The sequence below is a fragment of the Streptomyces sp. NPDC002742 genome (assembly GCF_042888885.1).
Taxonomy (GTDB): Bacteria; Actinomycetota; Actinomycetes; order Streptomycetales; family Streptomycetaceae; genus Streptomyces.
Genome location: NZ_JBIAQF010000004.1, coordinates 403,178 through 459,811 on the forward strand (window position 1 = coordinate 403,178; position 56,634 = coordinate 459,811).

Here is a 56,634-nt window from a genome sequence, read left to right on the forward strand (position 1 = left end):
GACATCGCGAGACCGATGGTGCCGGTCGGGGCGATGACGGAGGCCTGCGCGTTGCGGAAGCCGTTCTTCTCGCCGAGGCGGACCACGTCCTGCCAGGCCTCCGTGGCGGCGGCCCAGATCGGGGTGTCCAGGTCGTCCACGCGGACGGCCGTGGTGTTGGCGTCGGCGTGCTGCCGCATGACGCGCTGGTGGGGCTGCGCATTGCGGGCGTAGCCGTCGTACGGGCCGACGACCGCGGCGAGCTCGGCGGAACGCTTGTACGACGTACCCGTCATCAGGGAGGTGATGGCGCCGGCGAGGGCGCGGCCGCCGTCGGAGTCGTACGCGTGGCCGGTCGCCATCAGGAGGGCGCCGAGGTTGGCGTAGCCGATGCCCAGCTGACGGAAGGCGCGGGTGTTCTCGCCGATCTTCTGGGTCGGGAAGTCCGCGAAGCAGATGGAGATGTCCATCGCGGTGATGACCAGCTCGACGACCTTGGCGAAGCGCTCGATCTCGAAGGACTGGCGGCCCAGACCGTCGTCCTTGAGGAACTTCATCAGGTTCAGCGAGGCGAGGTTGCAGGACGTGTTGTCCAGGTGCATGTACTCGCTGCACGGGTTCGAGCCGTTGATACGGCCGGACTCCGGGCACGTGTGCCACTGGTTGATCGTGTCGTCGTACTGGATGCCCGGGTCGGCGCAGGCCCAGGCGGCCTCGGCCATCTTGCGGAAGAGCGACTTGGCGTCGACCTCCTCGATGACCTCGCCGGTCATGCGCGAGGTGAGGCCGAACTTGCCGCCCGACTCGACGGCCTTCATGAACGTGTCGTTCACACGGACCGAGTTGTTGGCGTTCTGGTACTGGACGGACGTGATGTCGTCGCCGCCCAGGTCCATGTCGAAGCCCGCGTCACGGAGGGCGCGGATCTTCTCCTCTTCCTTGACCTTGGTCTGGATGAAGTCCTCGATGTCGGGGTGGTCGACGTCGAGGATGACCATCTTGGCCGCGCGGCGGGTGGCGCCGCCCGACTTGATCGTTCCTGCGGAGGCGTCGGCACCGCGCATGAAGGAGACGGGACCCGAGGCGTTGCCGCCCGAGGAGAGGAGCTCCTTGGAGGAGCGGATGCGGGAGAGGTTCAGGCCGGCGCCGGAGCCGCCCTTGAAGATCATGCCCTCTTCCTTGTACCAGTCGAGGATCGACTCCATGGAGTCGTCGACGGCCAGGATGAAGCACGCGGAGACCTGCTGGGGCTGCGGGGTTCCGACGTTGAACCAGACAGGGCTGTTGAAGCTGAAGATCTGGTGCAGGAGGGCGTACGCCAGCTCGTGCTCGAAGATCTCGGCGTCGGCGGGCGAGGAGAAGTACTTGAAGTCCTCGCCGGCCTTCCGGTACGTCTTCACGATGCGGTCGATGAGCTGCTTGAGGCTCACCTCGCGCTGCGGGGTGCCCACAGCACCGCGGAAGTACTTGCTGGTGACGATGTTGACCGCGTTCACCGACCAGAAGCCGGGGAACTCGACGCCACGCTGCTCGAAGTTGACCGAGCCGTCGCGCCAGTTGGTCATGACGACGTCACGGCGCTCCCACTCCACCTCGTCGTACGGATGCACGCCGGGGGTGGTGTGAATGCGCTCGATACGCAGTCCCTTGCTGGCCTTGGCTCCGCTCTTTACGCGGGAACCTCGTGCCGGACCGCTCGCCGTCTCTGTCATTGCCGCCTCCCAGTAACAGCTAAAACGCGCTGAAGTGCCACGAACTTCCCGTGGCACCGTCTGTGTCTGATGCTGCGGGTGCCGTTGATACGGCCTGACGCAGCAGGTCTGTGGTCGCCGCCCGTGGCGGGGCCGGACGCCCCGAAGGGTCCGGCCCGCGGTCAGTCGGCGGCGGTGACGGGCACGGGAACCTCCACGGTTCCGCCGCGCCCGCGGTCTGTCTCCTGGCGCACCACGTCCGGGGCGTCGTCGTCCTCGGCGGGGCGCTGATTCACCTGCCTGAGTTCCGCGATGGCGGCTTCGAAGTCGTCCAGCGAGTCGAAGGCCCGGTACACGGACGCGAACCTCATGTAGGCCACGAGGTCGAGTTCCTGCAAGGGTCCGAGGATGGCCAGTCCCACGTCGTGGGTGGTCAGCTCGGCGCTTCCGGTGGCTCGCACGGCCTCTTCGACGCGCTGGCCGAGCTGGGCGAGCGCGTCCTCGGTGACGGGCCGCCCCTGACAGGCCTTGCGCACGCCGTTGATGACCTTGATCCGGCTGAAGGGCTCGGTCACACCGGAGCGCTTCACCACCATCAGCGAGCACGTCTCCACGGTCGTGAAACGACGGGAGCAGTCGGGGCACTGGCGGCGCCTGCGGATCGACGTGCCGTCGTCGGTCGTACGACTGTCGACGACGCGGCTGTCAGGGTGCCTGCAGAAGGGGCAGTGCATGGCTCCGACCCTCCTTCACAGCACGACTCAGGGACCTCATGGGACCTCACCGGCCCCTCGAAGCAGCCCCAAGCATAGGCGATGCCCGAGGGTTCGAAGACCCGGGGGACCACAACTTCTGGGATGCCGCCGCAATCGAACCACTAGATGTGGGGATCGGTCCATGAATTCGCCCACGACGCGCGTGTCGTACACGTAAGGGCACGCGCCGCACAGGCATACCCATCCCGGACACGCGGGGATAGCGTGGTCGACGCACGGAAGGGGGCCGGTTCCCGGCCGGTCGGCCATCGGATGGCAGACTGGGCGGCGGCCCAGGTCGGCCCGCACGGCTGCCGCCTCCGGCGGTGAAGGGTACAGCAATGAGCCCTTTTGTCCGCCAGGCGCGTCGCCAGCCATACACCCAGACACACACCCACGTCAGGCAATTCGCGGTTTTTCACTCGAACGTGTGTTTGGCGCAACCTTTCGAAAGCAACTACCGTTGTCCAGCAGGGAGACCATCGAGAGGGGCCGACGTGACCACCACCGCAGACAGCGCCACCATCACCGCCCAGGACCGCTCCCAGGGCCGACTCGAGCCGGTGCATGTGATGAACGAACCCGCGAATCATGAGGGGCCCAAGCGCTCCCTGCCTGGCCGACCTCCAGGCATCCGGGCCGACAGCTCGGGACTGACGGACCGGCAACGCCGGGTGATCGAGGTGATCCGGGACTCCGTGCAGCGGCGCGGCTACCCGCCGTCGATGCGGGAGATCGGGCAGGCCGTCGGCCTTTCCAGCACCTCCTCGGTCGCACATCAGCTGATGGCGCTGGAACGCAAGGGCTTCCTGCGTCGGGACCCGCACCGCCCGCGCGCGTACGAGGTGAGGGGCTCCGACCAGTCCTCGGTGCAGCCGACGGACACGGCGGGCAAGCCGGCCGCGTCCTACGTACCGCTCGTGGGCCGTATCGCCGCGGGTGGCCCGATCCTCGCCGAGGAGTCGGTCGAGGACGTCTTCCCTCTCCCGCGCCAGCTGGTCGGCGACGGGGAACTCTTCGTCCTGAAGGTCGTCGGTGACTCGATGATCGAGGCCGCCATCTGCGACGGGGACTGGGTGACGGTCCGCCGCCAGCCGGTCGCCGAGAACGGCGACATCGTCGCCGCGATGCTGGACGGCGAAGCCACGGTCAAGCGCTTCAAGCGCGAGGACGGACACGTGTGGCTGCTGCCGCACAACTCCGCCTACCAGCCGATCCCCGGCGACGAGGCGACCATCCTCGGGAAGGTCGTCGCCGTACTGCGCCGGGTGTGACGCCGCGACGGGCGGTCCGCCGCCCCCGCCCCTGACCGGGCCCCGGAACCAACTGCGCCGGTTCCGGGGTCCTGTGCGTTTTCTGGCCGGGGGCCTTGACCGAGCTCCCCTGGTCCTTCGGCCGGGGTGCCGGGGTTCGATACACCCCACAGGCCCCGAGCCAGGGCACCACGTGGCTGGTGGGCATGGGGCCAGGGGCTTCGTGCGGCTCGTGGGCATAGGGGTCGCGTCGTTCGCACGGCTCCCAGGCACGAGGCTCCATTCGGCTCGCGGGCACGGGACTCGGGCTTCGTGCGGCTCCCGGGCACCGGGCCCAGGGATCCACGCGGCTCGTGGGCACGCGGCTGGGGCTTCGTGCGGCTCGTGTACGAGGTTCTGGGGGCCGTGGGCCGGGTCGCCCTTGGTGCTACGCGTCGTCCGGCTCACTCGCGGGCTCGTCGGTCTGCCCTGCCGTGTCCTCGATCGCCCTCGCCTTCTCGTCGATCGCGGCCAGGGACCTGCGGACCTGGTTCGGGTCCGTGGTGTACCAGAAGTCGGGGAGCGAGGCCTTCAGATAGCTGCCGTACCGAGCGGTGGCCAGACGCTGGTCCAGTACCGCCACCACACCCCGGTCGCCGGAAGCGCGTACGAGGCGGCCGGCGCCCTGGGCCATGAGGAGCGCGGCGTGAGTGGCGGCGACGGCCATGAAGCCGTTGCCCCCGTTGTCCTCGACGGCCTTCTGGCGGGCGCTCATGAGCGGGTCGTCGGGGCGCGGGAAGGGAATCTTGTCCATGACCACCAGCTGACAGCTGGTGCCCGGCACGTCCACGCCCTGCCAGAGGGAGAGCGTGCCGAAGAGGCAGGTCTTCGGGTCGGCCGCGAAGTTCTTGATCAGCTCGCCGAGGGTCTCCTCGCCCTGGAGCAGGATCGGGTACTCGGGGATGCGGGTCCGCAGCTCCTCCGCCGCGAGCTGGGCCGCGCGCATCGAGGAGAAGAGGCCGAGCGTACGACCGCCGGCGGCCTGGATCAGTTCGGTGAGCTCGTCGAGCATGTCGCCGCGGTCGGCGTCCCGCGCGGGACGCGACAGATGCTTGGCGACGTAGAGAATGCCCTGCCTGGGATAGTCGAAGGGCGAGCCGACATCGACACCCTTCCACTGGGGAAGATCCTCGCCCTCCGTGCCTTCCGGGGCGAGCCCCATCGACGCTCCCACGCCGTTGAAGTCGCCGCCGAGCTTGAGGGTCGCCGACGTCAGGACGACGGACCGGTCGGCGAAGAGCTTCTCCCTGAGGAGCCCGGACACGTTCATCGGAGCGACCCGGAGCGAGGCTCCGAAGCGGTCGTGACGCTCGTACCAGACGACGTCCCATTCGGAGCCGTTGGCGATGCGCTCCGCCACGGCGTGCACGGCCTCGACGGACGCCAGGGCCTGCTTGCGTACGGCGTCCTCGTCCTGGACTGACTTGTCGCGGGTGGACCCGATGGCCGTGATCACCGTGCGGGCGGCGTCTCGCAGTGCCATCAGCGCGTACCCAAGGTCCTCCGGGATCTCCTCCAGGCGTCCCGGCAGAGCCAGCTCCATCAGTCGCTCGAAGCCCTCGGCTGCGGTCTGGAGCTGGTCGGCGGCCTTCTCGTTGGCGAGCTTCGCGGCACGGCGCACGGCGCGGTTGACCTGTCCGGGCGTGAGCTCTCCGGTGGCGACGCCGGTGACCCTGGAGACCAGCTCGTGCGCCTCGTCGACGATCAGCACCTCGTGCTGCGGGAGGACCGGCGCGCCCTCGATGGCGTCGATCGCGAGCAGCGCGTGATTCGTGACGACGACCTCGGCCAGTTTGGCCCGCTCGCGGGCCATCTCGGCGAAGCACTCCGCTCCGTAGGCGCATTTCGTGGCGCCGAGGCACTCGCGGGACGACACCGACACCTGGCCCCAGGCCCGGTCGGAGACACCGGGTGTGAGGTCGTCCCGGTCACCCGTCTCGGTCTCGTCCGACCAGTCGCGCAGCCGCAGCAGATCCTGGCCCAGCTTGCTGGTCGGCGCGGCCGCCTCGAACTGGTCGAAGAGGCCCTCCTCCTCGTCCTGCGGCACGCCCTCGTGCAGGCGGTGCAGGCACAGGTAGTTCGACCGGCCCTTGAGCATCGCGAATTCGGGGCGGCGGCGCAGCAGCGGGTGCAGCGCGTCGACCGTGCGCGGCAGGTCCCGCTCCACGAGCTGGCGCTGGAGCGCCAGGGTCGCGGTCGCCACGACGACCCGCTCCCCGTGCGCGAGCGCGGGCACCAGGTAGCCGAGCGACTTTCCGGTACCGGTGCCCGCCTGGACCAGCAGGTGGGAACTGTCGTCGATGGCACCGGCGACGGCTTCGGCCATCGTCACCTGGCCAGGGCGCTCCGTACCGCCGACGGCGGTGACGGCAGCATGCAGGAGTTCGGGGAGTGAGGGCTTTGTCATAGCGCTGCCAGCCTACGGGGCGCCACTGACAACCGAGCGATCAAGGCCGGAACCCAAGACGTGATCAAGCCGAGCGCGAGCCGGGCGGTCACGGCTGGTGAAGGGGGTTCGGGACGATCCCGTGGACGGCGGCGCGCGGGCGCGCCGGACGGTCGCGGCAGCCGTCCGGACACGACCGGCCGCAGCTCGGACTCCGGCTCCGGCTCCGGCTCCGGCTCCGGCTCCGGCTCCGGCTCCGGCTCGATGATCCCCTCGTACCCGAACCCACCGATCGCCTTCGCGAGCAGCCGGCGGCTCACCCGCTCCCCGCGGTCCGCGCGCGGCTCGGGTGGGTCGGACCGGGCGGGCGTCTCTCGGGCGGCCGGGTTGGCGGATGGATTCGACACGGAGACTCCTCGGCGGGGAACCGGATCGGGGCGAGCAGTGAGCCAGGAGTGACCGCTCTACAACAGATCGCGCAGGCTCCGGTCACGGATCATGAGGGCCGCCCGCTTGTCCGGCAGATCGACCTCGGCGGCCAACCGGAAGCCCGCGCTCAGAAAGGCGGACACGGAAGGGGTGTTGCGGAGATCGGGTTCCGCGACGACACGCGCGCACGAGGGGCGCTTCGCCAGGACGTGGTCGGCGACTGCTCTGAGCAGGTTGGAGCCGAGTCCCCGTCCACGGTCGGCGACACCACCGATGAGGAGGTGGATTCCGGTGTCGTGGGGTCGGGCGGGGTAGTGGCGCGCCAGGGGGTCGAGATCGGCGCGGTAGATCTCCCAGTAGCTCATGGGAATACCGTCCAGCGCTCCGAGGCACGGAACACTGCGTCCGTCACCGTCGATCTGCCGGAGCAGATGGTCCTCGACCACGGACTCCGGTCCCGCGAGTTCCCAGAACGCCGCGACGGCGGGGTCGTTCATCCAGCGGTGGATGAGCGGGAGATCGCGCTCGGCACGCACGGGGACGAGGTGGAGGACGCCCGTGGGTGTTCTGACCGGCCCCCAGCCGCCGACGCGGTCCAGCAGATCGTCCCCGCCCGGAACCACGCCCTGCGTCCCACCCGGCGTCCATGTCCGCGTCCCGGCCGTGCTTTCGGCCGTGCTTTCGGCCGAATTCCCGTCACGGAATCCGGTGTCCCCGGCGAACAAGGCGATCAGTTCGTCTGGAAGACGCAGGTCGAGCGTGTCCTCGCCGTCCGGGCCGGCACCGGGGTCCGAGCCGGTGCCCGTGCGGGATCCGGGGCCGGATCCGGGGCCGAGTCGGGTGGCGCGGGCGGTGCCGGCGTCGGTGCTCGCGTCGGTGGGAAGCACGACGACGCTCCTCTCAGAAGACGGGTGGGTCATGTTCCTCAGGAATGAAGGGGGTTGGAGATGGTGACGTAGACGGACTGGGAGTCGACGGGACCGACGAGTTCGTCGAGGCCGTGCAGCCGGGTGAGCAGGTTGGCCTTGCAGCGCAGGACGGGTGAGTCGAGCAGAAGGGCGGGCAGCGGCGTCCGCAGTCGGCCGGGGCCGGTGGCCGCGCCGGTGAGGAAGCGCCGGAACCCCGCGAGCAACAGCCCCTCGTCGGCGAGCCGTTGAGAGCCGAACGCTCCGACGAGGCCGAGCACGTTGTTGATGGCGAGGTAGTAGGCGAAGCGTTCGTCGGTGACCTCGTCAGGGACGAAGGTGTCGCTGTGCGCCCCGATGCCGGGCAGCCGGGCGTCGAGTTCCGCGCGCCGTGACTCGCGGAAGTAGTAGCCCTGGTTGTCGCGGTAGCGGCCGCCGGCGGGCCAGCCTTCCGCGTCGAGCAGGAGCAGCGTGTTCTGCTGGTGCGCCTCCAGAGCGATCCCCGCCTCGCTGTCCAGCCAGAGCACGGGGCGTACGACCTGTTCGAGATAGCGCAGGAACCACTCGGTGGCGACGGCGCCGCGCGGGCGGCCGGTGCGGGCGGCGAGACCAGTGACGATCTCGGTGAGCCGGGACCGCATGAAGGGGCCGCGCTCCGCCGGGTTGTGCGTGCCGAGCCGCGCGTACGGCCGGGGCGAGACCAGCCCCGCGACGCAGCCGACGTCGTCCGTCGGCCCGAACGGGTTGTGGCGGATCATCACGTCGAGCCCGGGGACCGGGTTGCCGTCCCTGCCGTCCACGGCCAGCCAGGAGGGGTCACGGACGATGTCGAAGCCGGGGTGGGCGGCCCGCCACTGCTCGAACAGGCCGCCGCGCAAGAGGCGGTGGACCTCCACACCACGATGGAGCTCTTTACGGAGGTTCTCACGACGGGAGTTGGTGATGCGCAGGCCCAGCGAGAGCTTCAGCATCGCGGGGGCGCCGGAGCGGTACACCGTGCGGACGGAGGAGGTGGGGTGCCACGGCGTGCCGTGCGGACCGAGGTCCTGGAGCAGCCCGGCGTCCAGCAGGGCCGCGGTCTCCTGGCGGTGCTTGATCTCCCGCATCTGCCAGGGGTGCAACGGCAGAGCGGCGGCGTACCCCTCGGGGAGCGTCAGACCGGGCCCGGCCAGCCGCATGGTCAGCTGCTCCGCCGGCACGGTGCGTCCGCGCTCCGTCCACGCCGAGTCGGACGCCAGCGCCGAGGGGGCGACCGCCATCCAGTGCAGGGGGAAGGAGCCGCGCAACTCCGGCGAGTAGAGACCGCCTTCCGCGTCGGACAGGCCGTCGCGTCCCTTCGGTGTCGGGTGCGTCGGGTGACCGAGGAGGAGTGCCTGCTCAGCGGCGAGAAAGAGGTCGGGGACGTCCGCGGGGTGCTCCCTGCGGTCCCTGATGAACACCGCGGTGCGCCGAACCGAGTCGGCGACACGGCCGACCAGGTCGGTTCCTTCACCGGCCGGGCTGTCCGAGCGCCGGGGACCGGGGTCGCCCGGTGCGGCTACCGCCCGCTCGCCGGGGGGAGCCGGGCAGGTCGTGTCCGCGGCCGGTGTCCCGGCTGCCGTCTGCCGTGCGAAGAGGGCAGCCACTGTCACCGCGTCGACGGCCGGTGCCTGCTCGGGAGCCTCCGCGAGCAGGGGAAGGCCGAAGCGGTGCCAGCCGGAGGGGGACCAGTGGTGGACGGGAACGAGCAGGGTCGCCCCGCTGGCCGCCAGGGCGATGCGCAGGGTGCCGTCGTCGGGGGCGGGCAGGTTGTTCTCCCGGACCCAGCAGCGCAGCAGGTTCTCGACCGCCGCCGCCTGCGCCGCCGTCCGGGTGTCGGGGTGATCCAGCAGGTCGAGCAGGTCGACAGCGGCCCCGCGTGACCGTTCGGGCGCCCGGGACGCCTCCTTCTGCCGGGGAACGGCCTCCGGTCCGGACAGGTGCGGGGCCGGTGTGCCGACTGCCGTCCGCTCATACGGGGAGGGGGAGCTGCCGGGTGCGTGGATGGCGTTCACGAGAATTCCTTGCGGGTCGTTCGGGCTCGTGCGGCGGCGACGGACCGGGGCGGAAGCGGGGTGCGTCGGGTCGGACCGTCACCGCGGGCCGTCGGCACCCCGTGCCCCGTCCCGCCCCGGCCGGTGGTCGCCCCGTGCCACCGCGCTCACCGCGTCCGCGAGCCGGTCGAGCACGGCGGACGTCTGTTCGTCGCTGATCGTGAGCGGTGGAAGGAGACGTACGACGCTCGACCGGCGGCCTCCGAGTTCCACGATCAGGCCCCGGCGCAGGCACTCCCGCTGGACGGCGGCGGCGAGTTCGGGTGCGGCGGGGCGGGGTCCGTCGGGGGACGGACCGTCGGGCGTGGGACGCGGCGGCCCTTCGGGGTCCACGAGTTCGAGGCCGATCATCAGGCCGCGGCCGCGTACGTCGCCGACACAGGTTAACTCCGCCGCGAGACCGCGCAGTTGGGCCAGCATGCGGGCCCCGACGACGGCCGCGCGTTCGGCGAGGCCGTGCTCGCGGACGTACGCGAGGGTGGCCGTACCCGCGGCCATGGCCAGTTGGTTGCCCCGGAACGTGCCGGCGTGGGCACCCGGCTGCCAGACGTCGAGGTCGTCGCGGTAGACGACCACGGCCAGCGGCAGGCTGCCGCCGATGGCCTTGGACAGGACCATCACGTCCGGGGTGATGCCGCTGTGTTCCACGGCCCAGAACGTGCCGGTCCGGCCCACACCCGTCTGGACCTCGTCCACGATCAGCGGGATGGAACGGGCCGCCGTGATCTCGCGCATCCGCCGTGTCCAGGAGTCCGGCGCTGGAATGACCCCGCCCTCGCCCTGGACGGGTTCGAAGATCATCCCGGCGGGGTTCGGTACGCCCGACCTGGTGTCGTCGAGGAGGGACTCCGTCCAGCGCGCGCCGAGTTCGGCGCCGCGGTCGCCGCCGATACCGAACGGGCAGCGGTAGTCCTGCGGATAGGGCAGGCGCGCGACGCGTACGTCCGTCGCGCCGCCGGAGGCTTCGAGCGCGCCCGCGGTCATCCCGTGGTAGGCGCCGGTGAACGCGAGCACGCCGGTGCGGCCGGTGGCCGCGCGCACCAGTTTGACCGCGGCCTCCACGGCGTCCGTCCCGGCCGGTCCGCAGAACTGGACCCGCGCGCGCTCGGCGAACGACGGGGGAAGCGTGCGGAACAGCTCGGTGGTGAAGGCGTCCTTGACCGGTGTCGCGAGGTCCAGGACCTGCAGGGGCGCCCCCGAGTCGAGGACCTTCCTGATCGCCTCCAGGACGACGGGATGGTTGTGCCCGAGGGCCAGGGTCCCGGCTCCGGAGAGGCAGTCGAGATAGCGACGGCCGTCGGCGCCCTCGATCGTCAGCCCGCGGGCCCGCACGGGAACGATCGGAAGGGCACGAGCGTAGGTTCGTGCCGCCGATTCGCGCGCCGCCTGGCGGCGCAGAATCCCCTCGTGCGCCGCGCGCGCCCGCTCACCCTCTCCGGCGCCACCATCATCCCGTGCCCCCTCGAACTCTCCTGGCGCCCCCACCGGCACCACCGCTGACTCGGTCACGGCCACGACTTCAGGTCCTCCCGCTGCCCAGAGGCGAGTTGGCAAGAGGGTCCGAACGCAGGCGTCAGGCCCCCCGTACCTACCAACGACGCCGCTCGCGTTGGGAAGCGGGTGAATTCGAGGTTCCTCGCCCCTTCCCCGCGGGTTCTCCTCGCCGGGCCGGATCCGTTGCCGCTCCCGCACCGCCCCGGTCCGGCGGGCCCCGCGTCGGCCCGGCAGCAGACCCGCGTCGGGCCCTGGCCAGGGCCGCGGCTCCCGGCGGGCCATTGATGACGTTCCGTCAGGACAGCGGGTCGGGCGGACGCCCCCCCGTAGCTGAACCGTTGCCGTTCCGTCGGACGCCCCGCACAGCGACCGCATAGTCTTTGATGCCGTTCGGTGGTACCGAACCAACCGCTCAGGCACCCGCGGACGCACCGCACAGTTCCCATACGCTCAGGGGGAGTCACACCATGCGATCCATACGCCCGCCCTTCGCCGCCCGTCGAGGCAGGAGCGCGCGCCGCAGAACGTCCCCCGCTCTGGCCGCCGTCGGCGTCGCCGCCGCCCTGGCCCTCACGGCCACCGCCTGCGACTCGGGCGGCGACACGGCGAGCGGCCCGCCGACCGCCTCCGCGTCCCAGGGCGGTGACGGAAAGATCCAGATCCCGGACGACATCAAGAACAAGCTCAAAGAGCACGGCATCGATGTCGACAAGTGGAAGGGCGGCGCCTGGAAGAACTGGGACAAGGACGAGTGGCTGCGCCAGGCCGACGACTTCATCAACCCGATCATCAAGGGCCTCTGGGACCCGGCCCGGATGCGTGGCGCCGACGACCCCGACAAGAACAAGGGCGTCGACGACGCCGACCTCACGGGTGACCAGGGCGTCACCGACCCGGAACCGGCCCCGGTGACGGCGCGGGCCGTGCAGACGTCCTATCACGCGAACGTGCCCGAGGCGGGGAAGGTCTTCTTCGACTCCCCCGAGGGCACGATGGTCTGCTCGGCGACGGTGGTCGAGGACCCGGCCCACCCGGGCAAGTCCAACCTGGTGTGGACCGCGGGCCACTGCGTGCACGCCGGCAAGAAGGGCGGCTGGTACCGCAACATCGCCTTCGTGCCCTCGTACAACGACTCCGGCAGGACGGCGGCGCAGCTGGAGAGCGCCCCGCGCGAGGAGGTCGCTCCGTACGGCGTCTGGTGGAGCGACTGGGCGCAGACCTCGGACCAGTGGATCGAGCACGGCGGACCGACGGGCGGCCAGGGAGCGTCGTACGACTACGCCGTGCTGCATGTGACGCCGGAGAAGGGCAGCGGCGGCAAGTCCCTCGAGGAGACCGTGGGTTCGGCGCTGCCGGTGAACTTCAACGCTCCGGCCGTTCCCAAGGTGTCGAGCATCACGGCGACCGGCTACCCGGCCGCGGCGCCGTTCGACGGCCAGAAGCTGTACCAGTGCACTGACAGGCCTGGCCGGCTGTCCGTCGCACAGGCCGACCCGACGATGTACCGCATCGGCTGCACCATGACCGGCGGCTCCTCGGGCGGCGGCTGGGTGGCGACGGGTTCGGACGGCAAGCCTGCGCTGGTGTCCAACACCTCGATCGGCCCGGTCAAGTTCGGCTGGCTGGCGGGTCCGCGACTGGGCGATGTGGCCAAGGGCGTGTACGACTCGGTGAGCGCGAAGTACGCCGGACGGTGACGCGTACGGCGTAGCGGGTTCCGGACGGACGGCGGTGGGGCGGGACACGGGAACTGTCACCGGACCGCCGCCGTCCGTCCTCGACCGCCCGGCCGACGGTACCGCGGCCGGGCGAGGGCGCCCGGGCGCTCCACGAGCGGAAGAGCGAGGAGTACGGCGGCCGGAGGCAGTCCGGGCCCGTGCGGACGTACGGCCGAGCGCCCGTACGAGACAGCCGCCGAAACGCACGCGCGTCCAACGGCGAAGGCCCGCCCCCTCGGCAGGGGGCGGGCCTTCGTGCATCCGGAGCGATTGCTTGCCGAAGTGCCTGTCGGGGTGTTTACCGGAGCGCGGGCGCCGGGACGTAGGGCGCGAGGTCCGCCGCCAGCTCCTCATGGACCCGCAGCTTGAGCAGCGTGCCCTCCCCGGTGTGCTCCTCGGAGAGCACCTCGCCCTCGGTGTGGGCGCGGGCGACCAGCTTGCCGTGCGTGTAGGGCACGAGCGCCTCGATCTCGACCGAGGGACGCGGCAGCTCGTTGTCGATCAGCGCGAGCAGCTCGTCCATGCCCTGGCCCGTGCGCGCCGAGACCGCGATGGAGCGCGTCTCGATCCGCATCAGGCGCTGGAGGACCAGCGGGTCCGCCGCGTCCGCCTTGTTGATCACGACGATCTCGGGCACCTTGGTCGCGCCGACGTCACGGATGACCTCGCGCACCGCGGCGAGCTGCTCCTCCGGAGCCGGGTGCGAACCGTCCACCACGTGCAGGATCAGGTCGGAGTCGCCGACCTCCTCCATGGTGGAGCGGAACGCCTCGACCAGGTGATGCGGCAGATGGCGTACGAAGCCGACCGTGTCGACCAGCGTGTACAGCCGTCCGCTCGGGGTCTCGGCCCGGCGTACGGTCGGATCGAGGGTCGCGAACAGCGCGTTCTCGACCAGGACGCCCGCGCCTGTGAGGCGGTTGAGCAGGGACGACTTGCCGGCGTTGGTGTAACCGGCGATGGCGACCGAGGGCACCTTGTTGCGGCGGCGCTCCTGGCGCTTGATCTCGCGGCCGGTCTTCATCTCCGCGATCTCCCGGCGCATCTTCGCCATCTTCTCGCGGATCCGGCGCCGGTCCGTCTCGATCTTGGTCTCACCGGGACCACGGGTGGCGAGGCCGCCGCCCTTGCCGCCGCCCATCTGACGGGACAGCGACTGACCCCAGCCGCGCAGTCGCGGCAGCATGTACTGCATCTGCGCGAGCGCGACCTGCGCCTTGCCCTCCCGGGACTTGGCGTGCTGGGCGAAGATGTCGAGGATCAGCGCCGTACGGTCGATGACCTTGACCTTGACGACGTCCTCGAGGTGGATCAGCTGGCCGGGGCTCAGCTCACCGTCGCAGATCACGGTGTCGGCGCCGGTCTCGATCACGATGTCCCGGAGCTCATTGGCCTTGCCGGAGCCGATGTACGTGGCCGCGTCGGGCTTGTCGCGGCGCTGGACGACGCCGTCGAGCACGAGCGCTCCCGCGGTCTCCGCGAGCGCGGCCAGCTCGGCCAGCGAGTTGTCCGCGTCCCGGATGGTCCCCGTGGTCCAGACGCCGACGAGGACGACGCGCTCCAGGCGGAGCTGTCGGTACTCGACCTCGGTGACGTCCTCGAGCTCCGTGGAGAGGCCCGCGACACGGCGCAGGGCCGCGCGCTCGGAGCGCTCGAACTGCTCGCCGTCCCGGTCTCCGTCGATCTCGTGGCTCCAGGCGACGTCCTCTTCCATCAGGGCATCGGCCCGAAGACCTTCGGGGTAGTTCTGCGCGGAGTTCTGCGCGTCCTGGGAAGGGGAAGAAGAGGAGGTCATTGGATCCTTACGTAGCTGGGGAGAGCTGCGGGCCGACGAGAGTCGTCCGTCAAAGAGAACAACGCCCGAGGCCACCGGGAGATTCCCGGTTCCGGCCGGGCCAACCCTCCGCAGGGGGTCGCGCCGCCGGCTCGAAGATGGTCGCACGGTACGGCCCGGCTCGTCACGCGACTTATCGGGCCCCGCCGGGCACCCGTGGGACACCCCGCGGCCATCACTGCCGCGGGGCGCCGCCGTGCGCCCGGTGCCGTCGGTCCAGGGGCCCGCGGGCGCCGATTCCTCACGCGCTCCTGTGTGCCTTACGTGCCTTCGGGGCGTCGCTCTTCCAGTCCGGGTGACCCGGCATCGGCGGTGTCTTCCTGTCGTACAGCCACGCCTTGAAGAACCCGGTCAGATCGCGCGCGGCGACGGCGGAGGCGAGGTCCACGAAGTCGGCCGTCGAGGCCACGCCGTCGCGGTTGACGCTCACCCACGTCCGCTCCAGCCGTTCGAAGGCCGGGCGCCCGATCTCCTGGCGCAGCGCGTACAGGGCCAGCGCCGCGCCGTCGTAGACGTTCGGGCGGAAGATGCTGATCTTGTGGCCGGGCTTGGGTCCCTCGGGCTTCGCGGGCGGCCCGCCGGTGGCGCGCCAGGAGTCGGACAGCCGGTAGGCCGCCTTCATCCGCTTCTCCATGGGCTTGTTCGCCTTCTCCTCCGCGTACAGGGCTTCGTACCAGGTGGCGTGCCCTTCGTTGAGCCATACGTCGGACCAGGCGCGGGGACTGACACTGTCCCCGAACCACTGGTGCGACAGCTCGTGCACCATGATCGACTCGACGTACCACTTCGGGTACGCGGGCTCGGTGAAGAGCTCCTTCTCGAAGAGCGACAGCGTCTGCGTCTCCAGCTCGAAGCCCGTCTGCGCCTGGGCCATCAGCAGCCCGTAGGTCTCGAAGGGGTACCGCCCGACCTTGCTCTCCATCCAGGCGATCTGGCCGGGGGTCCTGCGGAGCCACGGTTCGAGCGCCGCACGGTCGGCGCGGGGGATCACATCGCGTACGGGCAGTCCGTGCGGCCCCTGCCTGTGCAGCACCGCGGAGTGGCCGATGGACACCTGGGTCAGCTCGGTGGCCATGGGGTGCTCGGTCCGGTACGTCCAGGTCGTGGCCCCGCGGGCCCGGTGGACGCCCTCGGGCAGACCGTTGGCGACGGCCGTGTACGTGTCGGGGGCCGTCACGTGGATGGTGAACATCGCCTTGTCGGAGGGATGGTCGTTGCACGGGAAGACCAGGTGCGCGGCGTCGGCCTGGCCGGCCATCGCGAGCCCGTCCTTCGTCCGTACCCAGCCGCCGTCCCGGCCCTTCGCGCTGACCGGATCACTGGTGTGACGCACGGTGATACGCAGCGCGCTCCCCGTGGGCAGCGGCTCGGCCGGTGTCACCACCAGGTCGTCGCCGGCCTTCGCGAAGTCGGCCGGGGCTCCGTTGACCTCGACCGATCGCACGGTGCCGTGCGCGAAGTCGAGGTTGACGCGGTCGAGCGGGCCGGTGGTCAGGGCGTCGATCGTGGTGACGGCCGTGAGCGGCTTGTCGTTGCGGCCGGCGTAGGTGAAGTCGAGGTCGTACGACTCGACGTCGTACCCGGGGTTGCCGAGGGTGGGGAACAAGCGGTCACCGACCCCCAGGGGCACGGCCGGGTCCGGGGCGCTCGCGGCGATCAGACAGACGGAGACGGCCGAGGAGAGCAGGGCCGCCGTGACGCGGCGGCTCCTCGGGCGTGCGGGCGTGGGGGTGGGGTTGAGCGGCATGGACCACCGCTACCAGCGCGCGCCGGTCCCGCGCCGACGACTCGCGACCGGCCCACCCGAACGGGTCGGTCCGGAGACTCATTGGGGCCAGCGCGCGGAAGCCGGAACCGGCGGCCCGGCGCGCGGTGTCCACCGGGCCGCGGGCGCGCGATGTCACCGGAACGCGGTCGCCCGACTTCCACTGGGCCGCGCGGGCGCCCGATCTCTCCTCGGCCGCGGTCGCCCGGTCGCTACCGGGCTGCCGTCTCTCCGTCGCTACTGGGCTGCCGTCGCCGGATGCTGGGCGCGGCTCACGTCGTACACGCCGGGCACATCGCGCATCGCGCGCATCAGGACCTGGAGGCGTGCCGCGTCCGGGAGTTGAAGCGTGTACGTGTGGCGCACGCGCTGCTGGCTCGGGGGTTCGACGGTCGCGGAGACGATGGCGACGCCCTCCGCCGCGATGGCTTCGGTGAGGTCGGCGAGCAGGTGCGGGCGTCCGAAGGACTCGGCGACCAGGGTGACGCGGCACTCGGTGGTGTCCCCCCAGCGCACACCGACCTCCGGGCGCCCCGCGCTCTTCATGCGCGCCGCTCCGGCGCACTCCACGCGGTGCACGGTGACCACTCCCCCGCGGACGGTGAAGCCGGTCACCTCGTCGGGCGGTACGGGCGTACAGCAGCCGGCCATGCGTACGGACGCGCCGGGCGGGTCGGCGACGGCGCTCGCGGGGCGGGCGGCCTGCGCCTCGGCGGGGCGGGCCGGAGCCTCGGCGGACGGCCTGGGACCCGTGGCGGAGGTTCCGGACGCCTCCTCGTCGCCGGGTGCGGGGTGCGTGGCCATCCAGCGCTGGATGGCGATCCGCGCGGCGGCCGTGTGCGCGTGCTCCAGCCACTCCCTGGACGGCTCGGAGGCGGGGTCCTGGCCCATGAGGAGCTGAACGGTGTCGCCGTCCTTCAGGACCGTACTCAGCGTCGCCAGGCGGCCGTTGACGCGGGCGCCGATGCAGGCGTGCGCGTCCTCGCCGTACTGCGCGTACGCGGCGTCGACGCAACTGGCGCCCTCCGGGAGGCCCAACGAGCCCCCGTCCGCGCGGAAGACGGTGATCTCGCGGTCCTGGGCGAGGTCTTCGCGGAGCGTCGACCAGAACGTGTCCGGGTCCGGGGCGCCCTGCTGCCAGTCGAGCAGCCGGGAGAGCCAGCCGGGGCGGGTGGGGTCGGCGCGCTCACCGTCGAAGGGGCGCTCCCCGCCGCCGTCCGGCTGGTCCTCCGACGGCGGAGCGTAGGGATTGCCGAGCGCGATGACTCCGGCCTCGGCGACCTTGTGCATCTGGTGCGTGCGGATGAGGACTTCGGCGACCTGGCCGTCGCCACGGGTGACGGCCGTGTGCAGCGACTGGTACAGGTTGAACTTGGGGACCGCGATGAAGTCCTTGAACTCCGACACCACCGGGGTGAGACAGGTGTGCAGTTCACCGAGGACGCCATAACAGTCGGCGTCCTCGTTCACGAGCACCAGGAGACGTCCGAAGTCGGCTCCGCGCATCGGGCCGCGTTTGCGCGACACCCGGTGCACGGAGACGAAGTGCCGTGGCCTTATGAGGACTTCGGCCTGGATCCCGGCGTCACGCAGAACCACGCGTACCTCCTCCGCGATCTCCGCGAGGGGGTCGTCGTCTCGGTTCTCGTTCCCGGAGATGAGCTCCCGGGTGTGCGCGTACTCCTCGGGATGCAGGATCGCGAAGACGAGGTCTTCCAGTTCGGTCTTGAGTGCCTGCACGCCGAGGCGCTCGGCGAGCGGGATCAGCACGTCCCGGGTCACTTTGGCGATCCGCGCCTGTTTCTCGGGGCGCATGACGCCGAGGGTCCGCATGTTGTGCAGGCGGTCCGCGAGTTTGATCGACATCACCCGGACGTCGTTGCCCGTCGCGACGAGCATCTTGCGGAAGGTCTCCGGTTCGGCGGCGGCGCCGTAGTCGACCTTCTCCAGCTTGGTGACGCCGTCGACCAGATAGCAGACCTCGTCGCCGAACTGCTCCCGTACCTGATCGAGCGTCACTTCCGTGTCCTCGACGGTGTCGTGGAGCAGGGACGCGGTCAACGTCGTGGTCTCGGCGCCGAGTTCGGCGAGGATCAGGGTCACGGCGAGCGGGTGCGTGATGTACGGCTCGCCGCTCTTGCGCATCTGGCCGCGGTGCGAGGACTCCGCGAGCACGTAAGCCCGGCGCAGGGGGTCGAGTTTGGCGTCGGGGTGGTGGGCGCGGTGCGCCTCGGCCACATGCCCGATCGCGTCCGGCAGCCGGTCGCGGGTCGCGGGCCCGAGCAGCGCGGCCCGCCCCAGCCGGCGCAGGTCGATCCGGGGACGCGACTTCCTGCGGTGCGCCGGGGGCACCGCCGGCTCGAGCGACGCCGGGCGCTGGGGAGCGGGCGTTGCAGGGCCTGGCGTCGCGGGATTCGTCGCCTCCGCACTCATGGGCACCTCCGGCTGCGTAAGACCGGCGGACGGGTGCCCCATGGCGTACTCGGCTCAGGGGATGGTGTCGATCCCCCGTCCGGGCCGGTGCTTGATGCTACCGACCCCACCACGCCCGGCTGACCGCCTCTCGCCGAGCGTGAAACGGATCACCCATTCGAGCGAAGGATTTGGGGTTTACGGTTTCGAACTTCCGGAAGAGACGGCATGGACGTACGACGTCCGACCAGTGACGTCGAACGGCGGCGAACCGGATCGGCCGGCATCGAACCGGTGCGGTCGGCCCCGCCGCGCTTCTCAGCGCAGGGCGCCGTCCAGCCACTCCGCGTCGATCTCGCCCTCGGCGACGATCACCGCGGGGCCCGTCATCTCGATCTCGCCGTCCGCGCGTTCGGTGATCACCAGGCGTCCGCCGGGCACGTCGACGGTGTACGTCGCCGGGGAGCCGGTCACCGCGGGGTCGGCGTTGTCGCGGCGCGCCGCGGCGACGGCCACCGCACACGCGCCCGTGCCGCAGGAGCGGGTCTCGCCGGAGCCTCGCTCATGGACCCGCAGGGCGACATGGCGTGGCCCCCGGTCGACCACGAACTCGACGTTGACCCCGTCCGGGTACGCCGACTGCGGACTGAACGGCGGAGGCGTGAACAGGTTCCCGGCGTGCGCGAGGTCGTCCACGAAGGCGACGGCGTGCGGGTTGCCCATGTTCACGTTGCGCGCGGGCCAGCTGCGCCCGCCGACGCTCACCGTGACCTCTCCTTCGGGAAGGAGCGCCTTGCCCATGCCGACGGTGACGTCGCCGTCCTTGGCGATGTGCACGGTCTTCACGCCCCCGCGCGTGGCGACCGCGCTGTCGCCTTCGGCCACATATCCGGCGCGGTGGAGGTAGTGCGCGAACACACGCACGCCGTTGCCGCACATTTCGGCGACCGAGCCGTCGCCGTTGCGGTAGTCCATGAACCACTCCGCCTCGGCCGCCATCGCCTCGGCCTCGGGGTGCTCGGCGGACCGCACGACGTGCAGCAGCCCGTCACCGCCGATGCCCGCGCGGCGGTCGCACAGGGCGGCGACAGCGGCCGGAGGCAGGTCGATGAGGTTCTCCGGGTCCGGGATGATCACGAAGTCGTTCTCGGTCCCGTGCCCCTTGAGGAAGGCGATCCGCGTGCTCATTCCTCGATCGTACGGGGTGGGTCCGACGGTCTGGCCGCCGCGGGGCGACGGTAGGCACGACAGCCGGGCCGACGCGGCGCTCGGCACTCTCGCGCGGCGGACCGAGGAGTTCGCCGCGTCACGTATCCGCGGGGTCGCTCGGCACTCGCGTGGACGGCGGACCGACATGCCGGGACAGGGACCCGGATCGGGCCGGCGTCCCGGTGGACCGGACCCGTGGGGTCAGCGCAGTCGGGCCACGCGCCATACGGCGAGCACGGCGACCGCGGCGACGACCACGACGTACGCGATCACCACCCGCCAGTCGGCGCGTCGTCCGGAGCCGCGCGGCGGAAGGCCCGGCAGGGCGTAGCCGACCCGGCGGGCGGCCATCATGCCCCAGCCGGCCGCGCACAGGCAGATCAGCAGTCCGAGCATGGCGACCACGGCACCGCCGTCGCCGAACTCGAAGGCGAGCGGGAAGGCGAACATCAGGGAGCCCGTGGCGGCCAGCGCCACGATGGGCGCGAGCTGCCAGATGCGCAGCAGACGCTGCGGGCGCAGCTCGACCTCGACCTCCGGCTCCGGGGACATCGCGCCGGGCTCGGGGCCGTCGGCGATCACGCCGCCGGGGGTGTCCTCGGGGCCGTCGGAGCTCAGACGCTCTCCGTCCAGCTCCGCCTCGACGCCGGGATCGGCGTCCGGATCGATGCTCAGACGAACTCCGTCCGGATCAGCACCGTACTCAGTGCCTCGTGCAGTGTCGCGAGGGCCGGCCTCCATCGCCACGCGCCCTCCCAACTCGGACTTCACTGGTCGATCGAAGCTTGATGATGGCACGGCACCGGAGGCCCGGATGACGGCCGGAGCGTCCCGATGCCATGACGTGATCAGGCTGTGACCGGTCGTTCGACCAACGCCAGTGCGAGTTCCGGAAGTTCCGTGACGTCCGCCGCAGCCCCACTGAGCCAATGCACCCTGGGGTCGCGCCGGAACCATGAATCCTGACGGCGCGCGAAGCGCTTGGTGGCGCGAACGGTCTCGGCGCGGGCCGCGTCCTCGGTGGATTCGCCGGCGAGCACCGCGAGGACCTGCTGGTATCCGAGCGCGCGGGAAGCCGTGCGCCCCGCGCGCAGGCCCTGCGCCTCCAGCGTGCACACCTCGTCCACGAGCCCGGCCTCCCACATCCGGTCCACCCGGCGCGCGATGCGCTCGTCCAGCTCGGGGCGCGCCACGTCGACACCGATCTGGAGGGTGTCGTACACGGAGTCGTGGCCGGGCAGATTCGCGGTGAAGGGCTTGCCGGTGATCTCGATGACTTCGAGGGCCCGGACGATACGGCGGCCGTTGCTGGGCAGGATCGCCTGGGCGGCCCCGGGGTCGGCCATGGCGAGCCGTGCGTGCAGCGCTCCGGAGCCGCGCAGGGTGAGCTCCTCCTCCAGGCGGGCGCGCACGGCCGGGTCGGTGCCGGGGAACTCCATCTTGTCGACGGCCCCGCGGACGTAGAGTCCGGACCCGCCCACCAGGATCGGCCAGCGCCCCTCGGCGAGCAGCGCGTCGATCCGGGCGCGGGCGAGCCGTTGGTACTCGGCGACGCTCGCGGTGACCGTCACGTCCCAGACGTCCAGGAGGTGGTGCGGGACGCCGCCGCGCTCGTCGGGCGTCAGTTTGGCGGTGCCGATGTCCATCCCTCGGTACAACTGCATGGAGTCGGCGTTGACCACCTCGCCTCCGAGGTGCCGAGCGAGGAAAACGCCCAGATCGGACTTTCCTGCCGCGGTCGGTCCGACGACGGCGATGACCCTGGGTGCGGGGGGTGCGCTACTCACGGTCCCAGTCTCGCAAACCCGGGGACCTCTTCCCCAACGAGTTACGTGACGCCAGGGGTCCGGGTTCGTTCCCTCTTGCGAGGTTCCGGCCGCCGGTTTCGAGAACCGGTGACCCGGGTGACGCAATGGGACGCACCGGGCGACGCGGAATTTCGCCCTCACGAGTAACATATGGAGCCGATATGGGCGTTTTTGAACGAATTCTCCGGAGGTCAAGGGCTACGGAGGAGGCACCGCCCGCCGAGGCGCGGGCCGCCGCGCAACCGGTCGCCGCAGAGGCGGTCGCCGCACAGACGGTCGCCGCACAGGCGGAGGTGTCGACGGAGGTGAAGGGTTCGTCCGAGAAGGAGGACTCGTCCGTGAACGAGGGCGAGGCGGCGGCGGGGACCACCGGGGCCGTCACCACCGAGGACGTCGACATCCCCAAGCAGCAGACCGCCGAGCAGGCCGCCGACAACGAGACCGGCAAGGGATCCCGGACGTAACTGTCCCGCGAGGGAAGGCGAACCATGGGTCTGATGGACGATCTGAAAGCCAGGCTGGAGCCCGCCAAGGACAAGGTCTCCGGGCTCGCGCAGCAGCACGGGCACAAGGTCACTCACGGCCTCGACAAGGCCGCGAAGGTGGTCGACGAGAAGACCGGGCACAAGTACAGCGACAAGATCCGGACGGGCACGGGCAAGGCGAAGGACGCCATGGACCGCCTCGCGCACAAGGACGGCGGCGGAGCCGCGAGCCCGCCGGACATGCCGACCCCGCCTCGGGCTTCCTGAACGACCCGCGCATCGGCGGACGGCCGCGAAGCGCTCAGGCTGCTTCCGGCCGTCCGCCGCGGCCGCCGGGTCCGGGCCGGTATGCCCGACCGCTCGTCCGGGCCGGTACGGGGCGGAACGCTCGTCCGGGCCGGTACACCGCTGACGGCTAGTCCGGGACGCCGTATCCGACGCTGTGCCCTGTGTCCGCCACCGGCACGGCTGACGGCACGTCGGAGAGCCCGTCCCGTCCCGGGGGCCGCCGGAGAGAGGCACCGGGAGCCGACGGAGAGACCCCGCGAGCCGGCGCGGAGAGCCCGCGTACCGGCGCGGAGCGCCGCCGGGGCGCACCCCGGCGGCGCTTCCCGCTCGTACGGCCCAAGGCGCCGCGCGCGCCCTCGGACGCGGCTACGGCCCAGGCTCCGCTCCGGCTCCTACGACCAGGCCGCCACCAGGTATCCCACCCCGTACGGAGCGTCGTCGTAGAGCAGGGCGCCGCCGAGCCCCGCGCCCTCGGCCGCGCCCGCGAGGACCTGCCAGGGGGCACGCCCCGCGGCCTTCAGCTCGTACGCCAGAGAGGCGTCCAGCGACTTGAGGGCCGCGACGTCCGCCGCCCCGAGCGCCCTCGCGACCTCCGCGTCGAAGTCCGCCGCACGCTCGTCGAGATAGCCCGGCGCCTTGAGCGTCCGGCACGCGCTGGCGTCACCCATGACCAGCACGGCCACCCGCCCGGCCCGCCCGCCGATGTGCTTCCCCGCTCGGACGCACTCCTCGGCCTCCAGGGGTTCTCCGACTCCGAGTCCCTCCACCGGGGCGTCGGACCAACCGGTGCGCTCCAGCAGCCAGGCGGCGACGGCGAGGGAGGGCGGCAGCGCGCGTTCCGAGGCATCCGGGCTCGCCCCCGCCGCGCCGGAACTCACGCTCGCCCCAACGGGATTCACGCTCGCATCACCGGGATTGGCGCTCGCCCCAGCGGGGTTCGAGCGCGCCGCGTCCGGGCGGCCGAGACATACGTCGAGGTCGACCCCGAAGCCGCTGAAGGAGCCGCGCGTGCCCTCCGGATGCGGTCCGCGACCGCTCTTCCCGGCGGGGCCGACGACCACCAGCAGGTCGGGACGGGAGGCGGCGAGCACGCCCAGCGCGTCCGTGCACGCCGCGCGCACGGCGTCCAGTTCGGGTGCCGCGCCGGCGGCGACGTCGGGGACGAGCAGCGGAGGGCAGGGACAGACTGCGGCGGCTACAAGCATGAGCCGCAGCGTAACGCCGCGCGCCGACGATCCGCCTGGCCCCACTCCGTTCCTGTGGACGTGCGCCACCGCCCGTCCCCGCGGGCGTTCGGCGTCCCCCTGCCGTCCCGGCCCCGTCAGTCGCAGCCGCAGCCGCTGCCGCTGCCCGCGGCGACCGGCAGCGGCGCCGGGGCGCCGATCTTCGGCAGGCCCAGCATGACGCCCGCCGGCTTGGCGGCCTCGGCGGCGTTGCGCTTCTCCCAGGCGTCCCCCGCGCGCGTGCGGCGCGCGTCCAGGACGGCGCCCTCGGCGAGCAGGTGGTGCGGGGCGGCGTACGTGATCTCGACGGTGACCACGTCGCCGGGACGGACCTCTTCGTCGGGCTTGGTGAAGTGGACCAGACGGTTGTCGGGGGCGCGCCCGGAGAGACGGTGGGTGGCACCGTCCTTGCGGCCCTCGCCCTCGGCGACCATCAGCTCCAGGACGCGGCCGACCTGCTTCTTGTTCTCGTCCCAGGAGATCTCCTCCTGGAGGGCGACGAGACGCTCGTAGCGCGCCTGGACGACCTCCTTGGGGATCTGCCCCTCCATGGTGGCCGCCGGGGTGCCGGGGCGCTTGGAGTACTGGAACGTGAAGGCCGCCGAGAAGCGGGCCTCGCGGACCGCGTGGAGGGTCTGCTCGAAGTCCTCCTCCGTCTCGCCGGGGAAGCCCACGATGATGTCGGTGGTGATCGCCGCGTGCGGGATGGAGGCGCGGACCTTCTCGATGATCCCGAGGAAGCGGTCCTGACGGTACGAGCGGCGCATCGCCTTCAGGACGGTGTCCGACCCGGACTGCATCGGCATGTGCAGCTGCGGCATCACGTTCGGCGTCTCCGCCATGGCGGCGATCACGTCGTCGGTGAAGTCGCGCGGGTGCGGCGAGGTGAAGCGCACGCGCTCCAGGCCCTCGATCTTCCCGCAGGCGCGCAGCAGCTTGCTGAATGCCTCGCGGTCGCCGATGTCGCTGCCGTACGCGTTGACGTTCTGGCCGAGCAGGGTGATCTCGGAGACGCCCTCGCCGACGAGGGCCTCGATCTCGGCCAGGATGTCGCCGGTCCTGCGGTCCTTCTCCTTGCCGCGCAGAGCCGGGACGATGCAGAACGTGCAGGTGTTGTTGCAGCCGACGGAGATCGACACCCAGGCCGCGTACGCGCTCTCGCGGCGGGTCGGCAGCGTGGAGGGGAAGGCCTCCAGGGACTCGGCGATCTCGATCTGCGCTTCTTCCTGGACGCGGGCACGCTCCAGGAGGACCGGCAGTTTGCCGATGTTGTGCGTGCCGAAGACGACGTCCACCCAGGGTGCCCGCTTCACGATGGTGTCGCGGTCCTTCTGGGCGAGGCAGCCGCCGACGGCGATCTGCATCCCAGGACGCTTCGTCTTCATCGGGGCGAGGCGGCCGAGGTTGCCGTAGAGCTTGTTGTCGGCGTTCTCCCGTACGGCGCAGGTGTTGAAGACGACGACGTCCGCGTCCCCGTCCGCGCCCTCGGGCGCCCGTACGTACCCGGCGTCCTCGAGGAGCCCGGAGAGCCGTTCGGAGTCATGGACGTTCATCTGACACCCGTAGGTGCGCACTTCGTACGTCTTGGATTCCTGAACGTCCACTGCCTGACTCCGGTCGCCGCTGCTCATGTGACAAGGGTAGGCGGTGCCGGGAGTACGTCCGGACGTCGGAGCCATGGCACCCGTCACCCGCCGGCCGTCACCCATCACGCGACGTACGGCTCCGGCACCGGGCGTGCGAGGTGGGGCTGATCACCCGCCCAGGCCGACGAACCGGTCCGCGACCGTCCTCGCGGCGGTTCCGAGCAGGATCGTGTAGTGGTTGGAGCCCTCGGTCAGCTCGGCGGGGAGGCGCCCGGACCGGCCGGTCCAGCGTTCGACCACGGCGGCCTGGAGCATGGGCGGCTCCTGGCCGAGCAGTCCGAGCGGCGCGTGCAGCAGGAGCGCCGGCACACGGAGCCCTGTGAGGTCGGCGGCGAACAGGCCGGCGGACGTCAGCAGATCACGTCCGTCGCACCGCACGGCCTCCTCGCGAGCCTTGGAACGCCGGGCACCCCGGGGGCCTGTGACGTCGTAGCGCACATACGCCTCCATGTCCGCGTTCCAGTGGGGGCCGAGCGCCGGATGGGCACGGAAGAAGTCGACGTAGGCCGCGTCGGACTCGTACGTCCGGCCGAGGCGGGCCAGCGCGGGGCCGAGGGTGTCGTCGAGGATCGCGTCGAGGTCGGCGCCGGGCGGCACGGGCAGCGGCAGACCGCCGTCGACGAGCAGCAGCCGGTCGAACAGCCCGGGCCGGCGCGCGGCGGCGCGCAGCGCGACGTACGCGCCCATCGAGTGCCCGGTGAGCGCGACCGGCCCGCCCGCGCCCAGGTCCCGCGCCAGGCGGCACAGGTCCTCGGCATGCCGGTCGAGGCCGTACGGGCCAGGGGTGCCGGCGCTGCCGCCCCGGCCCCGCAGGTCGGGCGCGAACAGACTCCACTCCTCCGGGAGTCGACGGGCCATGGCGCGAAACGCCATCCCGGACCCGGTGATGCCGTGCGCCGCGAGAGCGGTCCGCGGCCCCCTGCCGAACCGCAGGACACGGAGGGTTCCGCCTTCGACGGGCAGATCGAGTTCGTCCGGCTGGTCCACACACACTCCTGGTCGTCGCTGGGGGGCGCCACGACGGTGGCGGCGGCCGTGCGGCCTCCCCGTCGGGGCGCCTCGGGAGTCACGAGTCCGGTGCGCTCCATCCCTGCCTCCGCAGCACCTCCGAAACGTCCGGCGCGCGATAGTGCTCGCCCTTGAGCACCTTTCCGTCGGCCCGCCGGGTGACACCCCCGTCGGGGCCCAGCTTCGTCATGTTGGCGCGGTGGATCTCGGCGATCACGGCGTCGAGGTCGATCCCGTGGACGAGGGCCGTGCCGTAGGCCACGTACACGACGTCGGCGAGCTCGTGCGCCAGCCGGTCGAGCGGGCCGGCGACCGAGACCTCGGCGACCTCGGCCGCCTCCTCGGCCAGCAGCTCGCCGCGGTGTGCGGCGAGCTCCGGGGAGACCTCGGCCGGGGTGCCGCGGACTTCGAGGCCGAAGGCGAGATGGAACTCGCGGACCAGGGAGGCCGGGGAAGGTACCGGGGAACCGGGAGACACCGGAGCGGTGGACGGCGGAACCCGGGACGGGGAGGGCGACTGCATTCGGCGAGCCTACCGATCCGTTGGAGCCCCCCTGTGGGACCGGCCCTGGCCAGGACAGCCCGGGGCTGGCAGGATCGCGCGCATGTTCCAGGCACTCCCCCGTATCGGCCGGCGCTGCGCGCTGTTCGGCTCGGCGTCCGTCTTCGCGGTCGTCGGGCTGCTGCTGTGGTGGCTGCTGCCGCTGGGCGAGGAGTCCCCGGACGGGACGATCACCTTCAGTACGGGCACCCCGACCGGGGTCTACCAGATGTACGGCAAGCTCCTCCAGGGCGCCATCGCCAAGGACATGCCACACCTGAACGTGCAGCTGCTGAACAGCGACGGATCACAGGAGAACGTCAGCCGGGTGGCCACGGGCAAGGCCGACTTCACCATCGCGGCGGCCGACGCCGTGGAGACGTACATCCTCCAGAACAAGCCGGGGTCGGGCCGGCTGCGCGGCTGCTCGCGGCTCTACGACGACTATGTGCACCTGGTGGTCCCGCGCTCCTCACCGGTGCGGACCGTGGCGGACCTGAAGGGCAGGAAGGTAGCCGTCGGACCGGGCGGTTCCGGGGTGAGGCTGATCGCGAACCATGTGCTCCAGGCGGCGGGTCTTGACCCCGACACGGACATCAAGCCCCTCGACGAGGGCATCGCGCGTATGCCCGACCTGCTCAAGCACCACAAGATCGACGCCTTCTTCTGGTCGGGCGGCCTGCCGACGAACGCCGTTCAGGAGCTCTCCAAGGCCGACGACATCCGGCTGGTGCCGATCGGGAGCGACCTCGTCGAGAAGCTGCACGAGCAGGGCGGTGCCTCCCGCTACTACCGGTCCGCCGTGATGCCCGCCGACGCCTATCCCGAGGCGCAGCGCGGCTCCTCCGTGCAGACGCTGGCCGTGGCCAACTTCCTGATCACCAGGGAGGACGCGGACGCGACGCTCACCGAGGAGCTCACCCGCACGGTGATCGCCAGCCGCGACCACATCGGCTCCGTGGTGCACGCGGCCCAGCTGGTGGACCTGCGCACGGCGATCTACACGGACCCGCTGCCCCTGCACGAGGGTGCGCGCCGCTACTACCGGTCGATCAAGCCGTAGCCGTAGCCGTGCACCGCGGCGCCGAGGGCGAGGGGTGCCACCCGCCGCGGAAGCCCTCCGTTTCACCGGCCGCCGGAGCCACGGCTCCACGGGCAACGGGCGGCCGAAGCCCAGGCGGGCCACTCGGTCCGGCGCGGGCCGCCCCGCGGTCCGGCGCGGGCCACTCGGTCCGGCGCGGGCCGCCCCGCGGTCCGGCGCGTCCCGCGCGGTCCCTCAGGTCACCGGCCCCGCCCTCGGTACCGTCACCGTCACCCGCAGACCGTGCGGCTCGTGGTGGCCGTACGCGATGGAGCCGCCGCCCGCGGCGAGCAGGGCCCGCGAGATGGAGAGGCCGAGTCCCGAGCCCTTGACGTTCTGGTGGACCGCGCTGCGCCAGAAACGGTCGCCGATGCGTGCCAGGTCCTCGTCGCCGAGGCCGGGGCCGCCGTCGGTGACCACGACGGTCGAGGACTCACCGTTCGAGGCGACGGTCACCTCGACGCTCTGCCCCTCGGGCGTGAACTTGACCGCGTTGTCGATCACCGCGTCCAGGGCGCTGGACAGCGTGACGGGGTCGGCCCACGCGGTGGTGGGCGGACAGTTCCCCGACAGCCGCACGCCCCTGCTCTCGGCGACCGGCTGCCAGGACGCCACGCGCTCGGCGGCCAGCGCGCCGATGTCGGTGAGGCGCACATCGGCCTCGGCGTGCTCGGCGAGCGCCAGGTCGAGCAGGTCGTCGAGCACCTGGGTGAGGCGCTTGCCCTCGGTGCGGACCGACGCGATCTCCTCGTTGCCCTCGGGGAGTTCGAGGGCGAGCAGCTCGATGCGCAGCAGCAACGCCGAGAGGGGGTTGCGCAGTTGGTGCGAGGCGTCGGCGACGAAGGCGCGCTGCTGCTCCAGCACGTCCTCGACGTTGTCCGCCATCTCGTTGAACGACCGGGCCAGGCGCCGGAGTTCGGGCGGCCCGCCGGAGGGCGCGACCCGGGACTTGAGGCGGCCGGTCGCGATGTCGTGGGTGGTGGCGTCGAGGACGCGCACGGGTTTGAGCACCCAGCCGGTGAGGCGCAGCGCGGCGCCGAGCGCGAGGAGCATCGCGGCGATCTCACCCGCGCCGATGATCAGCCAGCCGTGCAGGGTCTTGGAACGCATCTGCCCGGTGGGCGAGTCGGTGACGACGACGGCGATGACGTCTCCGTCCCTGATGACCGGCGAGGCGACCACGAGACGGTGATGCTGCCAGGGCCAGACCTGTTCGGGGTCGTGGCTGCGGCGGCTGACGAGCGCTTCGTTGAAGGCGTCGCGGGCCACGCCCGTCCTGGACAGGATCCAGTTGTCCGGCGCGTTGGCCATCGGCTTGTCGTTGCGGTAGAAGACACCGGCACGGATGCCGTACACCTCGTAGTAGCGGACCAGTTCGGTGCGCAGGGTCTCGCCGCGTTCGTCCGGGAAACCCCCTTGGGAGCGACTCGGGGGCTCGGTGACGTACTGGGCGAGGGCCGCGAAGCGCGCGGTGTCGTCGATGCGGTCGACGACCACGCGCTGCTGCTGGGCCGCCGCGACGCTCACCGCGAGCGGCACGCCGAGCGCGAGCAGCACGGCTGCCATCAGGACGATGAGCAGCGGGAGAAGACGTGTGCGCACCCGTGCCCGCTACGAAGCCGGGGCGACGAGCCGGTACCCGACGCCGCGTACGGTCTCGATCAGCGCCGGCATGCGCAGTTTTGAGCGCAATGACGCGACGTGCACCTCCAGGGTGCGCCCGGTTCCTTCCCAGCTGGTGCGCCACACCTCGCTGATGATCTGCTCCCGGCGGAACACCACGCCGGGGCGCTGGGCGAGCAGCGCGAGCAGGTCGAACTCCTTGCGGGTCAGCTGGACCGTCGAACCGTCGACGGTGACCTGCCGGTTGGGGAGTTCGATGCGTACGGAGCCGAGCCGCACGATGGTCTCGCCGGGGGCCGCCGCGTCGTCGTGGGCGGTGCGTCGGCTGACCGCGTGGATCCTGGCGAGCAGTTCCCCGGTGTCGTAGGGCTTCACCACGTAGTCGTCGGCACCGAGGTTGAGACCGTGGATGCGGGACCGTACGTCCGCGCGCGCGGTGACCATGATCACCGGCGTGGCGGTCCGCTTGCGGATCTTGCCGCAGACCTCGTAGCCGTCCTGGTCGGGCAGTCCCAGGTCGAGCAGGACGACGCCGAAGCCGTCGCTCTCCGGGACGAGCGCCCGCAGGGCTTCCTCGCCGCTGCGGGCGTGCGTGACGTCGAAGCCGTGCCGTGCCAGCACCGCGGACAGGGCGGCGGCGACGTGATTGTCGTCCTCGACGAGGAGCAGTCTCATTCCGACCCCCTCCGGTTCATCGGTCGTACGGTGGCTGCTTGCGGAACGTGGGGCACGCGCGTGCACCAAGGAAGTCACGCCGATGGACAAGGACGGCGTCAAGGGGCTTCGGGTTGCTCGGTGCTTCCGTTACCCAGCCGGTACGCGCGTCCGTACGGACTGCTACGACACGTGTCCGATTGCTACCGGATCGTGATGCTCAAGTTCCCCTCAGATGTAATGACGCTGGTCATGCGGCGTTACTACTGTCCACCGAAACCGAGGAGGACGGAGCCCAAAAGCGATGACCGAAGTATCGGTGGCCAAGGACGCCATGGCCGCGACCGACGAACTGGTCGTCCTGAAGAGCGTCAACAAGCACTTCGGCGCGTTGCACGTGCTCCAGGACATCGACCTGACGATCACCCGTGGCGAGGTCGTCGTGGTCATCGGGCCCTCCGGGTCCGGGAAGTCCACCCTGTGCCGCACCATCAACCGCCTGGAGACCATCGATTCGGGTGACATCTCGATCGACGGCAACCCGCTGCCCCAGGAGGGCAAGGCGCTCGCCCGGCTGCGGGCCGATGTGGGCATGGTCTTCCAGTCCTTCAACCTCTTCGCGCACAAGACCGTGCTCGAGAACGTGATGCTGGGGCAGATCAAGGTCCGCAAGACCGGCAAGCAGGCGGCGGAGGAGAAGGCCCGCGCCCTGCTCGACCGCGTCGGCGTCGGCACGCAGGCGGACAAGTACCCGGCTCAGCTGTCGGGCGGCCAGCAGCAACGCGTCGCCATCGCACGGGCGTTGGCGATGGACCCGAAGGTCATGCTCTTCGACGAGCCGACCTCCGCGCTGGACCCCGAGATGATCAACGAGGTCCTCGAAGTCATGCAGCAGCTCGCCCGGGACGGCATGACGATGATCGTCGTCACCCATGAGATGGGCTTCGCCCGTTCGGCTGCCAACCGGGTGGTCTTCATGGCCGACGGCAGGATCGTCGAAGAGGCTGTGCCGGACCAGTTCTTCAGCAATCCGCGCAGCGACCGTGCCAAGGACTTCCTGTCGAAGATCCTGCACCACTGACTCCGGCTCAGCGCCGCCACCGCCCGGTTCCCACGACCGGCCGGAACCAAGCACCGACGAATCCGCCGAACCGAAGGATGCCCCTCATGAAGTTCCGCACGTCCGCCTCCGTGGCTGTGCTCGCCACCCTCGCGCTCACCCTGACGGCCTGTGGCGGCGACTCCGGCAACGCCGGCGACCAGCCCTCCGACGCGAGCACGGGAGCGAACGCGCCCAAGCTGCCGACGTATGCCGTCGCCACCGGTGTGAAGATCGACTCCGCCACCCTGAAGAGGGCACAGCAGGCCGGCAAGCTCGTCATCGGCGCCAAGAACGACCAGCCGTATCTGGGCTTCGAGGACACCACCGGCAAGCGGTCCGGCTTCGACATCGAGATTGCCTCGATGGTCGCCGCGGACCTGGGGTTCAAGCCCGACCAGATCGAGTTCAAGACCGTCGACTCCAACGTCCGTGAGACCACCATCTCCAAGGGCGAGGTCGATCTGTACGTCGGCACGTACACGATCAACGACGAGCGCAAGAAGCAGGTCGGCTTCGCGGGTCCGTACTTCAAGGCCGGCGCGGACCTGCTCGTACGCAAGGACGAGGCCGGCATCACCGGTCCCGAGTCGCTCAAGGGCAAAACCGTGTGCTCCATCAAGGGATCGACTCCGCTCCAGGAGATCAAGAAGCCCAAGTACGGCGCGAAGACGGTCGAACTGTCCAAGTACTCCGAGTGCGTTCAGCAGCTCCTCAGCAACGAGGTCGACGCCGTCACCACCGACGACGCCATCCTCAAGGGCTACGCCGCGCAGCGCCCCACCAAGCTCAAGGTGATCGGCAAGCCGTTCACCGAGGAGCCGTACGGCGTGGGCATGAACAAGAACGACAAGGCCCTGCGCGACGCGGTCAACGACGCGCTGGAGAAGCACGAGCAGAACGGCGACTACAAGAAGGCGTACGAGGCGACGCTCGGCCTCTCCGGCTCCGCGTACTCGGAGCCGCCGGCCGTCAACCGCTACTGACGCACTGCCGAGGCGTCGCATCGCGGAAGCGTCGACGCGGGGCGGTACGCCGTTCGGCGTACCGCCCGGACGCGGCTTTCCCTGCCCGTACACCGCCACGAGGACCTCCCCGTGAACGCTTTGCTCGACCATCTCGCGGACTTCCGCGAAGGTTTCATAGGCACCGTGCTGCTGACCCTGGCCAGCGGACTCCTCGCCATGGTGCTGGGTGTCATCATCGCCGGGTTCCGCGTCTCCCCCGTGCCTCCGCTGCGGATGCTCGGGACCGCCTGGGTCACCCTCTTCCGGAACACGCCCCTGACGCTTCTCTTCCTCATCGCCTGGTTCGTCGTCCCGGTCATCTTCCTGCCGGGCCTGAGCCCCTGGACGAAGGCCCTGCTGGCGCTGAGCCTCTACACCTCGGCCTTCGTGTGCGAGGCGGTGCGGTCGGGCGTCAACACGGTGCCGTTGGGGCAGGCGGAGGCCGCCCGCTCGCTCGGCATGAGTTTCTCGCAGACCCTGCGTCTGATCGTCCTGCCGCAGGCGACGCGGACCGTGATCGCGCCGCTCAGCTCGATCTTCATCGCCCTGACCAAGAACTCGGCGATCGCGGGCGCCTTCAGCGTCACCGAACTGTTCGGCGTGCAGAAGATGCTGAGCGACCAGGGCTACCCGATCGCCTGGATCTTCCTGTGGGTGGCTCTGGGCTACCTCGTCATCACCTTCTCGCTCAGCGGTCTCTTCCGGCTGCTGGAGCGCCGCCTGGAGGTCGCACGATGAGTTCGAGCGTTCTGTACGACGCGCCGGGCCCCAAGGCCCGCCTGCGCAACCGCCTCTACACGGCGCTCGGCTCGCTGGCACTGGCCGCCCTGCTCGCCTTCGTCGTGTACCGCCTCGACGCCAAGAACCAACTGGACCCCGCCGTCTGGAACATCTTCAACAACGCGGGCGTGCGCACCAACATCCGCGACGGTGTGCTGACCACGTTGAAGGTGTTCGCCGTGGCCGGCGTGCTGTCCCTGGTGCTCGGGCTGCTCCTCGCCGTGGCACGCCTGTCCGAGCACCGTCCGGTCCGCTGGTTCGCGACCGGTTTCATCGAGCTGTTCCGTGCCGTTCCGCTGCTCATCACCATCTACGCCTTGTGGGTGCTGTTCCTCACCTACAAGAACGGCCTCGGTGTCGTCGGCGACAACACCGCGTTCTGGGGTCTTGTCATCGGCCTGACCATCTACAACGGCAGTGTGCAGGCGGAGGTCTTCCGCGCGGGTGTCAACGCGGTGCCCCGGGGACAGACGGAGGCGGCGTACGCCCTCGGGCTGCGCAAGTACCAGGTGATGACAGCACTGTTGCTGCCCCAGGCGGCGCGTTCCATGCTGCCGACGGTGATCAGTCAGCTCGTGGTCACCCTGAAGGACACCTCGCTCGGCTACGTCATCACGTACACGGAACTTCTGTACGCCACCCGGACGATGGCCAACAACATCATCGTCAACGGAGAGAACCCCTTCACCGCGGTCATCATCGTCGTCGGCGCGATCTACATCGCGATGTGTCTCGCGCTCTCCTCGCTCGCGACCTGGATCGAGCGGCGTGGGCGCCGCACGAAGACCGGGGTCGTCGTAAGGGCGGCGGCCGAGCCGACCGAGCAGCCCGGAGCGCTCGAAGTCGCGGGCGGGTCCTCGGGGACGGCCGAAGGGGGCGCGGACCACGGCGGGGAGTAGCCGTGGAACGCAGGTGCGGACGGGACGCCGGATGTCCCGCCCGCACCCGGTGCGCGCCTCGGCCTCTGCTCAGTGGACAGGCTTGACGATGACGCTCGCCGAGACGTCCGTGGGGTCCTGATGGATGGTCAGGGTGAGGTTGGCGCGCAGGTCGCCCTGGGGCGTGAGCAGGACGGACTTGTGGCAACCCGTCGCCGACGATTCAAAGGTGTCGTACGTCCTGCCCCACCGCACGGCCGCGCGGGCGCGCCAGTGCGCGCATCCGCCGAACGTGATGCGGATCGAATGCTTGCGCAGGTTCGGTAGCGAGGTACTGCGGTACTGCTTGTCGACCCACTTGTACGGTGTGGGCAATCCGCCGACGCGGATGGTGCCGGAGCGCTTTCCCAGGTAGATCTCGGAGGGGCCGTCCGCGGAAGCGGAAGGCACCGCCAGGGTGCCCGCGAGCACCGCCGTGCCGAGAATGACGGCCGCTCTGCGCTTCACTTTGCCACTGCCCTTGCCGTGCATGAACAACTCCTTCGGAAGTCCCTTGCCCGGAAGGTCCGCACAAGGGGATTACGTACGCTTGGCGAGATGTCCAATTCGCGACAGAGATTTTGTTTATGCAGGGTATTCACCCCACTTCCAGCGCCAAGTGTCCTTGAACGGCACCCGGCCGCCGCCGTTGTAGACGATGGTGCTCTCGGCATAGAAAGCCTTGCACTGACTCTTCGGCGGCAAGGCCTTGATCACGGTTGACGTCGGGGCCTTCTTGTTCGCCACACTGGCGCTGTAGACGAGCTTGGTGCGGGGGTCGAAGCAGTGGATCTTCCCCCACAGGCTGGCGACCTTCCGCCCCCGGGGACAGCCCCGGTCCGTCTCGAACCACGCCTTGAGATAGGTGCCGAACTGGTCCGAGTCGTACCAGACCTTGAGTACCGGGTTTCCGCAATGCACCGCGGCGGCACTCGCGGGGGCCGTGGGAGTCGCCTGGGCGGGCGTCGCGGCCGCCCCCATGGTCATCAGGCCGGCGGCCAGAGCCGCCCCCCAGGCCACACCCCGGCGCGCTCGATCATCCGTCATGTTGTCGTCCTCTCGTCCAGAGCCTGTTGAGTGCGCGCCACAATTCCCCAGCGGGGGCGATCACGATCCCCCCGCCATGGGGGGAACGGAGCGGGTATCCCCCGAAGCGGGGATTGACATTTGCGCTCCATCGACGAGGTCACGTCTGAGGAAAACAACCCCATGAGACTTTGCAGTAGTTACCTCATTCATCGGGGTTCCCGATAGGCGCTTGACGCGAACGCGGCATGGGGCAGAGGATCACAGAGAGTGCCTTCGTCCTGACCAGTCGAAAGCCATGTCACGAGTGCCGTCGCACACAGAACCAAACGGGGACCGCATGCTACGGGTGGGAATCATCGATGACAGATCGCTCTGCCGCGCGGGACTGCGCGGAATGCTGCAGGACCTGGCTGCGGATTTCCGCCTGCAGCCACCCGTCAGCGTCGTCGCCGAAGGAAAGCGCACCCAAGCGGCCGCATTGATCCGGACGACCCGCCCGGACCTCCTGATCAGCGGTGACACGTACGGCAAGGACTCCCTGCCGCTGGTGGAAAGCGTCGCCCGGCGCCCGGCGTCGCCGGCGGTCCTGGTGATCGCGGAGCGCATCGCGGAACGGGATGCCCGAACCCTCCTTGCCCGCGGCGCAGCCGGTGTCCTGCTCCATCGCACCGCGCCCCAGCATCTGACCTGGGCTCTGATCGCCGTCACCGAGGGCAGCCGGGCCCTCTCCCCCGAGATCGCCGATGCGGTCGTGCGCGACCACTGTCACCCGGTCCGTGGACACGGTGGCGCACAGGAGCGAGTCGCCGAGCTGAGCACCCGTGAACGCGAGGTGCTGACCCTGCTCAGTGACGGCCTCGCCAACCGCGCCATCGCCCAGGCCTTGCACATCAGCCCGGAGACGGTCAAGGACCATGTCCGCGCCGTATACGCCAAACTGAAGGCCGACAATCGGATGCATGCCGCCCGAATCGCCTGGCAGGCGGACGTCACCGCGCTCTCGGCCTGACGTGGCGCCGCTCCCCTCGGCAGGCCGTAGCTGATCGACGCTCAACCGTGCTGCACCCTTCGTCACTTGACGCAAGCAGCGGCAATGGGTTGCATACGTTCTGTGATCGTGCACCCCGCTCCACCTGCCTGTTCCCGTACGTCCCTCAGGACACAGCTCCGTGCAGGGGGCACCGCGCCGTGGACCCGGTGATCATCGTCGGAGCCGGGCCCGTGGGGCTCACGCTCGCCCTTGCGCTGGCCCGCCAGGAGGTCCCCTCCGTGGTCCTCGACGAGGGCCCCGGCAAGGACGAACTGCGGCTCGCGCGGAGCGTGGTGCTGCGCGAGGACACGGTCGCGCTCGTGGAGCGGCTGACCGGTCTCCCCCTCGACGACGCGGGCTTCCGTTGGGCCGGATGGCGGTCGATGCGGCGCAAGCAGGTGATGCGCGAGATCACGTTCGACGGACAGGGTTCCGGGGGCGCGGAGAGCACGAACGGCGCCGCCGGTTCCCGGGGCGCCGGGACCGCGTGGGGCGAGGGTCCCCGGGGGGCCGCCGCCGCGCGCGCCACCGGCGTCTCCCGGGGCGCGGAAGGCCCGGCGGACGGTGAGGAGTTCACCGCCCCGCTGCACATCGCCCAGCACGCGCTCACCGGCGCCCTGCGCGAGGCCATCATCCACGAGCGGCTCGTCAAGGTCGCCGTGCACAGCCGCCTCGACTCCGTCGAGCAGGACACCTCCGGCATCACGGCACACACCCGGGGACCCAACGGCACCTGGTGGCGGGGCAGTTACCTGGTCGGCTGCGACGGACCACGCTCGACGGTACGCAAACTCCAGGACATCCGCTTCCCCGGGCGTACCGCCGTCGAGCGGCACGCCGTGGCGGCCCTGCGCACGGAACTCCCCTGGCCCGGTGAGGCATTGCTGCACCGGATGACACCGTGGCGGACCTCCGGCCCCTCCACGGGCGAGGTGAGCGCGCGCCCGCTCGCCGAGGACGTGTGGCGGCTGGACTGGCTGCTGCCCCCGGGCAAGGACCTGGTCACGCCCGACCTGCTGGTGGCGCGTATCCGGGAGACCCTCGGAGGCTGGAGCGGCGGCACCACACCCGCGTACGAACTGCTCGACACCGGGGTCCACACCGTCCACCACCGGCTGGCCCGCCGCTGGCGCGCCGGCCGCGTCTTCCTCGCCGGGGACGCGGCCCATCTGCTCGGCGCCCTCGGCACCCAGGGCCTGGACGAAGGGCTGCGGGACGCCGACAACCTCGCCTGGAAGCTGGGCCTGGCCTGGCACCACGGCCCGCACAAGACACTCCTCGACAGTTACCAGGCGGAGCGGCGTGCCGTGGTCGCGGCCCGGCTGCGCGCCGCCGACCAGGCGCTGCCGCTGCTGCGGAGCGGCGGCGGTCTGCGCGCGTACGTCCCCGGGTCCGCCCGCGGCCACGACGCCCTGCTCACGGACGGCCACCTGGGTCGCGGCCCGCTGGGCGCGCCGGGGGCGTACGCCGACTCGCCGCTCACACCTCCACCCGCCGAGTCGCACGCCCCTGTCGACACCGAGCCCGGCGCACCGGTCGTCGATGTCCGGGTGACCGCGGAGGACGGCTCGTTCGTACCGCTGCGGGAGCGGCTCGGGCGCGGGGTCCTGCTCGTCGTGCTCATCGCTCCGGGCACGGGGGTGTGGGAGCGCAAGCACTGGGTGACGGCCGGCGTCATGCCCCGGCTCGCCGCCGCCGTGACCGCGCTGCCGCACCCCGCCGAACTGCTCGTCGCGGAGAGCTACCCGGGTGCGGCGGCACACACCGTGCTCCTGGTCCGCCCCGACGGACACCTGGTCACCGCGCTCGGCGGAGTCCGCCCGGCCGACCTGTACGAGGCGGCCGAGGCGACCCTCGGCGGACCTGCGGAGGCGGAGGCCACCGCGGAGGCGACGGCGGGCAGGCGCTGAACGACCGCGGGCGAGAGCTGAACGACGACAGGGGCGCCGGGCGGCGCTGAAGGACGGCGGGGGCGCCGGGCCGCGCTGAAGGACGGCGGGGGCGCCGGGCGGCGCTGAAGGACGGCGGGCGGGAATTGAACGCTCAGTAACCGTCGAACTGGGGTTTCCCTGCTTCTGGGGTCCCCGTGGTCCATATAGTGACGGTGAGTTGACCGGTCTGCGCCACCGTGGTGTACTCCGGATCGTGACCGACACCTGTGTGCGCCTGTGGCGGAGGGTCCATATGGACCTCGTCCGCTATGCGGGCTGCGTGTGTCGTCCGTCCCTCTGACTTCGCATCCTCATCTCCCGCGCGCCGCACTCGTGCCACCGCGCGCTCTTCTCGCGAACTCTCAGGACGGTCCGAGTGTCTGTGTCCCCCGCTGTCTCCACGGCTGCCGCTGTCTCCGCTGTCTCCGTCGTTCCTGCCGGCTCCGCTGATTACGCCGCACCCCGTACCCCCACCCAGGCCGACCTGCTCGCCTTCGTACGCCGCGCGGCGGCCGATGCCGAACTGATCGCCTCGCTTCCCCTGGACCCCGAGGGCCGTACCTGGGTACGGCTCGAAGGCCCCGGCGGCAGCGAGGCCTGGCTCATCGGCTGGCCACCCGGCACCGGAACCGGCTGGCACGACCACGCCGAATCGGTGGGAGCCTTCCTCACCGCGTCGGGCGAACTCAAGGAGAACTCACTAGCCGCCCGGCTGCCCGCCGACGGCTGGAAGACCCTGGAACTCACCGAGGAGATCGACCGGCAGCGGAAGCTGCCCGCGGGCACCGGCCGCGGCTTCGGCCGCCACCATGTGCACGAGGTGCTCAACGAGTCCACCGAGCAGCACGCGATCTCGGTCCACGCCTACTACCCGCCGCTCCCGCAGATCCGCCGCTACAGCCGTACGGGGCAGATCCTGCGCCTGGAGCATGTCGAACGTCCGGAGGACTGGAGTTGAGCACCCGGCCGCCCGTGGGCATCGACGCCTTGCTGGAGCAGGTCCGCGCGGGCCTGGACCGGGTGGAGGCCGCGGAGGCGTTCGAGGCCGTGCGCAGCGGCGAGGCGCTTCTGGTCGACACCCGGTACGCCGCCCTGCGCGAACGCGACGGACTGATCCCCGGCGCGCTCGTCGTCGAGCGCAACGAACTGGAGTGGCGGCTCGACCCCACGGGCAGCCACCGCGCCCCGGAGGCCACGAGCCATGACCTGCGGATCGTGGTGTTCTGCAACGAGGGGTACGCCTCCAGCCTGGCCGCCGAGTCCCTGCGCCGACTGGGACTGCACCGGGCCACCGACCTGGTCGGCGGCTTCCAGGCGTGGAAGAGCGCAGGCCTTCCGGTGACGTACGCCGACACGGAGAGCTGACCGCCGCTCACCCTCATAACGGGCTCGTACTCAAACTGAGGACGGGCACCGGCTCGCGCACGTGTGCCGATCAAGCCGGCTCCGGTTCGGGTGACCGATCGCACCGCCTGCGCGCACGGGCGACGTATCGAGCCGGCTCCCGTTCGGTGACCGATCGCACCGCCTCGCGCACGGGCGGCGTATCGAGCCGGCTCATGCAGGGTGCAGGGATGACCGAACGAGCCGGAGCGCGCGCGGATGACCGAACGAGCCGACGGTGACCTTGTGCCGGACGAACACGCCCTCGTACGGAAGCCCGGGGATCGCTCATCCCGAAGCCCGCGGGATCAGAACCCCTCGTCCCCGAGTCCTTCCGTGTCCTCGCCCTCTTCCTCCAACGCCTGGCGGACCACGCGCAGGGCCATGCCCTGGGAGTAGCCCTTGCGGGCGAGCATGCCCGCGAGACGCCTCAGCCGCTTGTCGCGGTCGAGTCCGCGTGTGGAGCGCAGCTTGCGGGCGACCAGTTCACGCGCGGTCGCCTCCTCCTGCTCGGAGTCGAGCTGTCCGACGGCCTCGTCGATCAGCGTCGATTCCACGCCCTTGGTCCGCAGCTCCTGGACGAGCGCCCGTCTGGCCAGCCCCCGGCCATGGTGGCGCGACTCGACCCAGGCGTCCGCGAAGGCGCTGTCGTTGATCAGCCCGACCTCCTCGAACCGTGACAGCACCTCGTCCGCCACCTCGTCCGGGATCTCACGCTTGCGCAACGCGTCCGCCAGCTGCTTCCGGGTGCGTGGGGTCCCGGTGAGCAGGCGCAGACAGATCGCGCGCGCCCGCTCAGCCGGGTCCCCTGGGGACGACTCCCCCTTCTCGGCCCTCGACGAGGAGGGGGTGCCTCCGTCCTGTGGGTCGCCGGACGGCTCACCGAAGCCGCCACGCCTTCGACGACCTCGTCCACCACGCGGTCCGCCCGCACCGCGTCCACCACGCCGGGAAGCCGCGTCCGGCGAACCGTGACCGCCCGGCGGGCCGTCACCCCACCGCGCGTCACCGCCCGTCGAACCGCCACCGTCCGGATCACCGTCGTCCGGACCGATGCCGTGGAAACCCTCGGCTCCGTAGAGCCCGTCGTCGGTGCCGTACGGCTGACCGCCGTACCCCCCGGCACCGCCGTACGACCTGTCACCGTCTCCGGCCGGACCGCCGTCTCCCCCGCCGTACCCCTGCCCCTGCCTCTCGGAGGTGAGGGGGTGGTCGTACTCGGCCCAGTCGGTTCGTCGTGTCATGGACTAGCTCTTTGCCGCCGCGGCCCTGGCCTTGGTGGTCTTGGCGGCCGGAGCGGGCACCGTCTTCGCGGCGTCGTCCGGGGCAGCCGAGACCGCCGCGTCCGCGCCCGGCTCGGTGGTGGGCGCCGCGGGCCTGACACCGACGCCCAGCTTCTCCAGGATCTTCTTCTCGATCTCGTTGGCGAGGTCGGGGTTGTCCTTCAGGAAGTTGCGCGCGTTCTCCTTGCCCTGGCCGAGCTGGTCGCCCTCGTACGTGTACCAGGCGCCGGCCTTACGGACGAAGCCGTGCTCCACACCCATGTCGATCAGGCCGCCCTCGCGGCTGATGCCGTGCCCGTAGAGGATGTCGAACTCGGCCTGCTTGAAGGGCGGCGCGACCTTGTTCTTGACGACCTTCACGCGCGTGCGGTTGCCGACCGCGTCCGTGCCGTCCTTCAGCGTCTCGATGCGGCGGATGTCGAGTCGCACCGAGGCGTAGAACTTCAGCGCCCGGCCACCCGTCGTGGTCTCCGGGGAGCCGAACATCACGCCGATCTTCTCGCGGAGCTGGTTGATGAAGATCGCCGTGGTCTTCGACTGGTTGAGCGCGCTGGTGATCTTCCGCAGGGCCTGGCTCATCAGACGGGCCTGCAGACCCACGTGCGAGTCGCCCATCTCGCCCTCGATCTCCGCGCGCGGCACCAGGGCGGCGACGGAGTCGATGACGATGAGGTCGAGAGCACCGGAGCGGACCAGCATGTCCACGATCTCCAGGGCCTGCTCACCGTTGTCGGGCTGCGACAGGATCAGGTTGTCGATGTCGACGCCGAGCTTCTTCGCGTACTCGGGGTCGAGGGCGTGCTCGGCGTCGATGAACGCCACCTGGCCGCCGGCCTTCTGCGCGTTCGCCACCGCGTGCAGGGTCAGGGTCGTCTTGCCGGAGGACTCCGGGCCGTACACCTCCACGACTCGGCCGCGCGGCAGGCCGCCGACACCGAGGGCGACGTCGAGTGCGGTCGACCCGGTGGGGATGACCTCGATGGGCTCATTGGGCCGCTCGCCCAGGCGCATCACTGCACCCTTGCCGAACTGCCGTTCAATCTGCGCGAGCGCGGCGTCGAGCGCCTTCTCGCGGTCGGTTCCTGCCATGGGTTCCACCCGGTTTGCTTGAGTCGATCGCTTCACGTCAAAGACGCTAACGCCTGCCACTGACAATGCGCCCCGACGCCCGTCCGGCCTGTGGATAACTCGGGCACATCTCCGTCGAAACCGTGCCGAATCCCCCGTCGAGAGCTCCGCCGGAACTTCCATAAGAATGGATGTTCGATTTTTGTGTCAAGCGCACCACGCGGCACCTCCGAGACTACGTTCACGCTCCGACAACGCCCCGAAGATCCAACCGGGACGGTCCCGAAGCCGCCCCCGGCAGCATCCCGGACCCCGCGCCCGCAACCGCCGCAACCGCACGCGGACCCGCCACAGCTCCAGTCCCGGATCCGGCACCCGGCCCCGGCCGCGCCCCCGCCCCCCGGCCCGGCCCGGGGGGCTACTCTCCCGGGCGTACCGCCGGTGTATTCGGCCGTACGACGACGCCACCCGGCCCGCACGGCAGGCTGTGCGCCATGCGAACGACGAGGACCCGTCCCCTGATACCGCCGAAGCCGTCGCTCCGGCCCGCCGAGTGGCTCTGCTGTGCGACGGGCGCGCTGCTCGTCCTCTCGGGCTGTCTGCATCTGCTGGTCTTCGCCGTCGACGGCGGCCCGTGGGACGGTCCCGTCTCCTGGCGCAAGCCCGTCACCTTCGGGCTCTCGTTCGGGCTGACCCTGATCGCGATCACCTGGGTCACGTCGTACGTGCGGGTGGGGGCGGGGCTGCGCACCGCGCTGCTCGCGGTGTTCGCCGCGGACTGTGTGGTGGAGGTCGCCGGGATCACCCTCCAGGCATGGCGTCGGGTGCCCTCGCATCTCAACATGGAGAGCGGCTTCGACACGGCCGTGTCCATGATGCTCGCGGTGGGTGGCGGGGTTCTGGTCGTGGTGCTGACCGTGTTCGCGGTCGCCTCGTTCCGGAACCGGCCCACAGGCCCGCCCGGCATGCCGCTCGCCGTGCGATCGGGGTTCGCGATCCTGCTCGTCGCGCTGGCCTCGGGCGCCGCGATGATCGCGCGCGGGGTCGTCCTCACCCGGACCGGCCACCAGGAGGCCGCGTACCACTCGACGGCTCCGCTCAAGCCACTGCACGGTGTGAGCCTGCACGCCGTCCTGGTGCTGCCCGCGCTGGCCTGGCTGCTGTCGCGCACGCACTGGAGTGACCAGGCCAAGGAGCGGGTCGTGTACGGGGCCGTCGGCTGCTACTCGGCGGCCGTCGTCGTCGCCGGTGTCCACGCCGCCCTCACCTGGTGAACGGGCGGCGAGGACCGGCTCACCGGCTGAACTGCCGCCGTACGCGCGCGAGGAGACCGGCCGAGCCGCGCGTACGGTGCCCGTGCACGCGCGGGTCGTCCGTGACGTCGTAGCGCTTCACATACGCACCCAGGAACGCCTGCAGGGTGGCGACGGCGGGGATGGCGATCAGCGCGCCGACGGCCCCGAGGAGCGCGGTGCCCGCGATGACGGACCCGAAGGCGACCGCTGGGTGGATGTCCACCGTCCTGGAGGTCAGTTTGGGCTGGAGCACATAGTTCTCGAACTGCTGGTAGACCACGACGAAGACGAGCACCCACAGCGCGTACCAGGGGTCGATCGTGAACGCGATCAGCATCGGCAGCGCACCGGCGAGATAGGTGCCGATGGTCGGGATGAACTGCGAGACCAGACCCACCCACACGCCGAGCACGGGCGCGTAGGGCACGCCCAGCGCCTCCAGCAGGATGTAGTGCGCCACGCCCGAGATCAGCGCCATGAGGCCACGTGAGTAGAGGTAGCCGCCGGTCTTGTCGACGGCTATCTCCCAGGCGCGCAGCACCTCGGCCTGCCGGGCGGGCGGCAGCACCGAGCACAGCGCGCGCCGCAGTCTCGGCCCATCGGCGGCGAAGTAGAACGAGAACAGCGCGACCGTCAGCAGCTGGAAGAGGCCGCCCAGCACCTGGCCGGACACGTCGAGGACGCCGGTGGCGCTGTTCTGCACGTACTTCCGCAGCCAGTCGGAGTGGAGCAGGCCCTCCTGGATGTCGACCCGTCGCAGCTCGGTGTGGAAGTGCGTGTTGACCCAGTTGATGACCGAGTCGAGGTAGTCGGGGAAGCCCTCGATCATCTTGATGATCTGGCCCGCGAGCATCGACCCGAGGAGGGTGACGAACCCGGCGATCATGATCAACGAGCCGAGGAAGACAAGGAAGGTGGCCAGCCCTCGGCGCATGCCCCGCGAGGCCATCCAGCTGACCGCGGGTTCTATCGCGAGTGCCAGGAAGAACGAGATCAGGATGTTGATCAGCAGACCGGTGAGCTGGTGGAACGCCCAACTGCCCAGCTGGAACACGGCTATGAGCGTGAGGGCGAGCACCATGGCACGCGGCAGCCAGCGCGGCATGCGCGTGCCCTGCCCGGCCGCTTCACCGCCCGGCGGACCGGGCGGCGTCGTGCCGAAGGGTGATGCCTGGTGATCGACCTGCGTGTTCTCGTCTGTCGGGGCCACCCGGCAAGTCTGGCCCACGCCACCGACACCGGGTCCATGTCCCCCGGCCTTCGGTCCTCTTCAGCGGTTTTCGTACGGAACGTTCATGGTCGCGCACACCACGCGCCACACGTCCTTGGCCTCCCAGCCCGCGTTCAGCGCCTCGTGGACGGTGCGCCCGCCGAGTTCCGTCATCACATGATCGCGCGCGAACGTCTCGGCGTACCCCGCGCCGAAGTGATCAGCCATTCGCTGCCAGAAGACCGTCAACCGCATGACTCCAGTATCCCGCCCCTGAGAGTGGGCCGGAGCCGGGACCGCGTGCCGAGACCGCTTTCCGTCCTACGGTCTGACGCATGGCCGAAACCGGAGCATCTCCACTCCCCCAGACGCCCCCCGCGCACTCCCCACTGGCACGCGCCGAGCACTTCGTCTGGCTCACCGCGCGTGTGCTGGAACAGCGCCGCTTCGCCTACCACTTCCTCGGTGGCGGCGCCGACGCGGTGGAGATCGCGCTGACCGCCTACCGCAACGACGACGACGGGTACGGTCACGCGCTCGAACCGGATCTGCGCGGCCCCGTCAGCCAGCCGCTGCACACCGGGCACGCGCTGCGTGTACTCGACTCGATCGGCCGGTGCGGCGGGCAGCGTGTGGAGCGGGTGTGCCGCTATCTGACCTCGGTGTCGACTGCGGACGGCGCGCTGCCCGCCATCCTTCCCAGTCAGCGCGGGTATCCGACGGCCCCGTTCGTGCCGATCGTCGACGACCCGCCGAGCGAACTCCTCGCCACCGGCCCGGTGGTCGGCCTGCTGCACCGCAACGCGGTGTGGAACGCCTGGCTGTTCCGGGCCACCGACTTCTGCTGGCAGGCGGTCGAGTCCCTGGAGAAGTCCCATCCGTACGAGGTCGAGGCGGCGGTCGCCTTCCTGGACTCCGCGGCCGACCGCCCGCGCGCGCAGGCGAGCGCCGACCGGCTGGGCCGCCTCGTCCGTGAGCGGCGGCTCGCCGCGCTGGACCCCGACCGCCTGGACGCGTACCCCGTCTCGCCGGGTTACGCGCCGGGTGAGCACCACTTCCCGCACGACTACGCGCGGACCCCGGACTCGCTCGCGCGCGCGTGGTTCACCGACGAGGAGATGGCGCGCTCGCTGGACCACCTCGCGGACGAGCAGCAGGAGGACGGCGGGTGGCCGATCCGATGGCGTCAGTGGGCACCGGGCCCCGCCCTGGAGTGCCGTCCCATGGTGACGATCGAGGCGCTGCGCACGCTGCGGGCGTACGGCCGGACCATCACCTGAGACAACCGCCGCCCCCGGTGGCCGGGCGGCGGGCCGGCGGGCCCGGGCGGCGCGTCCGTGCGGCGGCCCCCCGTGCGGGGTGTCAGCCCGTGATTGCGCGGACTCCTGCCGTCACCACGACGGCCGCGGCGACCACCACCAGGAACGGGGCGCGCAGGATCAGCGCCACAGCCGCCGCGGCGAGCCCGGCAGCCTTCGCGTCGACGACGAGGACACGTCCGTCGGCGAAGGTCTGCTGGGCCGTGAGGGCGGCCAGGAGCGCGACGGGCAGCAGAGCGGCGAGGCGCTGCACGAGCGGCCGCTCCAGTACGCCCGCGGGGATCAGCAGGCCGATGAGCTTGAGGGCGTAGCAGCCGACCGCGGTGGCGCCGATGGCGATCCAGATGTTCAACGGTCTTCCCCTGATACGTCGTTCTGCGCGCCGGCCGTCGTCTCGTTCACCGCACCGGCCGGTGCCTTGTTCGATACGACGGCGGAGGCGTCGTCGGCGGTCTTCATGCCGCGGCGTCCCGTCACGCAGAGCACGGCGGGGGCGGCCAGGGCGGCCACCAGCACCGGGACTCCCGCGGGCAGCACGGGCAGCAGGCCGAGCCCCAGAAGGACGGCGATTCCCGCGACGGCGCGTTCCGTGGTGGTCTTCAGCATCGGCGCGAGCAGAGCCAGGAACACGGCGGGTCCGGCGGCGTCCAGGCCCCACGCGTCGGTGTCGCCGATGGCCTCGGCCCCGGCCGCGCCGAGCAGGGTGGTGAGGTTCCACAGCAGGTAGAGGGACAGGCCGGTGACGGTGAAGCCGATCCGGACGCTGCGGCGGGTGGGCTGGGAGAGCGCGACGGCGGTGGTCTCGTCGATCACCCACTGCGCGGCGAACGGGCGCACCGCGCGCGGAAGGGCGAGGAGCTGGGACAGACGCAGCCCGTAGAAGGCGTTGCGGACCCCCAGGAAGAACGCGCCCGCCGCCGCGGTGAGCGGGTTGCCGCCGGCCGCGAGGGCGCCCACGAGCGCGAACTGCGACGCCCCGGTGAACACCAGGAGGCTGAGGGCGCAGGTCTGGAGCAGGGTGAGCCCGCTGCCGGCCGAGGTCACCCCGAAGGCGAAACCGGACAGTCCGACGGCGACCCCGACTCCGAGGGCGTCGCGGACTACGGCGGCGTCGGGTTTTCCGCCTTCGTCATTGCGTATGTCTGCGGGAGCTGTCTGTTGTGCCACGCGTCGGACGGTACGAGGAGTCGCCCCTCGGCGTCTTGTACGTTCTTGCGCTCGCGCTGGTAGGCGCCAGGAGGGACGCCCACGATCCGGCTGAAGTGGCGGTTGAGGTGCGGCTGGTCGGTGAAGCCGACGGCGACGGCCGCCTCGGCGGGCGCGGAACCGGCGTCCAGGAGGTGGCGTGCCCGGCGTACCCGCGCGTCGGTCAGCCAGGTGTGGGGCGGCATGCCGTAGGCGTCCCGGAACGCGCGCAGCAGCGCGAACGGGCTGGTGCCGAGTTCGGCGGCGAGCCGCTCAAGGGTCGGTGGCTCGGCCATCCGCTCCTCCAGCAAGCCACGCGCGCGTGCCGCGAGACGCGCGCCCGCGCTGCGCACCGCCCGCTGCGGCAGGGGCCCTCCGTTCAGACGCAGCAACCGGGTCACGGCGACGCGCAGAAGGGTGTCGGCGGCCAGCGCGTTGCCCTCCTCCGCGGCCCTGAGCACCTGGTGGACCAGGCCCGCCGCGTAGGGGTCGTCCAGTACCGGACGGATGAATCCGGAGGTACCGCGAAGGGTGGTGGTCTCGGCGGCGATCTCGGCCACCGTGTCCGGCGAGGGGTACACGGCGCCGTACCTCCAGCCTTCGGGAACGCCCGCGCGCCCGGTGTGCGGGGTGTCGGGGTTGACGAGTGCCAGGGAACCCGGGCCCGCGTACTGGTCGGCGCCGCCGTGGTGGAAGACCTCGACGCCCTCGGCGACGGCGGCGATGACGAAGTTCTCGTGGGTGTGCCGTACGAAGATCTTCTCGACGTAGCGGGCCCGCAGCAGATCGACACCGGGCAGCTCCGCGTACTGCCAGTGCCGTGCCCGCTCCTGCCCCGAACCTGCCACGTCCTCATTCTCCGCCACCGCGCCGGGACTCACCGCCGCCGCCCGCCCTGCCCTGCCCCGCTCTGCCCGGGACCGCCCGACCTGTCCGGTACTGCCCGACCCTGCCGCGCCGAGGCGTTCTCGCAGGTCAGCGCGATTGTCAGTGGACGGGTGCAGGATGGACGCATGGTCAGCTCCGCACACCGAGCCCTCGACGGCTTCTCCCCCGCGACCCGCGGCTGGTTCACGGGGGCCTTTTCCGCGCCCACCGCGGCCCAGGCCGGGGCATGGGCGGCCATCGGTGCGGGCGCGGACGTGCTGGTCGTCGCGCCCACCGGTTCCGGCAAGACGCTGGCCGCGTTCCTCGCCGCGCTCGACCAGCTGGCCTCGACGCCACCGCCGGCGGACCCGAGGAAGCGCTGCCGGGTGCTGTACGTGTCACCGCTCAAGGCGCTCGCGGTCGACGTGGAGCGGAATCTGCGCAGCCCGTTGACCGGTATCCGGCAGGAGTCCGTGCGGCTCGGGCTGCCGGAGCCGGAGGTGAAGGTGGGCATCCGCTCCGGCGACACCCCGCCCGCCGAGCGCCGGGCGCTGGCCACCCGCCCGCCGGACATCCTGATCACGACCCCCGAGTCGCTGTTCCTGATGCTGACGTCGGCCACGCGTGACGCGCTGACGGGCATCGAGACGGTGATCCTGGACGAGGTGCACGCGGTCGCGGGCACCAAGCGCGGCGCCCATCTCGCGCTCACCCTGGAGCGCCTCGACGAGCTGCTGCCGAAGCCCGCCCGGCGTATCGGTCTCTCCGCGACGGTGCGTCCCGTGGACGAGGTGGCGCGCTATCTCTCGCCGCAGCGCAAGGTGGAGATCGTCCAGCCGCCGTCCGGCAAGGAGTTCGACCTCTCCGTGGTCGTCCCGGTGGAGGATCTGGGCGAGCTGGGCGGGTCCCCGGCCGCCGACGGCAAGGAGGGCGCGGAGAAGCCCTCCATCTGGCCGCATGTCGAGGAGCGGATCGCCGACCTCGTCCAGTCCCACCGCTCGACGATCGTGTTCGCCAACTCGCGTCGCCTGGCCGAGCGTCTGTGCAACCGGCTCAACGAGATCGCCTACGAGCGGGCGACCGGCGAGCCTCTGGAGGAGGCGCATGCCCCGGCCGAGCTGATGGGCGGCTCGGGCGCGGCTCAGGGAGCGCCGCCGGTGATCGCGCGTGCCCACCACGGTTCCGTCTCCAAGGAGCAGCGGGCGCAGGTCGAGGAGGACCTGAAGGCGGGCCGTCTCCCCGCCGTGGTCGCCACCTCCAGCCTCGAACTGGGCATCGACATGGGCGCGGTCGACCTCGTCGTCCAGGTCGAGTCACCGCCGTCCGTGGCATCGGGGCTCCAGCGCGTGGGCCGCGCCGGTCACCAGGTCGGCGCGGTCTCCACCGGTGTCGTCTTCCCCAAGTACCGGGGCGACCTGGTGCAGGCGGCCGTGGTCACCGAGCGGATGCGCACCGGCTCCATCGAGTCCCTGCGGGTCCCCGCCAATCCGCTGGACGTACTGGCCCAGCAGCTCGTCGCCATGACCGCGCTCGACACCTGGCAGGTCGACGACCTGCTCACCACGGTCCGCCGGGCGGCCCCCTTCGCCTCGCTCCCGGAGTCGGCGTTCACCGCCGTGCTCGACATGCTCGCGGGCCGCTATCCGTCGGACGCCTTCGCGGAGCTGAGGCCCCGCGTGGTCTGGGACCGGGTCGCGGGTACGGTGACCGGCCGCCCCGGCGCCCAGCGTCTCGCCGTCACCTCCGGGGGCACGATCCCCGACCGCGGGCTCTTCGGGGTCTTCCTCGCGGGGGCCGACCCCAAGAAGGGCGGGGGCCGGGTCGGCGAACTGGACGAGGAGATGGTCTACGAATCCCGGGTGGGCGATGTCTTCACCCTCGGCACGAGCTCCTGGCGCATCGAGGACATCACCCGGGACCGGGTCCTGGTCTCCCCGGCGCCGGGGGTCCCCGGCCGGCTGCCCTTCTGGAAGGGCGACCAGCTCGGGCGCCCGCTCGAACTGGGCCGCGCGGTGGGCGCGTTCCTCCGCGAGGTCGGATCGCTCCCCGAGGACAACGCCCGACTGCGCCTGCTCGCCGCGGGCCTGGACGCCTGGGCCGCCGACAACGTGATCGCGTACCTGAGAGAACAGCGCGAGGCGTGCGGTCACATCCCGGACGACCGCACGATCGTCGTGGAACGCTTTCGCGACGAGCTGGGCGACTGGCGTGTCGTCGTGCACTCCCCCTTCGGCGCCCAGGTCCACGCCCCCTGGGCCCTCGCCCTGGGCGCCAAGCTCTCCGAGCGGTACGGCATGGACGCACAGGTCATGCACGCCGACGACGGCATCGTGCTGCGGCTGCCCGACGCCGACCTGATGAGCCTGGACCTGCTCGACCAGGCGCCCACCAAGGCGGGCACGGAGTACGACGCGGAGCGGGCGCCGGTCGGCGCGGCGGACGTCACCTTCGACAAGGGCGAGGTCAACCAGATCGTCACGGACCAGGTCGGGAGTTCGGCCCTGTTCGCCGCCCGCTTCCGCGAGTGCGCCGCCCGCGCCCTGCTCCTGCCGCGCCGCAGCCCCGGCAAGCGCACCCCCCTGTGGCAGCAGCGGCAGCGCGCCGCCCAACTGCTCCAGGTGGCCAGCGAGTTCGGTTCGTTCCCGATCGTCCTGGAAGCCGTGCGCGAATGCCTCCAGGACGTCTTCGACGTCCCCGGCCTCACGGAACTGATGGGCGACATCGAGTCCCGCAAGGTGCGACTCGTCGAGGTCACCACACCCGAGCCCTCCCCCTTCGCGCGCTCCCTGCTCTTCGGATACGTCGCCCAGTTCCTGTACGAGGGCGACTCGCCCCTCGCCGAGCGGCGGGCCGCCGCGCTGTCGCTGGACTCGCGTCTGCTCGCCGAGCTCCTGGGCCAGGCCGAACTGCGTGAACTCCTGGACGCCGACGTCCTGACCGAGCTGGAGCGCGAACTCCAGTGGCTCACCGAGGACCGCCGCATCAAGGACGTGGAGGGTGTCGCCGACCTGCTGCGTCTGCTGGGGCCGCTCACGGAGGCCGAGTTGGCCGGGCGGGGCGCGGAGCCGCAGTGGGCGAAGGAGCTGGCCGCCGCCCGCCGCGCCATCCGGGTCCGGATCGGCGGAGCCGACCACTGGGCGGCCGTCGAGGACGCGGGCCGACTGCGCGACGCGCTCGGCACGGCGTTGCCCGTCGGTGTCCCGGAAGCCTTCACCGAACCGGTCAAGGATCCACTCGGTGATCTCCTGGCCCGGTTCGCGCGCACCCACGGGCCGTTCACCTCGGCGACGGCCGCCGCCCGCTTCGGTCTCGGTACGGCCGTCACCGACGGCGCGCTGCACCGGCTCGCGGCGAACGGCCGGGTTGTCCAGGGGGAGTTCCATCCGGCGGGCATCGGCCAGGAGTGGTGTGACGCGGCGGTGCTGCGGCGGCTGCGGCGCCGTTCGCTCGCGGCGCTGCGTCACGAACTCGAGCCGGTTCCGCCCGCCGCACTCGCCCAGTTCCTGCCGCAGTGGCAGCACGTGGGCAGCGGTCACGGGCTGCGCGGAATCGACGGACTGGTGCGCGCCGTCGAGCAGTTGCAGGGCGCGTCCGTGCCGGCGTCCGCGTTGGAGAAGCTCGTGCTGCCGTCCCGGGTAGCCGGTTATACGCCCGCCCTGCTCGACGAACTCACGGCCGCCGGAGAGGTGGTCTGGGCCGGGGCGGGTTCGCTGCCGGGCAAGGACGGCTGGGTCTCGCTGTATCTGGCGGACGCCGCCCCCCTGCTGCTTCCGGCCGAACACCCCCTGGAGCCGACCGCACTGCTCCAGTCTGTCCTCGACGCCCTCTCCGGAGGCTACGGCCTGTTCTTCCGCCAGATCGCCGATCAGGTTCGCGCCACCACGCACCCCGACGCCACCGATCCGCAGCTCGCCGACGCGATCTGGGAGCTGGCCTGGTCCGGGCGCCTCACGAACGACACGCTCGCACCGATGCGCTCCCTCCTGGGTTCGGGCCGCACCGCGGGGTCCACGGCCCACCGTGCCAAGCGCTCGCTCCCCCGCGGCCGCTACGGCTCTCTCACCGGAGGCGCGCGACCCCAGTCGCGTACCGGTCCCCCGACCGTGGCGGGCCGCTGGTCACTGCTGCCCTTGCGCGAGCCCGACCCGACCGTGCGCGCCCACGCCCTGGCGCGCACCCTGCTGGACCGGCACGGAGTGGTGACCCGGGGCGCCGTGGCGGCGGAGGGCGTCGAGGGCGGCTTCTCGGCGGTGTACCGCATCCTGTCGGCCTTCGAGGACAGCGGCCAGGCACGGCGCGGCTATGTGGTCGAGGGTCTCGGCGCCGCCCAGTTCGCGATGGACGGCGCGGTGGACCGGCTCCGCGCGGTGGCGAACGCACGCGACCGGGGCGCCGCCCTGTCCGGCCCCACCGTCCCGGACAACTCCCCCGCCGCACACGGCTTCCCGGACACCCCCGTCTTCCCGCACTCCGGCTCGGGCTTCGACGGCATCGGCCATGGCGACGATCTCGCGGACGGGGCCGATCTCACGGACGGTTCGGGTTCCCTGAACGGCCTCGCCCCCGGCCACGACCTCAACCTCCGCCCAGACCTCGGCCCCGATTCCGGCCTCGGCTCCGAACTCGACTTCGACTTCGGCGAGGACCACACGTTCTCCGCGGACTCCGCCTTCTCGGCCGGCTCCCCCCACCCCGACGTCCCCCACCTCAGGAACACCCCGTCCAACCGCAACGGCGCGCCGTACCCGGCCAACGGCTCCGGCCATCCCGGCGGTTCGGGTTTCCCGGGCGCCCGCTCCCGTACCCGTACCGCCTCGCCGGCTGTCGTACTGGCCGCCGCGGACCCCGCGAACGCCTACGGCGCGGCCCTCTCCTGGCCCGAGCCCCCGACCGAAGCGGGCCACAAGCCGGGCCGCAAGGCGGGTTCGCTGGTCGTCCTGGTCGACGGTGAGCTGGCTCTCTACATGGAGCGCGGCGGCAAGACCCTGCTGGCCTGGCCCGCGGACCCGGACGGCTCGGTCTCCCAGGACACGCGCCTGGACGCCGCGGCGGAGGCCCTCGCCGCGGCCGCCCGCGCGGGCTCGCTCGGCACGGTCACCGTCGAGCGCGTCAACGGTGCCTCGGCCCTCACCTCCCCCCTCGGCACCCTCCTGGAAGGAGCGGGCTTCATCGCCACACCGCGCGGACTCCGCCTCCGCGCCTGACCGGCCGGCCCGCACCCGTGCCACCCTGGAGTCATGCCCGAAGGAGACACCGTCCGGCAGGCCGCGAGCCGACTGCACACAGCCCTCGCGGGCAAGGTCCTGACCCTTTCCGACCTGCGGGTGCCCCGGTTCGCCACGGCCGACCTCACCGGTCGCGCCGTCCTGGACGTCACCCCCCGCGGCAAACACCTCCTGACCCGGATCGAGGGCGGTCTGACGCTGCACTCGCATCTGCGGATGGACGGTTCGTGGAAGGTGTACGAGACCGGCCGACGCTGGAGCGGAGGTCCCGCGCACCAGATCCGGGCCGTCCTCGGAACGGCGGACCGCACGGCGGTCGGCTACCGCCTGCCCGTACTGGAACTGCTCCGCACCACGGACGAGGCCCGCGCGGTCGGTCACCTCGGCCCTGATCTCCTGGGTCCGGACTGGAACCCGGGCAAGGCTCTGGAGAACCTCCTTCGCGATCCTGACCGCCCTCTCGGCGAGGCCCTCCTCGACCAGCGGAATCTCGCCGGCATCGGCAACGTGTACAAGAGCGAGCTCTGTTTCCTGCTCGGCGTCACCCCCTGGCTCCCCGTCGGCGCCCTGCCCGGCGACCGTGCCGCCCAACTGCCGCTCCTCGCGAAGAAGCTGCTGGAGTTCAACCGTGACCGTCCGGCCCGCGTCACCACCGGGCGCCGCGACCAGAACCTCTTCGTGTACGGCCGCGCCCTTCGCCCCTGTCTGCGCTGCGCGACGCCGATCCGCTCGGCGAACCAGGGCGACGCTTCCCGCGAGCGCCCCACCTACTGGTGCCCCCGGTGCCAGACGGGCCCCGCCCCGTCGCCGGACGGCCACCACACCCCCACGGCGCAGCATCGCCACACCGGGTACGCGACGCGGGAGCCGGGCCGACGGCACCGTTAGAGCGCGCATCGGCCACTGTCCCGACCACGTACCGGCTCCCGTCCCGCACAACTAATTGACGATCCGTCAGATTTCCTCGTACCGTCCCCTCATGGCCCTCCCCGCGTACGACCTCACCGGACGCACCGCATTCGTCACCGGCGCGGCCGGCGGCATCGGCCGGGCGGCGGCGCTCCTGCTCGCGGAGGCCGGCGCCACGCTGCACTGCGCGGACGTCGACGAGCAGGGCCTGCACGAGACGGCGACCCTGATCAAAGGCCAGGGCGGCTCCGCCCACAGCCACCCCCTCGACGTCACCGACCGCGCCCAGCTGCAGATGGCCGTCGCGTCGTGCGGCCGTGTCGACGTCATGGCGGCGATCGCCGGGATCATGCACAGCAGCCCGGTCCTGGAGACGCTGGACGAGGATCTCGACCGGGTGCTGAACGTCAACTTCAAGGGGGTGCTGTACGCCTGCCAGGAGGCCGCGCGCTCCATGATCACGAACAGCGTCCGGGGCAGCATCATCACCATGGCCTCGGGCGCCATCGACACCGGTGGTCCGGGCCTGTTGTGCTACAGCGCGGCCAAGGCGGCCGTCGTACAGCTGACACGGACGCTGGCGACCGAGGTCGGCCCGCACGGCATTCGTGTCAACGCCGTGGCGCCCGGCTGGATCCGTACCCCCATGACCAACCGCCACGGCGAGCGGCAGGCACACACCGAGGCGTTCATGGCGCGCCTGTCACCGCTGGGCCGCGTCGGGGAACCCGAGGACATCGCCCACGCCGTGCTGCACCTGGCCTCGGACGCCTCGGCGTTCACCACCGGTCAGATCCTCCGCCCCAACGGCGGCGTCGCCATGCCCTGGTAGCCCCCGTCCCACCGCTCCCGCGTCGGCGCCAGACCTCCCGCCAGTGCTCCCGCCATCGGTCCGAGCCCACGGCGCCGACCGCCCGGGACTTCGGCACACAGTGGACGGGCAGCAGACTGAGCCCCCACCCGCCCGCGGCGACCGCTCCTTCGAGCACCCCCGCATCGGGCGCCAGCGCGAGCCGGAGCACGCTGAACCACCACAGCGCGCCGAACACCAGGGCAGCCCCCCGACGCACTGTTCGCCCTGCCATGGCACCCTCCTCCGGCGCGGCACCGGGGCCGCCGATCTCACACGCGAGCAGGGCACACCGACGGCACACGGCACCGGCCGGGGCAGAGCGGCGCCCGGGACGTCACCCGTTCTCCGCCTGGAACGTCCAGTGATGCTCCTCCAGGCCGGCCGTGATCCCGATGAAGATCTCATGGCTCACCGGATCCGGGCCCCCGCCGGCGGCGCCCCGTTCCCGCGTCCGCGCGATCACCGCGCCGCGCCCCTCGACGGGGGCTCGCACGGCATCGGCGTCCTTGATCCAGCCCTCCGGCCCCGCTGGGTCCGCGTCGGACAGGGGGCTCTTCACCACGTACATCCGCATCCTCCGATTCACGACGGCTCCGGCGCCCCTGCCCCCGCGACCGCACGGTCCCGGCGGTCGACTCCGGCTCGCCGCGTCCCTCCACCATGGAGTCCGCGCCGTATACCGGCAAATGGACCCACCAGGGGTGCCGGGGAACGCGAAAGCCCCGGCCCGGCTCCTCCAGGTCTCCCCGGAGAAGCCCCGGCCGGGGCTTCGGTCACGCGTTCTCAGCTCAGGAAACGCGAGCTGGTGAGCGTCAGGCGGCGACGACGTCGACCGCTTCGGCAGGCGCCTTGATAGTGACCCGTTCCGGTGGCACACCGGTCACCGATACGGAATTGAGCATCGGGCGACGCACCGGCGCGGACACCGGGTCGGTGGCCGCTGCCGACTGTGCCAGCTCGGCGAGGGCGAGGTCGTCGCTCACTTCCCGCATGAGCTCGGACATCCGTACGTCCAGCGCGTCGCAGATCGCGGAGAGCAGTTCGGAGGATGCCTCCTTCTGCCCCCGCTCCACCTCGGAGAGATAGCCGAGTGAGACTCGGGCGGACGAGGAGACTTCGCGCAGAGTACGGCCCTGGCGCTGGCGCTGCCGACGCAGCACGTCACCCAGCAGGCGACGGAGCAGAATCATCGGTGGCTCCCTCCTCGGACCGCGTAGCCGCATCCTTCACGCCCCACCGTACCGCCTTGCGCCGCGGCCGTGCGGGGAGCGATGTCGTGTTCACTCAGGGCTGCAAACATCAAAACCCCCCGTTCTGTTCCGTATCCTGTGCCCGCTCATTCCCGGTCTGTTCGCCCGCGAGCTCCTGAAGGAGCAGCGCGAGTACGCTGCGTACACTCTCCATACGGATTTCCGCCCGGTCGCCGTTCAACCGCAGCGGCACCACTTTCCCGTCACGGGCGGTGGTCAAGGGTGCTGCGGAGGGCCCGTCGACGGCCACGTAGACCGTGCCGACGGGCTGTCCGTCCTGGGGTTCGGGACCGGCGACGCCGGTGGTCGAGATCCCCCAGTCGGCGCCGAGCGCCTTGCGCACCCCGGCCGCCATCTGCGCCGCGACCTGCGGATCCACCGCGCCGCGCTCGGCCAGAAGAGTGACGTCGACGCCCAGCAGTTCGTGTTTCAGTTCGGTGGCGTACGCGGTCACGGAACCCCGGAACGCCTTCGAGGCGCCGGACACCGCGGTGATCTCCGCCGCCACCAGACCACCGGTGAGCGACTCGGCGACGGCGAGCGTCTCGCCCCTCACCGTGAGTAGTCGCACCACCTCAGTGGCCGTGGACGTCACCGCTCGGCCTCCGCAGCCTCCGCGGCGGCCGCCTGCCGCTCCGCGATTCCGCGGCGGCGCAGCACGATGGCCTGTCTCACATAGTCGAGTCCGGTGACCAC

The 56,634-nt window shown here is 71.3% G+C and carries 51 protein-coding genes (2 of these 51 only partly in view); 19 read left to right on the top strand and 32 right to left on the bottom strand.

The genetic code is table 11. The features are described from left to right. Together ACFYW8_RS09165 and nrdR are read right to left on the bottom strand one after the other, a co-directional pair. Positions 1-1,691 carry the 5' portion of a vitamin B12-dependent ribonucleotide reductase gene (locus ACFYW8_RS09165; protein WP_389069463.1) on the bottom strand. It extends 1,216 nt beyond the left edge of the window, so the window shows 1,691 of its 2,907 coding nt (coding positions 1-1,691); its start codon is at positions 1,689-1,691; its stop codon lies beyond the left edge, outside the window. A 161-nt stretch (positions 1,692-1,852) separates the two neighbouring features. Continuing rightward, positions 1,853-2,404, bottom strand: coding sequence for a transcriptional regulator NrdR (gene nrdR, locus ACFYW8_RS09170; protein ID WP_365869073.1), 552 nt, complete (start codon positions 2,402-2,404; stop codon positions 1,853-1,855). Between the two features lie 518 nt (positions 2,405-2,922). Here nrdR and lexA point away from each other — a divergent pair. Beyond that, positions 2,923-3,699, top strand: a complete 777-nt coding sequence (gene lexA / locus ACFYW8_RS09175) for a transcriptional repressor LexA (protein WP_261708535.1) — start codon at positions 2,923-2,925, stop codon at positions 3,697-3,699. 406 nt (positions 3,700-4,105) lie between these two features. Here the strand turns inward: lexA and ACFYW8_RS09180 are convergent, their stop codons facing one another. The 4 genes from ACFYW8_RS09180 to ACFYW8_RS09195 form a co-directional block, all read right to left on the bottom strand. Then, on the bottom strand, positions 4,106-6,124 hold the full coding sequence (locus ACFYW8_RS09180) for an ATP-dependent DNA helicase (protein WP_389069466.1): 2,019 nt from the start codon (positions 6,122-6,124) through the stop codon (positions 4,106-4,108). Between the two features lie 443 nt (positions 6,125-6,567). Beyond that, positions 6,568-7,419 (bottom strand): GNAT family N-acetyltransferase, encoded by an 852-nt coding sequence (locus tag ACFYW8_RS09185; RefSeq protein ID WP_389069468.1) that lies wholly within the window; start codon positions 7,417-7,419, stop codon positions 6,568-6,570. 38 nt (positions 7,420-7,457) lie between these two features. Next, positions 7,458-9,470 carry an IucA/IucC family protein gene (locus ACFYW8_RS09190; RefSeq protein ID WP_389069471.1) on the bottom strand — a complete coding sequence of 671 codons (2,013 nt, stop codon included), beginning with the start codon at positions 9,468-9,470 and terminating at the stop codon, positions 7,458-7,460. 78 nt (positions 9,471-9,548) lie between these two features. After that, on the bottom strand, positions 9,549-11,024 hold the full coding sequence (locus ACFYW8_RS09195; protein WP_389069474.1) for a diaminobutyrate--2-oxoglutarate transaminase family protein: 1,476 nt from the start codon (positions 11,022-11,024) through the stop codon (positions 9,549-9,551). 446 nt (positions 11,025-11,470) lie between these two features. Here ACFYW8_RS09195 and ACFYW8_RS09200 point away from each other — a divergent pair, with 446 nt between their 5' ends. Next, a complete protein-coding gene (locus ACFYW8_RS09200) occupies positions 11,471-12,700 on the top strand; it encodes a trypsin-like serine peptidase (RefSeq protein WP_389069476.1) in 1,230 nt (409 codons plus the stop codon). A gap of 319 nt (positions 12,701-13,019) precedes the next feature. Here the strand turns inward: ACFYW8_RS09200 and hflX are convergent, their stop codons facing one another. From hflX to miaA, 6 genes are all read right to left on the bottom strand, one after another. Next, complete coding sequence (gene hflX / locus ACFYW8_RS09205) at positions 13,020-14,516, bottom strand: GTPase HflX (protein WP_355850195.1); 1,497 nt, start codon at positions 14,514-14,516, stop codon at positions 13,020-13,022. Between the two features lie 280 nt (positions 14,517-14,796). Beyond that, positions 14,797-16,302, bottom strand: coding sequence for a M1 family metallopeptidase (locus ACFYW8_RS09210; RefSeq protein ID WP_389069479.1), 1,506 nt, complete (start codon positions 16,300-16,302; stop codon positions 14,797-14,799). Positions 16,303-16,557: 255 nt separating this feature from the next. Beyond that, positions 16,558-18,753 carry a RelA/SpoT family protein gene (locus ACFYW8_RS09215; protein WP_389069481.1) on the bottom strand — a complete coding sequence of 732 codons (2,196 nt, stop codon included), beginning with the start codon at positions 18,751-18,753 and terminating at the stop codon, positions 16,558-16,560. Between the two features lie 297 nt (positions 18,754-19,050). Next, on the bottom strand, positions 19,051-19,920 hold the full coding sequence (dapF, locus tag ACFYW8_RS09220) for a diaminopimelate epimerase (protein ID WP_365869079.1): 870 nt from the start codon (positions 19,918-19,920) through the stop codon (positions 19,051-19,053). Between the two features lie 222 nt (positions 19,921-20,142). After that, on the bottom strand, positions 20,143-20,682 hold the full coding sequence (locus tag ACFYW8_RS09225) for a hypothetical protein (protein WP_365869153.1): 540 nt from the start codon (positions 20,680-20,682) through the stop codon (positions 20,143-20,145). Positions 20,683-20,789: 107 nt separating this feature from the next. Next, the gene (gene miaA / locus ACFYW8_RS09230; protein WP_365869080.1) at positions 20,790-21,728 is read right to left on the bottom strand and encodes a tRNA (adenosine(37)-N6)-dimethylallyltransferase MiaA; all 939 of its coding nucleotides are present in this window, start codon (positions 21,726-21,728) and stop codon (positions 20,790-20,792) included. A gap of 182 nt (positions 21,729-21,910) precedes the next feature. On the opposite strand from miaA, the gene ACFYW8_RS09235 reads away from it, so the two are divergent. Together ACFYW8_RS09235 and ACFYW8_RS09240 are read left to right on the top strand one after the other, a co-directional pair. Next, complete coding sequence (locus ACFYW8_RS09235; RefSeq protein ID WP_389069484.1) at positions 21,911-22,213, top strand: hypothetical protein; 303 nt, start codon at positions 21,911-21,913, stop codon at positions 22,211-22,213. A 24-nt stretch (positions 22,214-22,237) separates the two neighbouring features. Then, positions 22,238-22,501, top strand: coding sequence for an antitoxin (locus ACFYW8_RS09240; protein WP_389069486.1), 264 nt, complete (start codon positions 22,238-22,240; stop codon positions 22,499-22,501). A gap of 413 nt (positions 22,502-22,914) precedes the next feature. Here ACFYW8_RS09240 and ACFYW8_RS09245 read toward each other — a convergent pair whose 3' ends face one another. From ACFYW8_RS09245 to ACFYW8_RS09260, 4 genes are all read right to left on the bottom strand, one after another. Beyond that, entirely contained in the window at positions 22,915-23,727 is an 813-nt protein-coding gene (locus tag ACFYW8_RS09245; protein ID WP_389069488.1) for a class III extradiol dioxygenase subunit B-like domain-containing protein, read from the bottom strand. Between the two features lie 116 nt (positions 23,728-23,843). Continuing rightward, complete coding sequence (gene miaB, locus ACFYW8_RS09250; protein WP_389069491.1) at positions 23,844-25,376, bottom strand: tRNA (N6-isopentenyl adenosine(37)-C2)-methylthiotransferase MiaB; 1,533 nt, start codon at positions 25,374-25,376, stop codon at positions 23,844-23,846. A 123-nt stretch (positions 25,377-25,499) separates the two neighbouring features. Continuing rightward, positions 25,500-26,378 (bottom strand): alpha/beta hydrolase, encoded by an 879-nt coding sequence (locus ACFYW8_RS09255; RefSeq protein ID WP_389069496.1) that lies wholly within the window; start codon positions 26,376-26,378, stop codon positions 25,500-25,502. Between the two features lie 79 nt (positions 26,379-26,457). Further along, positions 26,458-26,922, bottom strand: a complete 465-nt coding sequence (locus ACFYW8_RS09260; RefSeq protein WP_365869086.1) for a MazG nucleotide pyrophosphohydrolase domain-containing protein — start codon at positions 26,920-26,922, stop codon at positions 26,458-26,460. Positions 26,923-27,004: 82 nt separating this feature from the next. Here ACFYW8_RS09260 and ACFYW8_RS09265 point away from each other — a divergent pair, with 82 nt between their 5' ends. Beyond that, positions 27,005-28,003: a TAXI family TRAP transporter solute-binding subunit gene (locus ACFYW8_RS09265; RefSeq protein WP_365869087.1), complete on the top strand. Its 999-nt coding sequence runs from the start codon at positions 27,005-27,007 to the stop codon at positions 28,001-28,003. Between the two features lie 213 nt (positions 28,004-28,216). Here the strand turns inward: ACFYW8_RS09265 and ACFYW8_RS09270 are convergent, their stop codons facing one another. Together ACFYW8_RS09270 and ACFYW8_RS09275 are read right to left on the bottom strand one after the other, a co-directional pair. Continuing rightward, positions 28,217-29,623 carry a HAMP domain-containing sensor histidine kinase gene (locus ACFYW8_RS09270; protein WP_365869088.1) on the bottom strand — a complete coding sequence of 469 codons (1,407 nt, stop codon included), beginning with the start codon at positions 29,621-29,623 and terminating at the stop codon, positions 28,217-28,219. Positions 29,624-29,632: 9 nt separating this feature from the next. Then, the gene (locus ACFYW8_RS09275; RefSeq protein ID WP_365869089.1) at positions 29,633-30,319 is read right to left on the bottom strand and encodes a response regulator transcription factor; all 687 of its coding nucleotides are present in this window, start codon (positions 30,317-30,319) and stop codon (positions 29,633-29,635) included. Between the two features lie 283 nt (positions 30,320-30,602). On the opposite strand from ACFYW8_RS09275, the gene ACFYW8_RS09280 reads away from it, so the two are divergent. The 4 genes from ACFYW8_RS09280 (at position 30,603) to ACFYW8_RS09295 (ending at position 34,083) form a co-directional block, all read left to right on the top strand. Then, positions 30,603-31,379, top strand: coding sequence for an amino acid ABC transporter ATP-binding protein (locus ACFYW8_RS09280; protein WP_365869090.1), 777 nt, complete (start codon positions 30,603-30,605; stop codon positions 31,377-31,379). An 86-nt stretch (positions 31,380-31,465) separates the two neighbouring features. Beyond that, positions 31,466-32,383 (top strand): glutamate ABC transporter substrate-binding protein, encoded by a 918-nt coding sequence (locus tag ACFYW8_RS09285; protein WP_389069508.1) that lies wholly within the window; start codon positions 31,466-31,468, stop codon positions 32,381-32,383. Between the two features lie 111 nt (positions 32,384-32,494). Next, positions 32,495-33,142 (top strand): amino acid ABC transporter permease, encoded by a 648-nt coding sequence (locus ACFYW8_RS09290; protein WP_365869093.1) that lies wholly within the window; start codon positions 32,495-32,497, stop codon positions 33,140-33,142. Beyond that, on the top strand, positions 33,139-34,083 hold the full coding sequence (locus ACFYW8_RS09295; RefSeq protein ID WP_365869094.1) for an amino acid ABC transporter permease: 945 nt from the start codon (positions 33,139-33,141) through the stop codon (positions 34,081-34,083). The genes ACFYW8_RS09290 and ACFYW8_RS09295 overlap by 4 nt, the downstream gene beginning before the upstream one ends. Before the next feature lie 69 nt (positions 34,084-34,152). Here the strand turns inward: ACFYW8_RS09295 and ACFYW8_RS09300 are convergent, their stop codons facing one another. Then, on the bottom strand, positions 34,153-34,593 hold the full coding sequence (locus ACFYW8_RS09300; protein ID WP_389069515.1) for a hypothetical protein: 441 nt from the start codon (positions 34,591-34,593) through the stop codon (positions 34,153-34,155). Positions 34,594-34,686: 93 nt separating this feature from the next. Beyond that, positions 34,687-35,148 carry a hypothetical protein gene (locus tag ACFYW8_RS09305; protein ID WP_389069518.1) on the bottom strand — a complete coding sequence of 154 codons (462 nt, stop codon included), beginning with the start codon at positions 35,146-35,148 and terminating at the stop codon, positions 34,687-34,689. A gap of 328 nt (positions 35,149-35,476) precedes the next feature. On the opposite strand from ACFYW8_RS09305, the gene ACFYW8_RS09310 reads away from it, so the two are divergent. From ACFYW8_RS09310 to ACFYW8_RS09330, 5 genes are all read left to right on the top strand, one after another. After that, entirely contained in the window at positions 35,477-36,139 is a 663-nt protein-coding gene (locus ACFYW8_RS09310) for a LuxR C-terminal-related transcriptional regulator (protein WP_389069522.1), read from the top strand. 179 nt (positions 36,140-36,318) lie between these two features. Beyond that, the gene (locus ACFYW8_RS09315) at positions 36,319-38,070 is read left to right on the top strand and encodes an FAD-dependent monooxygenase (protein ID WP_389069526.1); all 1,752 of its coding nucleotides are present in this window, start codon (positions 36,319-36,321) and stop codon (positions 38,068-38,070) included. A 250-nt stretch (positions 38,071-38,320) separates the two neighbouring features. Next, a complete protein-coding gene (locus tag ACFYW8_RS09320) occupies positions 38,321-38,392 on the top strand; it encodes a putative leader peptide (protein ID WP_355987938.1) in 72 nt (23 codons plus the stop codon). A 75-nt stretch (positions 38,393-38,467) separates the two neighbouring features. Further along, positions 38,468-39,049: a cysteine dioxygenase gene (locus tag ACFYW8_RS09325; protein WP_389069530.1), complete on the top strand. Its 582-nt coding sequence runs from the start codon at positions 38,468-38,470 to the stop codon at positions 39,047-39,049. Beyond that, positions 39,046-39,456 carry a rhodanese-like domain-containing protein gene (locus ACFYW8_RS09330; RefSeq protein ID WP_365869098.1) on the top strand — a complete coding sequence of 137 codons (411 nt, stop codon included), beginning with the start codon at positions 39,046-39,048 and terminating at the stop codon, positions 39,454-39,456. Before ACFYW8_RS09325 ends, ACFYW8_RS09330 begins: the two co-directional genes overlap by 4 nt. A 326-nt stretch (positions 39,457-39,782) precedes the next feature. Here the strand turns inward: ACFYW8_RS09330 and recX are convergent, their stop codons facing one another. Both recX and recA read right to left on the bottom strand, forming a co-directional pair. Then, a complete protein-coding gene (gene recX, locus ACFYW8_RS09335) occupies positions 39,783-40,718 on the bottom strand; it encodes a recombination regulator RecX (RefSeq protein ID WP_389069536.1) in 936 nt (311 codons plus the stop codon). A gap of 3 nt (positions 40,719-40,721) precedes the next feature. Then, positions 40,722-41,846, bottom strand: a complete 1,125-nt coding sequence (gene recA / locus ACFYW8_RS09340) for a recombinase RecA (protein WP_389069539.1) — start codon at positions 41,844-41,846, stop codon at positions 40,722-40,724. Positions 41,847-42,319: 473 nt separating this feature from the next. On the opposite strand from recA, the gene ACFYW8_RS09345 reads away from it, so the two are divergent. Next, positions 42,320-43,099, top strand: coding sequence for a hypothetical protein (locus ACFYW8_RS09345; protein ID WP_365869101.1), 780 nt, complete (start codon positions 42,320-42,322; stop codon positions 43,097-43,099). A gap of 19 nt (positions 43,100-43,118) precedes the next feature. Here the strand turns inward: ACFYW8_RS09345 and ACFYW8_RS09350 are convergent, their stop codons facing one another. Together ACFYW8_RS09350 and ACFYW8_RS09355 are read right to left on the bottom strand one after the other, a co-directional pair. Further along, positions 43,119-44,330 (bottom strand): AI-2E family transporter, encoded by a 1,212-nt coding sequence (locus ACFYW8_RS09350; RefSeq protein WP_365869102.1) that lies wholly within the window; start codon positions 44,328-44,330, stop codon positions 43,119-43,121. Positions 44,331-44,390: 60 nt separating this feature from the next. Beyond that, entirely contained in the window at positions 44,391-44,585 is a 195-nt protein-coding gene (locus ACFYW8_RS09355; RefSeq protein ID WP_266763371.1) for a DUF3046 domain-containing protein, read from the bottom strand. Between the two features lie 80 nt (positions 44,586-44,665). On the opposite strand from ACFYW8_RS09355, the gene ACFYW8_RS09360 reads away from it, so the two are divergent. Then, positions 44,666-45,610, top strand: a complete 945-nt coding sequence (locus ACFYW8_RS09360; RefSeq protein WP_389069549.1) for a hypothetical protein — start codon at positions 44,666-44,668, stop codon at positions 45,608-45,610. Between the two features lie 82 nt (positions 45,611-45,692). Here the strand turns inward: ACFYW8_RS09360 and ACFYW8_RS09365 are convergent, their stop codons facing one another. The 3 genes from ACFYW8_RS09365 to ACFYW8_RS09375 are packed head-to-tail and all read right to left on the bottom strand — an operon-like array spanning position 45,693 to position 47,682. Beyond that, complete coding sequence (locus ACFYW8_RS09365) at positions 45,693-46,001, bottom strand: AzlD domain-containing protein (protein WP_365869105.1); 309 nt, start codon at positions 45,999-46,001, stop codon at positions 45,693-45,695. Continuing rightward, entirely contained in the window at positions 45,998-46,816 is an 819-nt protein-coding gene (locus tag ACFYW8_RS09370) for an AzlC family ABC transporter permease (protein ID WP_389069554.1), read from the bottom strand. The genes ACFYW8_RS09365 and ACFYW8_RS09370 overlap by 4 nt, the downstream gene beginning before the upstream one ends. Next, positions 46,750-47,682, bottom strand: a complete 933-nt coding sequence (locus ACFYW8_RS09375) for an AraC family transcriptional regulator (protein ID WP_389069559.1) — start codon at positions 47,680-47,682, stop codon at positions 46,750-46,752. Before ACFYW8_RS09375 ends, ACFYW8_RS09370 begins: the two co-directional genes overlap by 67 nt. Positions 47,683-47,847: 165 nt before the next feature. On the opposite strand from ACFYW8_RS09375, the gene ACFYW8_RS09380 reads away from it, so the two are divergent. The 3 genes from ACFYW8_RS09380 to ACFYW8_RS09390 all read left to right on the top strand — a co-directional run bounded on the left by ACFYW8_RS09380 (position 47,848) and on the right by ACFYW8_RS09390 (position 54,667). Continuing rightward, positions 47,848-52,905 carry an ATP-dependent helicase gene (locus ACFYW8_RS09380; protein ID WP_389069564.1) on the top strand — a complete coding sequence of 1,686 codons (5,058 nt, stop codon included), beginning with the start codon at positions 47,848-47,850 and terminating at the stop codon, positions 52,903-52,905. Between the two features lie 33 nt (positions 52,906-52,938). Then, on the top strand, positions 52,939-53,814 hold the full coding sequence (locus ACFYW8_RS09385) for an Fpg/Nei family DNA glycosylase (RefSeq protein WP_389069568.1): 876 nt from the start codon (positions 52,939-52,941) through the stop codon (positions 53,812-53,814). Between the two features lie 91 nt (positions 53,815-53,905). Beyond that, positions 53,906-54,667: an SDR family NAD(P)-dependent oxidoreductase gene (locus ACFYW8_RS09390; RefSeq protein ID WP_365869109.1), complete on the top strand. Its 762-nt coding sequence runs from the start codon at positions 53,906-53,908 to the stop codon at positions 54,665-54,667. On the opposite strand, the gene ACFYW8_RS09395 is transcribed toward ACFYW8_RS09390, so the two are convergent. The 5 genes from ACFYW8_RS09395 to pgsA all read right to left on the bottom strand — a co-directional run. After that, on the bottom strand, positions 54,615-54,920 hold the full coding sequence (locus ACFYW8_RS09395) for a hypothetical protein (RefSeq protein WP_365869110.1): 306 nt from the start codon (positions 54,918-54,920) through the stop codon (positions 54,615-54,617). The two genes, ACFYW8_RS09390 and ACFYW8_RS09395, sit on opposite strands and share 53 nt — an antisense overlap. A 102-nt stretch (positions 54,921-55,022) precedes the next feature. Continuing rightward, on the bottom strand, positions 55,023-55,256 hold the full coding sequence (locus ACFYW8_RS09400) for a hypothetical protein (protein WP_389069644.1): 234 nt from the start codon (positions 55,254-55,256) through the stop codon (positions 55,023-55,025). A gap of 244 nt (positions 55,257-55,500) precedes the next feature. Further along, positions 55,501-55,878 carry a helix-turn-helix domain-containing protein gene (locus ACFYW8_RS09405; RefSeq protein WP_389069576.1) on the bottom strand — a complete coding sequence of 126 codons (378 nt, stop codon included), beginning with the start codon at positions 55,876-55,878 and terminating at the stop codon, positions 55,501-55,503. Between the two features lie 109 nt (positions 55,879-55,987). After that, a complete protein-coding gene (locus ACFYW8_RS09410) occupies positions 55,988-56,533 on the bottom strand; it encodes a CinA family protein (protein WP_389069580.1) in 546 nt (181 codons plus the stop codon). Beyond that, positions 56,530-56,634 carry the final stretch of a CDP-diacylglycerol--glycerol-3-phosphate 3-phosphatidyltransferase gene (pgsA, locus tag ACFYW8_RS09415; RefSeq protein WP_389069582.1) on the bottom strand. Its footprint extends 663 nt past the window's final position, so only the last 105 of its 768 coding nucleotides appear in the window; the start codon falls outside the window, past its right edge; its stop codon occupies positions 56,530-56,532. Before pgsA ends, ACFYW8_RS09410 begins: the two co-directional genes overlap by 4 nt.

Bases quoted from the DNA above. Each gene is read 5' to 3' on its own strand.
- nrdR (WP_365869073.1), bottom strand. From the start codon at position 2,404: ATGCACTGCCCCTTCTGCAGGCACCCTGACAGCCGCGTCGTCGACAGT.
- ACFYW8_RS09405 (WP_389069576.1), bottom strand. From the start codon at position 55,878: ATGATTCTGCTCCGTCGCCTGCTGGGTGACGTGCTGCGTCGGCAGCGC.
- ACFYW8_RS09215 (WP_389069481.1), bottom strand. From the start codon at position 18,753: ATGAGTGCGGAGGCGACGAATCCCGCGACGCCAGGCCCTGCAACGCCC.
- ACFYW8_RS09245 (WP_389069488.1), bottom strand. From the start codon at position 23,727: ATGCTTGTAGCCGCCGCAGTCTGTCCCTGCCCTCCGCTGCTCGTCCCC.
- ACFYW8_RS09260 (WP_365869086.1), bottom strand. From the start codon at position 26,922: ATGCAGTCGCCCTCCCCGTCCCGGGTTCCGCCGTCCACCGCTCCGGTG.
- ACFYW8_RS09180 (WP_389069466.1), bottom strand. From the start codon at position 6,124: ATGACAAAGCCCTCACTCCCCGAACTCCTGCATGCTGCCGTCACCGCC.
- ACFYW8_RS09235 (WP_389069484.1), top strand. From the start codon at position 21,911: ATGGGCGTTTTTGAACGAATTCTCCGGAGGTCAAGGGCTACGGAGGAG.
- hflX (WP_355850195.1), bottom strand. From the start codon at position 14,516: ATGACCTCCTCTTCTTCCCCTTCCCAGGACGCGCAGAACTCCGCGCAG.
- recA (WP_389069539.1), bottom strand. From the start codon at position 41,846: ATGGCAGGAACCGACCGCGAGAAGGCGCTCGACGCCGCGCTCGCGCAG.
- recX (WP_389069536.1), bottom strand. From the start codon at position 40,718: ATGACACGACGAACCGACTGGGCCGAGTACGACCACCCCCTCACCTCC.
- ACFYW8_RS09240 (WP_389069486.1), top strand. From the start codon at position 22,238: ATGGGTCTGATGGACGATCTGAAAGCCAGGCTGGAGCCCGCCAAGGAC.
- ACFYW8_RS09285 (WP_389069508.1), top strand. From the start codon at position 31,466: ATGAAGTTCCGCACGTCCGCCTCCGTGGCTGTGCTCGCCACCCTCGCG.
- ACFYW8_RS09275 (WP_365869089.1), bottom strand. From the start codon at position 30,319: ATGAGACTGCTCCTCGTCGAGGACGACAATCACGTCGCCGCCGCCCTG.
- ACFYW8_RS09380 (WP_389069564.1), top strand. From the start codon at position 47,848: ATGGTCAGCTCCGCACACCGAGCCCTCGACGGCTTCTCCCCCGCGACC.
- ACFYW8_RS09390 (WP_365869109.1), top strand. From the start codon at position 53,906: ATGGCCCTCCCCGCGTACGACCTCACCGGACGCACCGCATTCGTCACC.
- ACFYW8_RS09355 (WP_266763371.1), bottom strand. From the start codon at position 44,585: ATGCGGTTGACGGTCTTCTGGCAGCGAATGGCTGATCACTTCGGCGCG.
- ACFYW8_RS09225 (WP_365869153.1), bottom strand. From the start codon at position 20,682: ATGGAGGCCGGCCCTCGCGACACTGCACGAGGCACTGAGTACGGTGCT.
- ACFYW8_RS09265 (WP_365869087.1), top strand. From the start codon at position 27,005: ATGTTCCAGGCACTCCCCCGTATCGGCCGGCGCTGCGCGCTGTTCGGC.
- ACFYW8_RS09360 (WP_389069549.1), top strand. From the start codon at position 44,666: ATGGCCGAAACCGGAGCATCTCCACTCCCCCAGACGCCCCCCGCGCAC.
- ACFYW8_RS09345 (WP_365869101.1), top strand. From the start codon at position 42,320: ATGCGAACGACGAGGACCCGTCCCCTGATACCGCCGAAGCCGTCGCTC.
- ACFYW8_RS09300 (WP_389069515.1), bottom strand. From the start codon at position 34,593: ATGCACGGCAAGGGCAGTGGCAAAGTGAAGCGCAGAGCGGCCGTCATT.
- ACFYW8_RS09200 (WP_389069476.1), top strand. From the start codon at position 11,471: ATGCGATCCATACGCCCGCCCTTCGCCGCCCGTCGAGGCAGGAGCGCG.
- ACFYW8_RS09400 (WP_389069644.1), bottom strand. From the start codon at position 55,256: ATGTACGTGGTGAAGAGCCCCCTGTCCGACGCGGACCCAGCGGGGCCG.
- ACFYW8_RS09210 (WP_389069479.1), bottom strand. From the start codon at position 16,302: ATGCCGCTCAACCCCACCCCCACGCCCGCACGCCCGAGGAGCCGCCGC.
- ACFYW8_RS09280 (WP_365869090.1), top strand. From the start codon at position 30,603: ATGACCGAAGTATCGGTGGCCAAGGACGCCATGGCCGCGACCGACGAA.
- ACFYW8_RS09305 (WP_389069518.1), bottom strand. From the start codon at position 35,148: ATGACGGATGATCGAGCGCGCCGGGGTGTGGCCTGGGGGGCGGCTCTG.
- dapF (WP_365869079.1), bottom strand. From the start codon at position 19,920: ATGAGCACGCGGATCGCCTTCCTCAAGGGGCACGGGACCGAGAACGAC.
- ACFYW8_RS09295 (WP_365869094.1), top strand. From the start codon at position 33,139: ATGAGTTCGAGCGTTCTGTACGACGCGCCGGGCCCCAAGGCCCGCCTG.
- ACFYW8_RS09395 (WP_365869110.1), bottom strand. From the start codon at position 54,920: ATGGCAGGGCGAACAGTGCGTCGGGGGGCTGCCCTGGTGTTCGGCGCG.
- miaB (WP_389069491.1), bottom strand. From the start codon at position 25,376: ATGAGCAGCGGCGACCGGAGTCAGGCAGTGGACGTTCAGGAATCCAAG.
- ACFYW8_RS09385 (WP_389069568.1), top strand. From the start codon at position 52,939: ATGCCCGAAGGAGACACCGTCCGGCAGGCCGCGAGCCGACTGCACACA.